The following is a 57,671-nucleotide window of genomic DNA, read 5'->3' as shown; positions in this document are numbered from 1 at the left end:
GGCGAGAATCGCCGGTGTTCCCCGGTCGGGCAGCGGTCGTGCGACGGGGTGGCAAGCACGTCGAGGAGCACATCGAGGAGAGGCCCCTATGCCGTCGTACCTGTCCCCGGGCGTCTACGTCGAAGAGGTCGAGTCGGGTTCCCGGCCGATCGAAGGGGTGGGCACATCGGTCGCCGCCTTCGTCGGGTTCGCCCAGCGGGGCCCCTTTGACGAGCCGACGCTGATCACGAACTGGAGCCAGTTCGTCAGCACCTTCGGCGACTTCGTGGACGGGACGTACCTCGCCTCCAGCGTCTACGGCTTCTTCGCCAACGGCGGCGGCATCTGCTACGTCGTCCGCATCGGCGACGGCTCGGACACCGTGGCCGGGGGAGCGGAGGGCGAACTCGCGGCCGGCTCCGAGGTCCAGGTCGGGCCGTACGCCGTCAAGCCGAGGCCGGGCGTGGCCGGCGAGATCAGCGTGGAGGTCGTGGAGGCCGAGGGCGAGGACCCGCCGTCCGACGTGTTCCAGCTCATCGTGAAACGCGACGGCCAGGTCGCGGAGACGTATCCGTCCGTGACGACCAAGCGGAGCAAGGAGAACGTCGCCACCCGGGTCAACGCCAAGTCCGAGCTGATCGAGATACGGGAGTCGGGGCGCGGCGCCGCCCCCGCCCGGCCCGCGCCGCAGTCCGTGACCCTGGCCCCCGCCGCCCCGCCCGCCGGAAGTGCCGGTGCGCTGGCCCCCGAGGTGTACGTCGGCGACGCCGACCGCCGCACCGGCCTGGGCGGCCTCGAAGCGGTGGACGACGTCACGATGATCGCCGTACCGGACCTCATGGGAGCGTACGAACGCGGTCTGCTCGACCTGGAAGCGGTCATCGCGGTGCAGCAAGCCCTCATCAGGCACTGTGAGTTGATGGGCGACCGGATCGCCGTCCTGGACCCGCCGCCCGGTCTGACGCCGCAACAGGTCCGGGCCTGGCGCACCGACCGGGCGAACTTCGACTCGAAGTACGCCACGCTCTACTACCCCTGGATCAGCGTCGCCGACCCGGCCTCCGGCCGAGCCACCCTCGTACCGCCGAGCGGTCACGTCGCCGGGATCTGGGCACGCAACGACGACTCGCGCGGTGTGCACAAGGCCCCGGCCAACGAAGTGGTGCGTGGGGCGGTCGCGTTGCAGACGCAGCTGACCAAGGGCGAGCACGACCTGCTGAATCCGATCGGGCTGAACTGCATCCGGTCCTTCCCCGGACGCGGCATCCGCGTCTGGGGCGCCCGCACCCTCGCCTCCGACCCCGCGTGGCGCTACCTGAACGTGCGGCGGCTCTTCAACTACCTGGAGGAGTCGATCCTCGCCGGCACCCAGTGGGTCGTCTTCGAACCGAACGACGACGCGCTGTGGGCCCGCATCCGGCGCACGGTCTCCGCGTTCCTGGTGAACGAATGGCGCAAGGGCTCGCTCTTCGGCCTCACCCCCGACGAGGCGTTCTACGTGAAGTGCGACCGGGAGACGAACCCGCCGGAAAGCGTCGACGCGGGTCAGGTCGTGTGCGAGATCGGCGTGGCGCCCGTGAAGCCGGCCGAGTTCGTCGTGTTCCGCCTCTCCCAGCTGACCGGCGGGACCGGGGGTGTGGACGAGTGACCGGCGCGTGCCGCCCCCCAGTTCAGTGACCGGCCCGTCCCCGAACCCGGCGTAAGGAGCCTGTGGTGCCACTTCCCGATCTCGACAGTTCCGTCGGGCACTCCTTCGGTCTCGAATTCGACAGCGTCGTCATCAAGCAGATCACCGAGGTCAGTGGTCTGAAGATGGAGCAGGACGTCATCGAGCTGAAGCAGAACACCGCCGACGGAAAGTACGCCATCAAGAAACTGCCCGGCCGCCCGAAGGCCGGCGAGGTCACCGTCACACGCGGTCTGACCGAGGACAACAGCTTCGAGCGCTGGATCAAGGACTCCCGCTTCGGCCGCATGACGAACGCCCGCCGCAACGGCGCCGTCATCGTGTACGACTACGAGGGACTGCCGATCAAGCGCTACAAGCTCATCAACGCCTGGCCCAAGTCGCTGGAGATCGGCACGCTCAAGGCCGGGGACACCTCGGTGCTCACGGAGAAGCTGGCGATCACGTACGAGAGCATGGAGCTCGACTGATGCGGCGTTCGGTCCAGTTCCAGGCGCCTCCGGAACGGGACACGGGCACCGGCCGGTCCGAACCGTTGCGGACCGAGTTCACCTTCGAGCTGCCGCGCGGATACGTCGACGAGTCGGGCACCGTGCACCGCAGTGGGGTGATGCGGCTGGCGACCGCCCGGGACGAGCTGGTCCCCCTGCGCGACGACCGGGTCCGCGAGAACTCCGCGTACCTCTCGGTCGTGCTGATCTCGCGGGTGGTGACGCGGATCGGAACGGTCGAGGACATCCATCCGGGGGTCATCGAGGACCTGTTCGCGTCGGATCTCGCGTTCCTCCAGGACTTCTACCGCCGGATCAACGCCGAGGGCCACACCCGCGCGGCCGTCACCTGTCCGTCCTGCGACGAGGAGTTCGCGGTGGATCTCGCCGGTGGCCGCCTGGGGGAATCATGACGTACGCGGCCGACCTGCTCTACGAGGAGGTCGCGTACCTCGCCTATCACTTCCACTGGCCGCTGGACGACCTGCTGGACCTGGAACACCCGGAACGCCTGAAGTTCGTCGCGCAGGTCGCCCGCCTCAACGGGCAGTAGCCAGGAGCACGGAGGAGGACGAGGAGCATGGGCCTGATGTCCTGGCTGCGCGGCGGCCGTTCCGCCGATGCCCCGCCCCCGCGGCCCGCAGGGCCGGACCGGGCGGACCGGGTCGACGTGCGCCGCCTGGAACCCGTCCAGCGGTCCGTCACGGGCCAGGACCTGCTCATCGACCCGACGGGTTTCGAAGCGGGCCTGACAACACGTCAGAACACGTCGCTGGGTACACCGTTGGGTCATCTGGTGAGTCCGGATGCCCCGGCCGGCCTGGTGCGCGGAGTGGTGGACGCCGCTCCGGGAAGCCCGCCCCCACCGGTCCAGCGCGCCATCGGGGTGCCGATGCCGCCGCCCCCCGGTACGCGGCGCGGCGCGGTCGCCGTCCAGCGGACATACGGGGATGGCCAGCCGAACCTCGCCTCGGCCGGACCGGCCTCGGCGCCCGCCGGTCCGCCCGTACGCCGACTGGTCGGCGAGCAGCCCCTCCTGCCCACGGACGGGCACACCGAGCCGGTGGGCCCGGCGCCGCACGCGGACGCCCCCCACGCCCCGGCGCCGCACGCGGACGCCACCGAGCCCGGCGCCCCGGCGCCGGAGATCCCGCCCGTACAGCGCGCGCCCAGCGGCGCACCGCCGCAGCCGTCCGCGCCCCCTCCTCCGCTTCAGCCCCGGCGCACGGGTGGCCTCGGCGCGCCGCTCCCCGGCCTGCCGCCCACGGCCCAGCGCAGGGCGGTCCGGCCCTCGCCGCCCCAGGTGCAGCGGGACAGCGCCCCGCCGCCGGACCGGGTCCGTGCCGCCGACCCCGTGCCCGGCCCCGGCGGGACCACGGAGGCGGATGCCCCCACCGGGACGGAGACCGTCGCGCCGCTCCTGGGCGACGCCCCGCTCCAGCCGGACGGTGGTGCGCGGGCGCCCGACGCGCCGCCGGAGCGCCGAGCGCCCGCCGCCCCGGTGCAGCGCACCACCGCCCCGTTGCCCGCAGCCCCCGACCGCCCCACCGCGCCGCTGCTCGGGGACCGGCCCCTGACCCTGCGTACGGCCGACGCCCCCGGCGGCACCCCGGCGGTCCAGCGCGCGGCGGAGAGCGCGGGGGCCGACGGCGGTGCATCCGGGCCGTCACCCTTCGTCCCCGCGCCCCCGGACCCTCCGCCCGCCGTCGCCGTCCGGTGGACCACGGCCGGCCAGGGCGCGGGTACCGGTCCCGGAGCCCCGGGGGAGCCGACAGCACCGACCGCCCCGGCGGCACCGGTGCAGCGTGCGGTGTCCCCCGTACAGCGGCAGACGGCCCCGCCATACGCCCGGCCCGAGCCGGGCCCCGGCCGGGGCCCGCGCGTCCCCGCATCCGTCCGGAACGCCGGGGCGGTCGCCGTGGCGGCCGGGGTGGCACAGCGCATGGCGGACGGAAGCGTCGTCTTCCCGTCCGCGCCCCCCGGCGGCACCTCGCGGCCGGTCGTCCAGCGGGACTCGGAAACCGCCGAGGAGCCCTCGCCGCCGCCCCCGCCCGAACCCGATCCGGAGCCCGGCCCCGAACCCGGGCCGCCGACCGCGGAACAGCCGTCGGCGGCGACGACCGGCTCCACGGATCCCGAGGGAACCCCTCGTACGCCACCCGTCACCGACGAACTCGTCCGGGCGCTCTACGCACCCCTCAGCAGACTGCTGAAGGCAGACCTGAGGCTCGAACGCGAGCGGTCCGGCTCACTCATCAACACCCGTCACTGATCGAGAGGCACGCGCATGGCCAACGCCCCGGAGGACCCCGCAGTCAGCGTCTGCTTCGTCGTGACGATCGATGACATCGAGCTCGGGTCGTTCAACACCTGTGACGGGCTGGGCTGCGAAGTCGTCCTGGAGACGCGCGAGGAGGGCGGCAACAACGGGCACGTGTGGCAGCTGCCGACCCGGCTGAAGTACTCCAACGTCAAGCTGTCGCGTCCGCTGACCCGGGAGACGGAGAAGGTGGCGCGCTGGTTCGCCACCATGACGACCGGGTTCAGCCGCAAGACCGCGCACATCGAGGCGCGGACCGGCGACGGCCGCAAGGTCGCCCAGTGGGGGCTGCTCGAAGTGGTGCCGGTCCGCTGGACCGGGCCCTCCTTCACCCCGGAGTCGCCCAAGGTCGCGATGGAGACGATCGAGATCGCCCACCACGGCTATGTGATGGAGGGCTGAGCGGCGTGAGCTCGGGACCCATCGCCTTCAGCGCGGCCGGGACGTCCGGGGTGGCGTCCGCCGCGAAGGGCGGCTCCGCCAGGCCCAAGCTGGAGCACGCCTACCTGGAGCTGCGTACGCCGCCCACCGGGGGCGGGCTCACCCCCGGCGGGCCGTGCGGGCGGATCGACTTCCAGTTCAACCCCAAGGAGCTGAGCCTGACGAAGGCGGCCTCCTGGAAACGCACCCCGGCCAAGGGGGCGAAGAGCTCCGGGCCGCCGGAGTACCAGGGCTCGCAGCCCAGCAAGCTGACCGTCGAGATGTTCTTCGACGCGGGCGACACCCAGGACACCCGGGTCGTGACGGCGGTGGAGCAGCTGTTCGCGTGCTGCGTGCCGACGAACGAGACCAGGCAGCAGCAGCGTTCCTCGCCGCCCTGGGTGGTGTTCCACTGGGGCGGGCTGACCGGATTTCCCGGCTACGTGAGCCAAGTCGCCGCCAAATACACGCTGTTCACCACGTCGGGCGTGCCGATCCGTGCCGTGTGCCAGGTGACGATGGAGGAGATCAGCGGCGAGACGCCCGGGCAGAACCCGACGTCCGGGGCGCTGGCGGCCCGTCGGGTGCACCGGGTCGCGTCGGGGGACTCGCTGCCGTCGCTGGCGCACCGGGAGTACGGCGACGCGGGCGCCTGGCGGGTCATCGCCGAGGCCAACGGCATCGACGACCCGATCAGGCTCGCCCCGGGCACCCAGCTGCTGCTGCCCGCGCTGGACGAGCTGAGCCGGCTGGACGGCAACGGCGGCCGGGGAGCGGGCCGATGACACGCCCCGGGGTCGCCAGCGCGCTGGTGGTGGAGTTCGACGGCCGCCCGCTGCCCGCGAAGTTCCTCAACACCCTGGTCGAGGGCTATGTGGACGACAGCCGGACGCTCCCCGACCTCTTCCTGCTCCGGTTCCGTGACCCGGACCGCGTCCTGCTCGAACAGACCGGCCTGAAGATCGGCAGCGAGGCCCGGCTCCTCGCCCGGGCCGGCGGCGCAACCGCCCCGAAACCGCTCCTCGAAGGCGCGGTCACCGCCCTGGAGGTCGAGCTGGACGAGACCGGCACCTTCACCGTGGTCCGGGGGCTCGACGCGTCGCACCGGCTGCTGCGGGGCCGCCGCGTCGCCAGCTACCAGAACATGACCCTGTCCGACATCTGCGGCCAGGTCGCCCAGCGCGCCGGGCTCAAACCCGGCACCGTGGACATCGCCGGACCGGTCATCGAGCACATCGCCCAGCCCAACACCACCGACTGGGAGTTCGTGCGCGGCCTCGCCGAAGAGGCGGGCGCCCAGGCGTACGTACGCGACGGGCAGCTGCACATCACCCGGCCCGCCGAGGCGAGCGGGGCACCGGACAGTTCCGCGCGCGCCGACCGCGACCCGCTCGTCCTCGAACTCGGCAGCAACCTGCTGCGCTGCCGCGCCGGTGTCTCGGCCGCCGAACAGGTCTCCGAGGTCGAGGTGCGCGGCTGGGACATCGGCGCCAAGGAACCGCTGATCGGCCGGTCGCCCGCCGGGAAGTCGGCGACGCTGGACCTCGGCGTCACGGCGGCCGAGGTCAGCGCCCCCTTCGGCGAGGCCCGGTTCGTCGTCACCGACGCCGCGTACGGCACCCAGGCGCAGGTGGACCAGGCGGCGAAGGCGCTGGCCGAGCGCATCGCGGGCTCCTTCGCGGAGCTGGAGGCGGTCATCAGGGGCAACCCCGAGGTCACGGCCGGCAGCGCCGTCGCGCTCAACGCGGTCGGCGCGCCCTTCGAGGGCCGCTACACCGTCACCTCCTCGCGCCACGTCTTCGACGCCGTACGCGGCTACGAGACCTGGATCACCGTGTCCGGTCAGCAGGAACGGTCGCTGTTCGGGCTCACCGGGGCCGCGGGTGCCTCCGGGAGCGGTCCCCGCTGGGCCGGGCTGGTCAGCGGGACGGTCACGGACACCCAGGACCCGGAGGGCTCGGGCAGGGTGAAGGTGCGCTTCCCGTGGCTGTCGGACGAGTACGCGAGCGACTGGGCGCGCACCGCGCAGTCCGGCGGGACGGGCGGCGGCGAGGCGTTCATCCCGGAGGTCGGCGACGAGGTGCTGGTGGGCTTCGAGCAGGGGCATCTGGACCGGCCGTACGTGCTGGCGGGGCTCTACAACGGCAAGGACCGGCCCGGTGGGGGAGGGGGCGGGACACCGGGCGCATCCGGAACCCCGGGCGCATCCGGCGCCTCCGACGCGGGCGGCGGCGATCTGGTCGACCCCACCACCGGTGCCGTCAACCGCCGGGCCTTCGCGTCCAAGAGCGGCAACCAGCTCGAACTGCTCGACGCGGCCGACGGCCCGCAGGGCGTACGGCTGCGCACCGGCGACGGGAAGCTCACCATCGCCCTGGACCGCCGGGGCACCGCCGTCGTCATCAACAGCGACGGCAGCGTCACCATCGAGGCCAAGGAACAGGTCTCCGTCACGGCGGCGAAGGGTGTCTCCCTGGACGCCGGGCGCGGCGAGCTGACGCTCACCGGCGAGAGCGTCACCCTCACCTCCCGCAACGGAGTCGCCCTCAACGGCGGCAACGGCAAGGTCGCCCTCTCCACGGACGGTGCGGTGGAGGTGCACGGCGGCCAGGTCACGGTCGACGGCAGCCGGCGCACGGACCTGAAGAGCGGCGGCTCGGTCTCCGTCAACGCACCGATGATCCAGCTCAACTGACGTACCGCCACTACCACTGCGAAAGGAGCGCCCCGCATGCCGTCAGCAGCAGCCGCCCGGGTCGGCGACCCCACGGGGCACCCCGGCACGGTCGGGCCGCCCGGGGTGGTCTCGGTGCTGATCGGCGGCAGACCCGCGGCCACGGTCGGCACCCTCCATCAGTGCGCCTCGCCGCTCGGCCACCCGCCGTCCCCGCTCGCACCCCCGGGCAGCCGCAGCGTGTTCATCGGCGGCAGACCGGCCGCCCGCGTGGGGGACCTGAGCGGCTGCGGGGCGCCGATCCTGTCGGGCTGCGCCACGGTGCTGATCGGAGGCTGAACGGACATGGGAGAACAGTTCATCGGGGCCGGGTGGGCCTTTCCGCCGCGTACGGACGCCACCGGGTCCATCGCCCTGGTACGCGGCGAACGCGAACTGGAGGAGTCGATCCGGCTGATCCTCGCGACCTCGCCCGGCGAGCGGCCGATGCGGCCCGAGTTCGGCTGCGCCGTCAACGACTACGTGTTCGCCCCCGCCGACGCCGGAACGGCCGGGCAGCTCGCGTACGAGGTACGCCTCGCCCTGGAACGCTGGGAACCGCGCATCGAGGTCGCCGATGTCACCGTCCGGTTCGACGCGGCGGACAGCGGGGTGCTGTACATCGACATCGGCTACACGGTGCGCGGCTCCAACGACCCGCGCAACCTCGTCTTCCCGTTCTACGTGATCCCCCAGCACGGGCCGGAGACGAACCCCGACGACGAGGAGGCCGGCGCGTGACGCTGCCCAGTCCCCATCTGGACGACCGCCGCTTCCAGGGCCTGGTGGACGAGGCCAAACGCCTGGTCCAGCAGCGCTGCCCGGAGTGGACCGACCACAACGTGTCGGACCCGGGCGTCACGCTCATCGAGGCGTTCGCGACGATGGTCGACCAGCTCGTCTACCGGGTGAACCGGGTGCCGGAGAAGAGCTACCTCACCTTCCTCGACCTGATCGGCGTACGGCTGCACCCGCCGACGGCCGCGCGCACCGAGGTGACGTTCCGGCTGTCCGCGCCCCGCCCCGACCCCGTCGTGGTGCGCGCCGGGACCGAGGTGGCGACCGTCCGTACGGAGACGGAGGAGGCGGTCGTCTTCACCACCTCGTCCGAACTGGCCATCGTGCCCTGCTCGTTCGCCCACCTCGCGACCTGGCCCGCCGCCGAGGAGGTGGTCGACCGCACCGAACAGCTCGCCATCGGGCGCGACGTGGCGTGCTTCGGCGCCACCCCCGCCCCGGGCGACTGCCTCTACGTGGGCCTGTCCGCCGCCGTGCCGGCCGGTGTCGTCGTCCTGCGGCTCGACTGCCGCGTCGAGGGTGTCGGCGTGGACCCGCTGCGCCCGCCCCTGGTCTGGGAGGCGTGGGACGGCACCAGCTGGGCGGCGTGCGAGGTCGAGAAGGACGACACCGGAGGCTTCAACCGCTCCGGCGAACTCATCCTGCACCTGCCGAGGACCCATACCCCGGCCGCCGTCGTCCGGCGCACCGGCGGCTGGCTGCGCTGCCGCCTGATCGAGGCCGAGCCCGGCCGCCCGACCTACCTGGCGCCGCCCGTGGTCCGGTCGGTCACCGCCTTCACCATCGGTGCCACGGTCGCCGCGGAGCACGCCGAGACCATCACCGACGAAGTGCTCGGCGCGGCCGAGGGGGTACCCGGCCAGGCGTTCACCCTGGCCCGCTCGCCCGTCGTGCCGGGGGACTTCGTGGTCGAGGTCGCCGACCCGGCGAGCGGCCCCGAGCCGGAATACACCCGCTGGACCAGGGTCGACGACTTCGCGCACTCCGGCCCCGAGGACCGGCACATCACCCTCGACCCCAACTCCGGCCGCGTCGAGTTCGGCCCCGCCGTACGCGAACGGGACGGCTCCATCCGCTACTACGGTGCCGTCCCCGCGAAGGGCGCCACGGTCCGGGTGCGTTCGTACCGCACCGGAGGCGGGCTGCGGGGCAACGTCGCCCGCGCGACCCTGAAGATCCTGCGCAGCGCGATCCCGTACGTGGCCCGAGTCGAGAACCGCAGACCCGCGCTCGGCGGTGTCGACGGGGAGAGCGTCGACAGCGCCCGGGTGCGCGGCCCGATGACCCTGCGCACCCTGCACCGGGCCGTCGTCCCGCACGACTACGAACTCCTCGCCCGCGAGGTCGCCCCGGACGCCGCCCGCGTCCACTGCATCCGGGCCGGGACCGACGGCGACGAGAGCGACGCCACCGCACAGGGCGTACGGCTCCTCGTCGTGCCGGCCGGGCGCAGCGACGACCAGGGCCGGATCGAGTTCGACGAGCTGGTCCCGCCCGCCCAGACCCTGCGCCTCATCGCCGGACACCTGGACGAGCGCCGCCCCATCGGCGCCCGCCTCGTCGTGGAACCGCCGTTCTACCAGGGCGTCACCGTCGTCGCCTCGGTCCAGGCCGAGCCCGGCGCGGACCGCGACCGCGTACGGGACGCGGCGCTGGCCGCGCTGTACGGATACTTCAACGCCCTGACCGGCGGGCCCGGCGGACAGGGGTGGCCGTTCGGGCGCCCGGTCCAGTCCGGGGAGGCGTTCGCCGTGCTCCAGCGGGTGCCGGGCGTGGACCTGGTGGAGGACGTACGCCTCTACCGCGCCGACCCGGTGACCGGCGAGCGCACCGACGCCACCACCAAGATCCCGCTCGACCGGCACGCGCTGGTCTTCAGCTACGAGCACCAGCTCCGCGTGAGGGGCGCCTGACCCATGCGCACCGGCGTCCCCGGGCTCCCCACCCCGCACCCGCTCATCGACCAGCTCCCGGCCGTCTACCTGGAGCAGGACTTCATCCGCCGCTTCCTCACCGCGCTGGACGACGTCCTCGCCCCGGTCCTGCTCACCATCGACAACCTCCCCGCCCACCTGGACCCGCGCAGCGCCCCCGACGACTTCCTGGCCTGGCTGGCCCAGTGGGTGGCGGCGGAGTCCCCCGAGGACGGGCCGGTCGAGCGGCGCCGGGAGACGGTACGCGGTGCGGTGGCCCGGCACGCCCGGCGCGGGACGGCGGGCGGCCTGGCCGAGGCGGTGCGCCTGGCGACCGGCGCGGACCCGGAGATCACGGAGAGCGGCGGCACCGCCTGGTCCACCGGACCCGGCACCACGCTCCCGGGCGCCCCGCGCGCCTGGGTGACGATCCGGGTCCGGGAGGGGCACGACCGGCCCGTCGACCGCGCCCGGCTGGAAGAACTGATCGGCACGGAGGTACCGGCCCACGTGGGCTTCACGCTGGAGATCCTGCCCCCGGACGGGGGCGCGGGGGGTGCGACGCGGTGATCTGCGAGTCGTGCGGGACGAGGAACGAACCGGGGCGCGAATTCTGCATGTCGTGCGAGGCGTTTCTGGCGTGGGAGGGGGACGACGAGCCCACGCCCGCGCGGCCCGGCCCGGCGGCTACGAGCCCGTCGGCGCCCGTACCGCCACCGCCCGTGAATCCGGAACCGGGCGGTGGGCCCGCGCGCCCGGCCCCCGCACCGCCGGACCCGACGCCCCCGCCTCCGGCGTCTCCACCCCGCCCGGCCCCCACCCCACCCAACCCGCTCCCCGCGGTGGACCCCCTTCCCGCCATCCCCTCCCAACGCCCGCCGACCCCCGCGTCCCGCGCCCAGAACCCGGGCCGCCCGGAACCGTCCCCCCGTACGCCGCCCGCACCTGCCACCGGTGCCGCTCCCCGTCGCCCGGGCGACCGGCCGGACGCACCACCCGGCCCGGCGGCCTGGACGCCCGACGCGTCGGGCCCCGAGCGGCCCGCCGCACCGGGCGGGCCCCCCGCGCCCGTCCGGTGCCCCGGCTGCGGCGCCGAGAACGCACCCGACCGCACCCTGTGCGTCCGGTGTGCGCTGCTCCTCGACCCCGGGCCCCCGCCCGAAGCGCGCCCGCCCTGGTGGCGCCGCCTCTTCCACCGGGGCCCGGCGAGGGGCCACGAGGCCGGGGCGCGTCCGCGACGCCGACGGCGGGGGCCGCGGCTCGGGGTCCCCCTCGCGCTGCTCCTCGTCCTGGCCGGGGTGTGGTTCGCGCTGCCGCACCTGTCCGGGCTGCTGGGCCTCGCCAAGGAGGAGACCGGCGCGCCGGAGTCGATGCCGCCCTCCGCGTGCCACGCGTCGAGCGCCGCTCCCGGGCATGCCGCGGCCGCCGCCGTGGACGGCTTCAACAACCGGTACTGGGCGCCCAAGGCGGCGGGCGGCGGGGCGGGGGAGTTCCTTGAGTGCACCTTCGACGCGCCGGTCCGCCTACGGAAGATGGTGGTGTTCCCGGGCACCTCGACGCGCACGGACGAGTATCTGACGCAGGCCCGCCCGGCCAGGATCGTCGCCGAACTGACCGCGCGGGACGGCACCAGGAGCACGAAGACGATCCGGCTCGCCGACCAGGCCGGCCAGCAGACGTTCGACGTACGGGGGTCGCAGACCGTCCGCATCCGGCTGACCGTCGACTCCGCGTACGGCACCGGCAAAGGCCGCCGGGTGGCGGTCGCCGAGGTCGAGTTCTTCGGCCACCGCTCCTGACCCGGCCGCGCACCGCGCGCCCGGCTTGCGACAGGGGGAGGGGGACGGCAGGGTTCGGTGCTGTGCCCACTCTCCTGATCGTGCATCACACGCCCTCACCGAACTGCCAGGCCCTCTTCGAGGCCGTCGTCTCCGGTGCGACGACGGACGAGATCGAGGGCGTACGCGTCGTACGGCGCGCCGCGCTCGCCGCGACGGCGTCCGACGTACTCGAAGCCGACGGGCTGCTCCTCGGCACCCCGGCGAACCTCGGATACATGTCCGGGGCGCTCAAGCACTTCTTCGACCAGATCTACTACCCGTGCCTCGACACGACGCGGGGCCGGCCCTTCGGCTACTACGTGCACGGCGGCAACGACGTCACGGGCGCCGTACGCGGCATCGAGACGATCACCACCGGCCTCGGCTGGCGCCGGGCGGCGGACGTCGTCGAGGTGACCGGCGAACCGGCCAGGGCGGACACCGAGGCGTGCTGGGAGCTGGGAGCCACGCTGGCGGCCGGCCTCACCGAATAAGGGCTGCGCCGCCGGGGGCCGGACGCTACTCTGTCCCGCGATGACAACTCACTCTCTCCAGAGATTGGGGGCCCCGTCCGCGCAAGGTGAGTGCTGATGACCACTCACCGGCCCGACGAGGATCCCTTCCTGTCCTTCTGGCTGCGCGTGCGCGAGTTCGCCGTGCCGCCCTCCATGATCGAGACCGCTACCACCCGGCGCCGTACCGGCGACTGGGCCGGCGCGTGTGCCGCCGCCGGTGTCGACGTCGACTTCACGCCCCGGGCCCTGGCCCGCACGTACGGGCGCGAACTCGCCGCCCGCGTACGCGCCGACCTGCGTCACCTGGCACCTGACCTGCTGCGCTGGCACCTGCCGAGGATCGCCCCGCGCGGCCTGCTGCGTCCCGGACTGACGATCGCGCTCGCGCGGTACGACTCCGAGCCGCGCCCCGGAGCCGCGCGCGCCCCGGCCCCCGTGCACCTGGTGGCCAGAACTCCGCCCGCCTGGGCGGACGCCGGGCAGCGGATCAGCCTCGGCCTGTGGGACGGCACGGGCTCCGGGACCGTACGCCTGCACCCGCACCCCTACCCCAGCCGGCGGTTCCGGCTCGACCTGCACCGCCACCTGTGGGACGCGCGCAGCGCCGCCGACCTGCGGGTCCGTGCCGGAGGCGAGAGCGGCGGGCAGCCGGACCTCCTCGGCCAACTGCCGCCGGGGCGCCGCTGCGCCGTCGGCCGCTGGGCGGCGGAGGCCGCGCTGCTGCTCACCGCCGAGGGCCGCACCTCGGGCCCCGTCACCGTACGGCTGGGCGGCAGACACCGGCTGCACCTGGACGTGGACGGCGGCGAACAGCCCGCCCTGCGGTTCGCGGACGCACGGGCGGCCGCCGCTCGCACCCCACTGGTGCTGCCCGACGCGGCCACCTGGGCACTGCCCGACCTCGAACTCCTGCGGTCCGGCGCCATCGAGCCCGGCCGGCTGCACCCGCTCGTCGCGGACGCGCTGGCCCCTGGGCACGCACCGGCCGGTCAGCCACCGGGCCCGGAAGGCGCCGGGCACCCGCGCGTCGTGGACTGCCGGGGCGCCCGGCACCGGATCGGCCTGGCCGACGGCGTGCTGTCCGCCCTGGACCACGACCCGGCCGAGATCCGGCGCGAGGAACTGCTGGTCGCCCTCACCGGGACCCCGCTGCCGTGCCTCAGGGCCATCGACGAGGCCCACCGCCGCCCGGACTGCCTCACCGGGGTGCGGGAACGGCTCGACCACGGCGACATCAGTGGCGCCCTCGCCGTGATCGAAGGCCTCCTGGGCCCCGGCGCGCAGCTCCGGGACGGCCCGCTGCGCGACGAACTGGAGTCGGCGGCGCTCCGCCGGATCACCTACGGGCTCTACCGCGCCGACCTGATCGAGCCCGGGCCCAGCACCTGCCACCCCGTTCCCCCGCCCGCCCCCGCACGCCGCACACGCCCGCGCCGGGCCGGAGCGCGCTGACGGGTACGCCCGCACCGCCCACCGCGACTTCCAAGGTGATGACACATGCCCGTGAACACCCTTTCCGCACCGCCCTCGGCCTCCCAACTCGACATCGCCGGGGTCCTGACCTCCCTGCTGCGCGACACGACGACCGAGGCGCGCCCCGACACCCAGCTGGAAGCCCTGACACTGGCCGTCGCCGCCGATCTGCCCGTGCTGCTGTGGGGCGAGCCCGGCATCGGCAAGACCGCCGCCCTCACCCAGCTCTCCGACGACCTCGGGCTGCCCCTCACCACGGTCATCGCCAGCGTGCACGAGCCGTCCGACTTCTCCGGGCTGCCCGTCGTCGGCGACGATCCGGCGGAGCAGGGCGTGCCCATGGCCCCGCCGGACTGGGCCGTGCGGCTGGTCCGGGCCGGGCACGGGCTGCTCTTCCTGGACGAGCTGTCCACGGCCCCGCCCGCCGTGCAGGCAGCCCTCCTCCGTCTCGTACTCGAACGGCGTGTCGGAGCGCTGCGACTGCCGCCCGGCGTACGGATCGTGGCCGCCGCGAACCCGCGCTCGTCGGCGGCCGACGGCTGGGAGCTGAGCCCGCCGCTGGCCAACCGGTTCGTCCATCTCCAGTGGACCCACGACCAGGACGTCGTCGTACGCGGTCTCGGCGGGACCTGGCCCCGGGCGACCCTGCCCAGGCTCCGGCCCGAACGCCTCGGCGAGGCCGTCGACTTCGCCCGGCGCGCCGTGTGCGGACTCCTCGCGGCCCGTCCCGCGCTCGTCCACCGGCTGCCCAGCGGCGAGACCCGCAGGGGCGGCCCCTGGCCGTCGCCCCGGAGCTGGGACATGACCCTCACCCTGACCGCCTTCGCCACCGCCGCCGGAGTCTCCCGCGATGTGCTCTCCCTGCTCGTCCGGGGCACGGTCGGGGACGGGCCGGGGCTCGAACTCCTGGCGGCGATCGACCGGATGGACCTCCCGGACCCGGAAACGCTCCTGGCCGACCCGGCGGCCGCCGTACTGCCCGAGCGGGGGGACCTGCGGCAGGCGATGCTCGACGGGGTGGTCGCGGCGGTGCGCAACCGCCTCGACCGGTCGCGCTGGGACGCCGCCTGGGCGCTCCTGGTGCGCGCCGTGGAGACGGGAGCGCCGGACCTGGTCGTCGTCCCCGCGACCACACTCGCCGCGCTCAGGCGGGAGGAGTGGGACGTGCCCGCGTCGATCGAGGCGCTGGCCGGGGTCGTGTCGGTGTCGCGGCGCGCCGAGGACGCGGCGGCCCGCGCCGCCGCGGCGACGAAGGGCAGCCGGTGACCGGGGACCGGCTGGACCGCGACAAGCTCTTCGCCGCCCGGCTTCAGGCAGTCCGGGCCCGCCCGTTCCTGGCGACGGCGCTGTTCGCCCTCCACGTGGTCGAGTCGCCGCGTGTTCCGACGATGGCCGTCGACCGGTACTGGCGGTGCTACGTGTCGCCGTGGTTCGTGGAGCGCACACCGGTGGAGGAGCTCGCCGGGGCGTGGGTCCACGAGGTGTCGCACCTGCTGCGCGACCACCACGGGCGCGGTGACCGGTACGCGCGCCAGGAGGGGCTGACCGGTGCCGGGGAGCGGTTGCGGATGAACATCGCGGCCGACTGCGAGATCAACGACGACGTGTACGGGGACGGACTGACGGCCCCCGAAGGAGTCGTGCGGCCCGCGATGCTGGGGCTCCCCGAGGGAGAGCTGATGGAGGACTACCTGCACCAGTTCCGGCTCGGTCCCCGCACCCAGGACTTCGCCTGGCTGGACTGCGGCAGCGGCTCCGACGGGCTCGCCCGGGAATGGGACATCGGACCCGACGGCGCGCACGGGCTCAGCGAGCAGGAACGCGACGCGGTGCGCTTCCGGGTGGCCCAGGGCATCACCGGCCGCCCGGGCCACGCGCCGAAGGCGTGGAAGAGGTGGGCGGAGGAGGCGTTCCACCCGCCCCAGGCATGGCGCGACCTGCTGGGGGCCGCCGTCCGGTCGGCCGTCTCCGGCCACGGCGCGGGCGACGACTACTCGTACGGGCGTCCCTCGCGGCGCTCGGCCGGGCTGCCCGGGGTGGTCCTGCCGAGCCTGCGGCGCAGACCGCCGCGCGTGTCCGTGGTCATCGACACCTCGGGCTCGGTCAGCGACGCCGAGCTGGGCAGCGCGCTCCTTGAGGTGTCCGCGATCACCCGTGCGGTGGGCGGCCGCAGGGACCTGGTCACGGTCCTGTCCTGTGACGCGGCCGCCCGGGTCGTGCACCCGCTGTGCCGTGCGGAGGGCATCCCGCTCGTGGGCGGAGGCGGAACCGATCTGCGCACGGGCTTCGCGAAGGCGCTGCGCACGCACCCCCGGCCCGATGTCGTCGTGGCCCTGACCGACGGCCAGACCCCGTGGCCCTCGGACCGGCCCGCGTGCCGGACGGTGGTGGGCCTCTTCGACCGGCCGGACCGGGATTCCTGGGACGAGGGGGACCCCGACTACGTCCCGGACTCGCCGCCCGACTGGGCGCGCGTCGTGGACATCGGCTGATCTGCGGGCCGTCGATCAGGGCGACCGCCCTTGCGTTCGGCACCGGGCGCCCCCGCCCGGAGCCCGTCCGCCACCAGGTCGAAGAGGCGGGCGGCACGGGGCTGCCAGTCGCTGTGCGGGTCCAGTTGCCACAGACCCGCTATGGCGAGGAGGAAGTCGTCCGGGGTCACCCCGGGGCGTATCGTGCCCGCCGCCTCGTTCGCCGCCAGCAGCAGCGTGATCGCCTCGGTCACCGGGCCGTGGCCGACCTGCGCCAGGCTGCCGTGCCCACGGGTCGCCGCGCGCAGGGCGTCCGCCAGGCCCGCCTTCGCCATCGCGTACCGGGCGAGGCGGTCCATCCACTCGCGCAGCGCGCGGTCGGCCGGGCGTTCGCCGAGGAGCTGGGCCGCCGCGTCGGCGACCTGCCGCATCTCGTACCGGTACACCTCAAGGACCAGTGCCTCGCGGTGCGGGAAGTTGCGGTAGAACGTGCCCTGGCCGACTCCGGCCTTCCGCGCGATCACGCTCACCGGTGTGTCCGCGGCCCGGGTCAGCTCGGTGAGCGCGACGGCCAGGATGCGCTCGCGGTTGCGCTGCGCGTCCGGGCGCGTCGGCGTACTCCTCGCGTCCCGCACGCTTCCCCCTCCCGAGCCGCGGCCGGGGACGGCCTTGCTCGCCGGACAGCTGTCCGTTAGGTTCGACAACCAAGCGGACAGCTGTCCGCTTGCCTCCACCACAGCGCCGGATCAGGCCACTTGACCGACCGGCTCCCGTCGGCCCCCCACCCCGCACGCCGCGCTCTCCGCCTCCCGCACCGGCCGTACACCGTTCCGTGCGAGCGCCCGAGCACCTGCGAAAGAAGGCTGATCATGGCCCCATCGACGTCCAGCGCCGTCACCCTGCGCGTCAACGGCGAAAAATACACGCTGACCGTCGACCACCGCACCACCCTGCTCGACGCGTTACGCGAACGCCTCGATCTGACCGGCACCAAGAAGGGCTGCGACCAGGGCCAGTGCGGCGCCTGCACGGTGCTGCTCGACGGCCGGCGGGCCGTGGCCTGCCTCCAGCTCGCGGTGGCGGCCGAGGGCCGCGAGATCACCACCATCGAGGGCGTCGCGGACGGCGACCGCCTGCACCCCGTGCAGCAGGCCTTCGTGGACCTCGACGGATACCAGTGCGGCTACTGCACCCCGGGCCAGATCTGCTCCGCGCTCGCGGTCATCGAGGAGCACGCCGCCGGGTGGCCCAGCGCCGCGACCGAGGACGTGCGGCCCGAGGCCGGAGCGCCCCTGCTCACCACCGACGAGATCCGCGAGCGCATGAGCGGCAACCTCTGCCGCTGCGGGGCGTACGCACAGATCGTGCAGGCGGTCGCCCGCGCCGCCGAGGACATGGGGAACACCGCGGACGAGCCCAAGGAGCCGGTCGCATGAAGGAGTTCGGTTACGAACGGGTCCATGACGTCGCCGGAGCTGTAGCCCTCCTCGGCGCCGACCCCGGCGCCCGGCTCCTCGGCGGCGGCACCAATCTGGTCGACCTGATGAAGGCGGGCGTGGAGCGCCCCAGCCTCCTCATCGACGTGCGGGAACTCCCGCTGGGCGAGGTCGGGTTCAGCCCCGGGGACGGCCTGCGCGTCGGCGCCGCCGTCACCAACAGCGACCTGGCCGCCCACCCCGACGTACGCCGCCACTATCCGGCCCTCGCCCAGGCGCTGCTCGCCGGAGCGTCCGGGCAGCTGCGCAACATGGCCACCGTCGCCGGCAACCTCCTCCAGCGCACCCGCTGCGGCTACTTCGCCGACCTCGCCAAACCGTGCAACAAGCGGGCCCCCGGCACCGGCTGCCCCGCCCTGGCAGGGGACCACCGCAACCACGCCATCCTCGGCGCGTCGCAGCACTGCGTCGCCACGCACCCCTCCGACATGGCGGTCGCGCTCGCGGCGTTCGACGCGGTCGTCTCGTACGAAACGGCCGACGGGCCGGGCGAGCTGCCGGTCGAGGCGTTCTACCTTCCGGTGGGCGACACCCCGCACATCGAGACAGCGCTTCCCACCGGCGCCGTGATCACCGGCGTGACGCTGCCGCCGGCACCGGTCGCCGCCAACTCCCGTTACCGCAAGGTCCGAGAGCGTGCCTCGTACGCCTTCGCGATCGGCTCGGTCGCCGCCGCCCTCGACGTGCGCGACGGAGTCGTGCGCGACGCCCGCCTCGCGTTCGGGGCCGTCGCCTCCCGGCCGTGGCGCGCCCGCATCGCCGAACGGGCGCTCACCGGCGGCCCGGCCGACGAGGCCGCCTTCGCCGCGGCGGCCGCCGCCGAACTGGCCGACGCCCGGCCGCTGCCCGAGAACGGCTACAAGGTGACGCTGATGCGCAACCTCGTCGTCGCCGAGCTCACCCGACTCGCCGAGGAGGCCGCCCGATGACCACGACGACCGGCACCACCACCGCCACCGGGGCCGTGGGCGCGGGCCGTGCCCGGGTCGAGGGCCGCGACAAGGTCACCGGCGCCGCGCGCTACGCGGGTGAGATCCCCTTCGCCCGGCTCGCCCACGGCTGGCTGGTCCTCTCCACGATCGCCCGGGGCCGGATCACCGCCGTGGCGGACGAACCCGTCCTCGCCATGCCGGGCGTGCTCACCGTGCTTCACCACGGGAACGCGCCACGCGTCGACACCGACTACGTGGGCATGCTCGGCCGGCCGAACCCGGTCGTCGGGCTCTTCCAGCACGACCGGGTCCCGTTCGCCGGCTGGCCGGTGGCCCTCGTGGTGGCCGAGACCCCCGAACAGGCCAGGGAGGCCGCCGAGGCCCTGGTCGTCGGTTACGAGGAGGAACCGCACGACGTGGAGTTCCGTGCCGGGCGCGCCGACGCCTACCGGCCCGAGGACTCGCCGATGGTGCGGGCCGACACGGACAAGGGCGACGTCCGGGCGCGGATCGACGGCGCCGCCTTCGTCGTGGACGCGGAGTACACCACGCCAGAGGAACACCACTGCACGATGGAGCCGCACGCCGCGACCGCCCGCTGGGACGACGGCCGGCTCGACGTCATCGACTCCAACCAGGGCAGCTCCTGGGTGGCCGGAGAACTCGCCCAGCTCTTCTCGCTGGACCCCGCCGCGGTGCGGGTACGCTCCGAACACATCGGCGGCGCCTTCGGATCGAAGGGCCTGAGTGCCCATCAGGTCGCCGCCGTCATGGCGACCACGGCCCTCGACCGGCCCGTACGCGTCGTCATCACGCGCCGCCAGATGTTCTCGCTCGTCGGCTACCGCAGCCCCACCGCCCAGCGCGTCAGGGTCGCCGCCGACGCCGACGGCCGGCTGCGCGCCTTCGACCACGAGGCGCTCAACCTCACGTCCGGCGTACACGAATTCATCGAGACCAGCGCCGTGCTCGGCCGGGTGTTGTACGACGCCGAAGCGCACCGCACCCGGCACCGGATCCTGCGGCTCGACGTGCCGACGCCGACCTGGATGCGCGCCCCCGGCGAGGCGCCCGGCTCCTTCGCCATCGAATCGGCCCTCGACGAACTCGCCGAGAAGTGCGGCGTGGACCCCATCGCCCTGCGGGCGCGCAACGAACCCGCCACTGGCCCCGTCTCGGGCCTGCCGTTCAGCAGCCGCAACCTGCTCGCCTGCTTCGAGGAGGGCGCCCGCCGGTTCGGCTGGGCGGACCGCGACCCGCGTCCCGGCCTGCGCCGCGAAGGCCGCTGGCTCATCGGGACCGGGACCGCCGCCGCCTCCTACCCCTCCGGCGTCGGCCGCTCCACCGCGGCCGTCACCGCCGAGCCCGACGGCACCTTCACCGTGCGGGTCAACGCGGCGGACATCGGCACCGGGGCCCGCACCGCCATGACGCTCGTCGCCGCCGAGGCGCTCCAGGTGGACCCGGACCTGGTCCAGGTGCGCATCGGCGACAGCGACCTGGGCCACGCGATGGTCGCGGGCGGCTCCACCGGCACCCGCTCCTGGGGCTGGGCGGTGCGCCTCGCGGCGGCGGACCTCCGCGAACGGCTGGGGCTGGGCGGCGGCATCCCGGCCGAGGGGATCACCGCCCGCGCGGACACGGCGGACGCCATCGCCGCCCTGCCGCAGCAGGAACGGCACTCGTTCGGGGCGCAGTTCGCCGAGGTCGCCGTCGACGTCACCACCGGCGAGGTACGGGCCCGCCGCCTCCTGGGCATCTTCGCGGCGGGCACCATCGTCAACCCCCTCACCGCCCGCAGCCAGCTCATCGGCGGCATGACCTGGGGGCTCTCCATGGCGCTCCACGAGGAAGCGGTCCGCGACGCGGCGACCGGCGGGCACGTCAACGCCGACCTCGCCGGATACCACGTCGCCTGTCACGCCGATGTGCCGCTCATCGAGGCGGACTGGGTGGACGACCCGCTGCCCGGTGACCCCGTCGGCATCAAGGGCATCGGCGAGATCGGCATCGTGGGCGTCGCCGCCGCGATCGCCAACGCGGTGTGGCACGCGACGGGCGTACGCCACCGCGCCCTGCCGATCCGTCCGGACCGTGTCCTGCGAGCGTCGGCCGACCGCGCCTAGGGCGTGCTTCGGAAGCAGCGCCGTCCGCCCGCCGGACAGACGGCAGTTTGAAGCCAGGCCCTAATCACCCAGCCGCACTTCGCGCCCCCGCCAGCGCCGTCGCAGCCAGCGGTCGTGGCTGGCGACCACGACCGCGCCGGGCCCGGGGCCGAGTGCCTCCTCCAACTCGTCGCAGAGCGCGGGGGAGAGGTGGTTGGTCGGCTCGTCCAGCAGCAGCAGCTCCGGTGGGCGGGCCATCAGCAGCGCGAGCGCGAGCCTGCGCCGCTGGCCCGCCGACAGCTGCCGCACCTCCTTGGCCAGGTCCGTCTCGTGCAGCAGCCCGAGCGAGACCAGCGGCACCAGCTCCGCCCGCTCGGCGCCCAGCACCCGTACATAGGTGTCGCCGACGGTACGGTCCGGCCGGGTGAACACGCTGTCCTGCGCGAGCACCCCGACGGACAGCCCCGGCCGCCGGACCACCTCACCGGCCGCGACCGGCCGGCCCGCGAGCACCGCGATCAGCGTCGACTTCCCCGTACCGTTGCCGCCCGTCACGAGCAGGCGGTCGGACGCCTCCACGTCGAGCCGGTCGATGGCCAGCCGGCCGGGGAACCGCACCCCGCGCAGCGACACCAGCGTGCCCGGCCCGGACGGCTCGGCCCGCTCGGGATACCGGAACCGCAGCGGCTCGGGCGGCTCGGCGACCTGGCGGCGCTCCGCCTCGTCCAGCCGGCGGGTGGCATTGCGCACCCGGCGCGCGATCTGGCTCTGCACCCGGCCCGCCCGCAGCCCGTACCCCATCTTCTCGCTGTCGCGGGGCCCCCGGTCGGGCGCGACCTGGCGCGCGGTCACCGCGGCCGACCGGCGCAGCTCCCCGATCTCCTCCTGCTCCTCGGCGTACCGGCGCTCCCACCGGGCCCGTTCCGCCCGCTTCTCCGCCAGGTACGCGCTGTACCCGCCGCCGTACCGTACGGGCCCCTCGACCGCCGGATCGAGGTCGATCAGGTCCGTGCAGACGGCGTCCAGGAACGCCCGGTCGTGGCCGGCGATCACCACGGGACCCGGCATCGTGCGCAGCTGCTCCTCCACGAACGCGGCGGCCTCGTCGTCCAGATGATTGGTCGGTTCGTCAAGGAGAAGGGCGCCCGGCCGGCGCACCAGCAGTGCCGCGAGCGCCAGCCGGCCGCGCTGCCCGCCCGAGAGCGAGCGGATCGTCCGCCCGTGCGACAGGGAGCCGAGCCCGAGCCCGCCGAGCACGACGGCCGCCCGCCGGTCGGCGTCCCAGACCTCCCGCTCTTCGGCCTGTTCGAGTCGCCCGCCGTACGTCTCCAGGAGCTGCGCGTGCTCCGCGGAGTCCTCCGGCGTACGGGAGAGCAGGCCGGAGAGCCGGTCCAGCTCGGCGAGGTCCGCCCGGGCCTCGCGCAGCGCGTCGTCCAGCACACCGGCGATGGTGGAGTCGGCGTCGAAGGGCATCTCCTGGTGCAGGAATCCCACATCGGCGGGCCGGACGACCTGACCGGCATCGGGTTGGTCCACCCCGGCGAGCAGCCGCAGGAGTGTCGACTTGCCGACACCGTTCTCACCGATGAGTCCGATGCGGTCGCCGGGCGACGCCGTGAGCGAAACCCCGTCCAGGACGCGCTTCGGGCCGAGGACGCGGACCAGGTCGTGGGCGAGGAGGGCGCGGCTCATGATTCCGGCGCCCCCGTCTCCCGCAGCTCACCGTCCGCCAGCCGCAGCCATCTGCCCACGCCGATCCGTTCCAGGAACCGTTCGTCGTGGCTGACCACCACGAAAGCGCCCCGGTACGAGGCGAGCGCGCTTTCCAGCTGGCCGGCGCTCACCAGGTCCAGGTTGTTCGTCGGCTCGTCCAGGAGCAGCAGCTGCGGGGCCGGCTCCGCGCACAGGACACAGGCCAGCGTGGCCCGCAGCCGCTCGCCGCCCGACAGCACGCCGACCGGCAGGTGGGCGCGGTCTCCGCGGAAGAGGAAGCGCGCGAGCAGGTTCATCCGCTCGGCCTCCTCGCGGTGCGGGGCGTACGCGGCGAAGTTCTCGGCGACCGTGCGCCCGAGGTCGAGCAGGTCGAGCCGTTGCGAGAGGTACGCGATGCGCCCGTCGGCCCGCCGGATCGACCCGCTGTCCGGCTCCAGGTCCCCGTTGACCAGGCGCAGCAGGGTGCTCTTGCCGGCGCCGTTGGGCCCGGTCAGCGCGATGCGCTCGGGGCCCCGGATCGTCAGACCCACGCCCTCGCCGGCGAACTGCTCCCGGCCGCCGAGGCGCACCCGCAGCTCCTCGGCGAGGAGCACGGTCCGGCCCGCCGGCACATCGGTGTCCGGCAGATCGAGCGTGATGCGCTGCTCGTCGCGTACGGCACGCCCCGCCTCGTCCAGGCGGGCCTGCGCCTCACCGACCCGGGCGGCGTGCGTCTGGCCGGACTTGCCGGCCGCCTCCTGGGCACCGCGCTTCATGTTTCCGGCGAAGATGCGCGGCAGGCCCGCGTTCTTGAGGTTGCGGGCCGCGTTGCTCGCGCGCCGCTCGGCTCGCTCACGGGCCTGCTGCATCTCGCGCTTCTCCCGCTTCAGCTCCTGCTCCGCGTTGCGGACGTTCTTCTCGGCCACCTCCTGCTCGGCCCGCACGGCCTCCTCGTACGCCGTGAAGTTGCCGCCGTACAGCCGCAGCTCGGAGGGGCCGAGTTCGGCGATGCGGTCCATCCGGTCCAGGAGCGCGCGGTCGTGGCTGACCAGGAGCAGCGTGCCGTTCCACGACTCCAGCGTGTCGTAGAGACGGAGCCGTGCGTCGAGATCGAGGTTGTTCGTCGGCTCGTCGAGCAGCAGGACGTCCGGCCGCTTCAGCAGCTGGGCCGCAAGGCCGAGCGAGACGACCTGCCCGCCGCTGAGCGTGCCGATGCGGCGGTCCAGGGCGATGCCGTCCAGGCCGAGCCGGTCGAGTTGGGCGCGGGTGCGCTCCTCGATGTCCCAGTCGTCGCCGATGACCGCGAAGTGCTGCTCGCCCACGTCGCCGGACTCCACGGCGTCCAGTGCGCGGATCACCGCGTCGACGCCCAGAACCTCGGCGACGGACAGGTCACCGGTCAGGGGGAGGCTCTGCGGGAGGTAGCCGAGGGTGCCGTCGACGGTGACGGAACCGGCACTCGGGCGCAGCTCGCCGGCCAGCAGCCGGAGCAGGGTGCTCTTGCCGGAGCCGTTGGGGGCGACGAGACCGGTGCGGCCGCTGCCCACGCTGAAGGAGAGACCGGAGAAGACCGGGGTGTCGTCCGGCCAGGAGAAGGTGAGGTTCGAGCAGATGAGGGATGCGTCGGACATGCGGGGGACCTCGCGTGTGAATCCGGGGACGGCAGACACTACGACCCCGGGGAGATGGCCTGAGGGAACAACGACATGGCCACTGCGGCGGCGCCCTGGGCGCCCGCTGCGGCTACGGGGCTCCGGGATCACCCGGAGATGTCGTCGTCGCCTGCCATGTCTGGTCTCCTCGTACACGCTGAACGGCCCGTCGATCTTAGCAGCCGGCCCTGCCCGGCGCGCCATGGGTGCCCCGGAGGGCGGCGGCGCCGGGCCGCCGCCCTCCGGGAGCGTGCGGTCCTACGCGGCCGTCGCCCCCGTGGTGGAGGCGCCGGACGGGATTCCGAAGGACGGGTCCGGCACGGCCTCGGGGCTGATGAGCGTGGAGGAGCGGCCGTCGACGCCGACCGGCACGTCGCCGTCGATGGTGACGCGGCGCAGCTTGCGCTCGTGGGTGTCGGAGTCGTCCACGCCGTAGTGCTGGGTGGCGCGGTTGTCCCAGATCGCCACGTCGCCCACCTGCCAGTCCCAGCGCACGGTGTTCTCCGGGCGCTCGATGTGCGACTGGAACAGGTCGACCAGGGCCCGCGAGTCACGGCCCGTCAGCCCGCTGATCCGCTGGACGAAGTTGCCCAGCAGCAGGACGCGTTCGCCGGTCTCCGGGTGCACGCGCACCACCGGGTGCTCGGTGAGGAACTTGGTCGACGTGAACACCTCGCGGTACTGCTGAAGCGCCTCCGGCAGGGCGTTGGGCCGCACCGCCGCGTAGTCGTAGTCGTTGGAGTGGACGGCCCGCAGACCGTCCGCCAGGGTGCGCAGCTGCTCGGGCAGCTCCGCGTAGGCGGCGGCGGTGTTGGACCACAGCGTGTTGCCGCCGTACGGGGGGATCACGACGGCCCGCAGGACGGAGAAGGCCGGGTAGGCGGGGACGAAGGTGACGTCGGTGTGCCACTGGTTGGCCCGGCCGCCGTGGTCGGAGTCGATGCCGAGCGAGTACCGCCCGTCGGCGGACGGCACGGTCGGATGGGCGACGGGCGTGCCGAGCAGCCGGCCGAACGCCTCGTGGCTGTCCTCGTCCAGGTGGTCCTGCTCCCGGAAGAAGACGACCTTGTGGGCGAGGAGCGCGGCCCGGACGGCGGCGACCGTCTCCGGGTCGAGGTCGCCGCCGAGCCGTACACCGGAGATGACCGCGCCGATGCGGCCGCCGAGCTGCTGGACGGTGACGGCGGGGGCGGTGGTGGTGGAGGACATGGGGATTCCCTTCGAGGAGGTGCCCGCAGCGGCCGGACGCGGCCGACGGCGAGTCGATTGTTTGTGGAGCGGAATCAATCGGGCGGGATGCGCCCACGGGCAGTACGCGACGCACTACCCGGGTTAGCGCGAGGAGGCCGGCTCCGGAGCGGGAGCGCGGTGCGGTGGTACGCCGGTGAGATCAGGCGGCGGTACAGCGGCCCGTACACCCGGGCCGCTGGGCGGGGCGGCCGGCGCGGGCGGGCCGCGCATCGGTGAGTGCCGTCGCGAACATGCCCCGGAGACTCGCAGCGCCCCGCCGGACACGTCAAGCGCCCGCCGACACCCCACGAGGCGCACGGCAGTGGTTCGATCGGCGCCTGAACGGGGTCGCCGGACGTTCTCCAAAGACGCCGAAAAACCGTTGCTGGCCTGCGAGTTCATCCGACCGCCCCAACACGGCGCGGGCGCCGCCCCCGGCCCCGGTCACCGCCCCCGTGCGAATTCACGCCGACGTAACGTTGCGGGCGCCCCACCGGCGCAGGACCGGGGCCGATTCAGGCCGCCGTGTCGCGCCAGTGCACCGATCTCGTACGGCCCGGCCCGGTGCGGGAGTTGCCCGAGCTGAGCACCGGAACGGGGTGGGCCGCCCGCAGATCCCGGTCGACCCGCACACCGGCGAGAGCGGCGGACCCCTGGTCGCCGGGGTGAACGCATCGTCAGTCCGCATGCCGGAACGGCCGCTCTTCCCGGCGTGGCCGGTGCCGTCGGTCTGAACCCGCTGTTCAGGGGCCCGCCGGCGGCATCGGTGCGGTAGCGGGTCGCCCCAGGACGGAAGGCGTTTCGTACCAGGATGCGGACAAGGCAGGTTGACCGTCCGGCGAGGCCGCTGTCATATTGCTCCCGTGAACCCGGACAAGCGCCTCGTCTCCCGCAGGCACGTCGACCTCTGTCGACAGGCCAGCGCGGTCTGTGCCGTCCGCCGCTGACCCGGACCGCGGCGGGCAGCCCCACGGCCCCGCCCCGCTGACCTCTCACGGGTGACAACAACCCGCTGAGAACCGGGAATCGCCTCTCCTTCCGGCTTCCCCTCGCCCCCGCGTGCCGCGGGAGCCCCTCACACCCACCCGCGCCGATTTCCGTACGGCCGCCGCAGCGGCCCCGGTCCGGTGCGCCGTTCGCGCGGCCCAGCCCCCATGCGCCGTTCCTCCCGCAGCGGAACGCATACGCGTACGTGCTTCGCCGCGCGCTCCCACCTCCCCTTTTCCCACCGTCACAGGCAGGCATCGATGACCGAGCTGTACCCCCTCACGCCCACCGGACCGTCCCGGCGCTCCACGCTGCGCGCCGCGGGCGGCGGCGCCCTCCTCCTCGGACTGGGCCTCGCGGGCTGCCGCTCGGCCGTGTCGGAGACGTCCTCCGCCGCGCGGGGCGCGAGCGCCGCTCCCCGGCGCGGCGGCGTCCTGAACGTCGCCGTGAACGCGGATTTCACGCCCGCCCTGCTGTTCGCGCAGAGCGGCCATTCCCTACAGCAACGCCTCATCTACAACACGCTCACCCGATACGACGACCGACTCCATCCCACACCCGAACTCGCCACCTCCTGGACGTACGCCAAGGACGGACGCAGTATCACGCTCCGGCTCCGCGACGACGTCACCTTCCACAACGGCCGCGCCTTCACCGCCGACGACGTGATCCTCGCCGTGAAGAACCTTCAGAACCCGGTGCTCGCGGCCCAGTTGCGCAGCACGGCCGCCACGATCACCGGGTTCGAGAAGCGCGGCGACCACGAGCTGGTGCTCAAGCTGGCGCACCCGGTCAACAACCTCTTCGACCTGTTCGAGTTCATGATCATCGCGGACTCCGAGAGCGTCGAGGACGCCGTGGCCGGGAAGAGGCTCATCGGGACCGGCCCGTTCAAGCTGAAGAAGTGGAGCCCCGGCTCCGGCCTGAGCCTCACCCGCAACGACGCGTACTGGCAGCCCGGCCGGCCCTACCTCGACGGGGTCGAACTGCGGGTCATAGCCCAGGCGGACGCGTTGATCTCGTCCCTGCGCTCCGGCCAGTCCCAGCTCTCCTTCGACGTGCCCGGCAAGAGCCTCGGCCTTGTCAAGGCCGACAACGGACTCACCATCAGCGACTACGACACCGGCGGCGGTGCCGTCTACCTGGGCGTCAACACCACAATCGCCCCGCTGAACGACCGCACCGTCCGCCAGGCGCTCGCCTGGGCCGTCGACCGCGACCGGCTCGTCGCCCAGACCCTCGGCGGATACGGCCTCGCATCCGCCGCGCCCTGGCCCAAGTCCTCGCCCGCCTACAGCGAGGCCGACCGCACCCACTACACCCACGACCCCGCGAAGGCCCGGGAACTCCTGAAGTCCGCCGGGCACACCAGGCTCGACCTCCCCATGCTGCACATCGCGCTGCCCGGCGAGACGGCCATCGCCGAGTCCATCCAGTACGACCTCAAGCAGGTCGGCGTCCACGTCACGCTCCAGCCCACGGACGGGGCCACCGCGCAGAAGAAGCTGATCTCGCAGGGCATGCCGGCCCTGTGGTCCCTCGGCCACGGATTCGCCCAGGTGCAGCCGTCGACCCTCGCCGTCAGCGCGTACCCGTTCAACGAGGCGAAGAACACGTCCCGATACCGCTCCGCCGCCTACACCAAGGTCGTGCGGGAGGCGTGGACCGAGCCCGAGACCGACACGGCCGCCGCCAACGCCCTGCACCGGAAGATCTCCTCCATCCTTCTGGACGAGGCGTTCCTCATCGACCTCGTCGTACGCGGCCAGATCCAGGTCTCCGCCGCCCGGCTGCACGGCGTCACTCTCAACAAGTTCTCCTACCTCAACCTCGACAACGCCTACCTGGTGTGACATGCGCAGCTACCTGATCCGGCGGCTGCCGTCCGCCCTCCTCGTCCTGGCCGCCGCCTCCTTCCTGATCTTCACCATCCTCAGGCTGGTCCCCGGCGACCCCGCCACCGCGCTCGCCGGGCCCGACGCCGACGCGGCGACCGTCGCCGCCATCCGCGAACGGCTCGGCCTCGACGCACCCCTGCTCTCCCAGTACGCCCACTGGATCGGCTCGCTCCTGCGGGGCGACCTCGGACCCTCGTACGCGATCGGCGGACAGACCGCCGACCTCATCGGCGACGGGCTCGGCGCCACCACCGAACTCACCGTCGGCGCCCTGCTGTTCGTGATCCTGCTCGGTACGGCCTTCGGTGTCGTCGGAGCCACCTCGCGCAACCGGTGGCTGACAGGGACCGTGCGCGTCCTCACCACCGCCGCCCTGGCCGTGCCGCCGTTCGTCAGCGGCGTCCTGCTCGTCCTGGTCTTCGCCGTCGCGCTCCCCGTACTGCCGCCCGGCGGCCGGGTCGCCTTCCTGACCGCCCCGGACCTCGCCGCCCAGTACCTCGTGCTGCCGGCGCTCTGCCTTGCGCTGCCCAGCGCCGCCGTGCTCGGCCGCTACCTCAAGGACGGCATCGAACGCGGCCTCGCCGAGGACTTCATCCGTACCGCCACCGCCGCCGGGATCGCCCCGCGCCGCCTGCTGTGGCGCCACACCCTGCCCAACGCCCTGCCGCCCGTCGTCACCCTGCTCGGCATGCAGGTCGGGAACCTGCTCGGCGGGGCGGTCCTGGTCGAGGCGATCTTCGCCTGGCCCGGCCTCGGACAACTCGCCGAACAGGGCCTCCAGCGCCGCGACTACCCGGTCGTCCAGGACCTGCTGCTGCTCCTGGTCGCCGTCTTCGTCCTCGTCCAGCTGCTCACCGACCTGGTGTACGCCTGGCTCGACCCCCGGATCAGGTGGGAGTGACCCTGATGACCCAGACGACCGACCTCCGCACCGCCGCGCCGCCCCCGGCCGCCCGCAAGCCGCGCGCCACGGCCCGCCCCCGCCACCCGTACCGCACCGCCCTGTCCACCGCACGCGCCCGCACCGGCCTCGTCCTCGTCGGCGCCGTCGTCCTCGCCGGACTCCTCGCGCCGCTGCTCGCCGGGCACGGGCCCACCGACCAGAGCGGCCAGAGCCTGACCGGGCCCGGCACCCCCGGACACCTCCTGGGCACCGACGACCTCGGGCGCGACCTGCTCAGCCGAGTGCTGTACGGCATCCGCACCGACCTCACCATCATCACGATCGCCGTGCCCGCCGGCGCCGCACTCGGCTGCCTGCTCGCCCTGGCCGCTGCCGCCCACCCGGTCGCCGACACCGTCGTCCAGCGCGTCTTCGACCTGCTCCTCGCGTTCCCCGGGCTGATCCTGGCGCTCGCCGTCACGGCGATCCTCGGCCCCGGACGCATCCCCGTCGTACTCGTCATCGCCCTCGCGGAGATCCCGGTCTTCGGCCGGCTGCTGCGGAGCGGCGTCCTCGTACAGCGGGAACGGGAGTACGTCACCGCCGCCCGGGTCGGCGGCGGTTCGGGCCGCCGGGTGCTGGTCCGGCACATCCTGCCCAACGCGGCCGACCCGCTCGTCGTGCAGATCGCCGTCTCGCTGACCGTCGCCGTCTTCATCGAGGGCGCCATGAGCTTCCTCGGCGTCGGCGTCCGGCCGCCCGAACCCACCCTCGGCGCGGTGCTCAGCCAGTCCATGCCGTATCTCGCCCAGTCCCCGCACTTCGCCGCGGGCCCCCTGATCACCGTGACCGCGCTCGTCCTCGGACTCTCGCTCATCGCCGAGGCCCTCAACCGGGAGATACGCCGATGACCGCCCCCGAGCTGCTGGAGGTCCGCGACCTCGGCGTCGAGTTCACCGCCCCCGACGGCGCACCGCTGCGCGCCGTGCGCGGCGTCTCCTTCACCCTGCGCCGGGGCGAGACCCTGGCCGTCGTCGGCGAGTCCGGGTCCGGCAAGTCCACCACGGCGCTCGCCCTGAACCGCATGCTGCCCGGCACCGGCCGCATCACCACCGGCACGGTCCGGCTGCACGGCCGCGACCTGGCCGCCGCCGACGAGGCGGAGCTGCGCGCGGTGCGCGGCGCCCGCATCGGCATGGTCTTCCAGGACCCGATGACCGCCCTCAATCCCGTCCTCACGGCCGGCCGCCACATCGACGAGGCCCTGCGCGCCCACGGCAACCGCGACAAGGCCGCCCGCCGCGCCCGTACCGTCGAACTCCTGGACCGGGTGGGCATCCCCGACCCGCACCGGCGCGCCGACGACTACCCGCACCAGTTCTCCGGCGGCCAGCGCCAGCGCATCCTCATCGCCATGGCCCTCGCCGGCGAACCCGACGTCCTCCTCGCCGACGAACCGACCACCGCACTCGACGCCACCGTCCAGGACCAGATCCTCACCCTGCTCGGCGACCTCAACCGCGAGACCGGCACCGCCCTCGTGCTCATCACCCACAACATGGGCGTCGTCGCCCGCGCCTGCGAACGGGTGCTCGTCATGTACGGCGGCACCGTGGTCGAGGACGGGCCCACCGCCGAAGTGCTCACCCGCCCCCGCCACCCGTACACCGCCGGACTGCTGGCCGCCGTCCCGCGCCTCGCGACCCCGTCCGGGACCCGGCTCACCGGCATCCCCGGCAGCCCGCCCGACCTCACGCTCCTCGGGGACGGCTGCGCCTTCGCCGACCGCTGCACCCTGGCCGAGGACCGCTGCCGCACCGCGACCCCGCCGCTGGCCCGTGTGGCCGGTGACGTACGGGTGGCCTGCCTCCCCGCCCTCGGACGCACCGAACCCCTGCCCGCCCCGGCCCCGCCCGCCCGCATCGACCGCCCCGCGCCGGGCGCGGTCGTCCTGGAGGCGGACGGCCTCACCAGGACGTACGGGGGACGCGGCGCCCGGAGGCGCGGTGTGCCCGCTCTCGATGGGGTGTCGCTGACGCTCAGGGAGGGCGAGACGCTGGGCATCGTCGGCGAGTCCGGCTCCGGCAAGTCCACCCTGGCCCGCGTCCTCGCCCACGCCCACACCGCCGACGGCGGCACCCTGCGATTGCGCGGCGAGGACGTCACCCGGCCCTCGCGCCGGGCGCTGCACGCGGTGCGCCGCCAGGTCCAGATGGTGTTCCAGGACCCCTACGCCTCGCTCAACCCGCGCATGACGGTGGGCGAGATCGTCGCCGAACCCCTCGTCGCGTTCGGCATCGGCGATCGCGACGCGCGCCGGGAGCGGGTGGCGGAACTCCTGGAGCTGGCGGGCCTGGACCCGGCCGTGGCCGACCGCCACCCACGCTCCTTCTCCGGCGGCCAGCGCCAGCGCATCGGCATCGCCCGCGCCCTCGCCCCCGCGCCGTCCGTCCTCATCTGCGACGAACCCGTCTCCGCGCTCGACGTGTCCGTCCAGGCCCAGATCACCGGCCTGCTCACCGACCTCCAGCGCGATCTGGGCCTCTCCCTGGTCTTCATCGCCCATGACCTCGCGGTCGTCCGGCAGATCAGCCACCGCATCGCCGTCATGCACCGGGGCCGCGTCGTGGAGACCGGCACCGCCGACGAGGTGTGCGACCGCCCCCGGGCCCCGTACACCCGGGCCCTGCTCGCCGCCGCGCCCGAACCCGTACCTCCGCCGGCCCGGACCGAGCACGCCGAGAAGACGGGAGCCCTCGCATGACCCACCCCACCCCGACCCGGAACGGAGCCGCCCGCCGATGACCACCAGCACCCGCCGCGACCCCTACGACGGCTTCCCCGGCCGCATCGGCCGCACCTTCGCCGCCTCCGAGCCGGCCTGGCCGGCGCCCCGGACGCCGGGGGAGAAGGCCCCCAACATCGTCGTCGTGCTCGTGGACGACATGGGCTACAGCGATATCGGTCCGTTCGGCTCCGAGATCCCCACCCCCGTGCTCGACACCCTCGCCGAGGACGGTGTACGGCTCAGCAACTACCACACCATGCCGCTGTGCTCCCCGGCCCGCGCCGCCCTGCTGACCGGGCTCAACCCGCACCGCGTCGGCTACGCCATGGTCGCCAACTCCGACCCGGGGTTCCCGGGTTACGGCATGGAGATCGCCGACGACATCCCCACCCTCGCCGAACTCCTCCACGACTCGGGCTATGCCACCTACGCCGTCGGCAAATGGCACCTGGTCCGCGACTCCGCGTCCAACGCCGCCGACACCCGCGACAACTGGCCGCTGCGCAAGGGCTTCGACCAGTACTACGGCGTACTGGAAGGGCTCACCAGCCTCTTCCACCCGCACCAGCTCGTCCGCGACAACAGCCCACTGGACATCGACGAGTTCCCGGACGACTACTACTACACGGACGACATCACCGACCAGGCCATCTCCATGGTGAAGTCGCTGCGCGCCCACGACCCGGACAAACCCTTCTTCCTCTACCTCGCGCACAACGCCGTCCACGGCCCGCTCCAGGCCAAGGAGGAGGACATCGCCCGCCACCGGGGCCGCTACGACGAGGGCTGGGACGCGCTGCGCGAACGCCGCTTCGCCGCCCAGATCGCCGACGGCCTCTTCCCGCCCGGCACCGAACTCCCGGAACGCAACAGCGAGGCCGGGCAGGACGTGCCCCCCTGGGACAGCCTCACCGAGGAGCAACAGCGCCTGTACGCCCGCTACATGGAGGTGTACGCGGCTCTGGTCGACAACATCGACCAGAACCTCGGCCGGCTCACCGCCACCCTGGACGCGCTGGGGGAGCTCGACAACACCATCATCGTCTTCACCTCCGACAACGGAGGCACCGGCGAGGGCGGCGCCGAGGGCACCCGCTCCTACTTCAGCCGCTTCGTCCACCACCCCGCCCTGCCCGAGGACTGGACCCCGGACGTCGACCGCGACCCGGAGCTGATCGGCGGCCCGCGCAGCCTGGTGCACTACCCGCGCGGCTGGGGCATGGCCTCCAACACCCCGTTCCGGCTCTACAAGGGGCACACGTACGCGGGCGGGGTGCGCGTCCCGTTCGTCCTGTCCTGGCCGAAGGGCGCCCGCGACGGACGGCTCACCCCGGGCACACGCCCGCAGTACCAGTACGTCACCGACATCGCCCCGACCCTCCTCGAACTCGCCGGACTGGAACGCCCGGAGCGCCGCCGCGGGGTCCCGCTCCAGGAACCGGACGGCGTCACCTTCGCCCCGGTACTCGCCGACCCGGAACACCTCTCCACCCACCCCGAGCAGTACTGCGAGATGACCGGCAACCGCAGCTACTACCGCGACGGCCGCAAACTCGTCACCCTGCACCGCCCCGGCGCGCCCTACGACGACTCCGAGTGGGCCCTGTACGACATCAGGACCGACCCGACGGAGATCCACGACCTGGCCGCCGGACACCCCGGCCTGGTCAAGGAACTCTCGGCGGCCTGGGAGAAGGCCGCCTGGCGCAACGGTGTCTTCCCGCTCCCCGACGGCAGCGGCGCCCTGGCCCGTCGCAACCCCGCCGAACGCAGACTGTCGCGCCCCGTCACCCTGCTGCCCGGCACCCCCGAACTGGAGCGCTACCGCTCCTCGCGCCTGGTCTCCCTGCGGTCCTTCGAGGTGACCGTCGCGATCGAGGAGACGGGCGAGGGCGTCCTCGTCTCGCACGGCGACCAGGGCGGCGGCTACAGCCTGTACGTGGAGGACGGCCGCCTGTACTTCGCGTACAACGAATACGGTGTCCTCCACGAGACGGACGCGGGCCCGCTCGTACCGGGCGAGCACACGGTCCGTCTCGTCGCCACCGCCGAACGCGGCCTGCGGTGGAGCTTCCGGATCGAGGCGGACGGTGCGACCCGGGCCACCCCGCCCAGCGTCCACCAGCTCATCGGCATGGCTCCCTTCCAGGGCATCAGCATCGGCGTGGACCGCAAGTCCCCCATCTCCTGGCCCCTCTTCGAACGCCACCGCTCCTTCCCGTACCGGGGCCGCCTGGGCTCGGTGACGTACACCCCGGGAGCCCCGGGCCCGGACTCCCCGGAGGCGGTGGCCCAGGCACTGAGGGAGGCGGCAGCGGCGTTCGAGTAGGCCGCCGAATCCAGCCCCTCCGGCGTTTGAGGAGTGGGGCCCGGGGCGGAGCCCCCGTTTCGGGAAGGCGCGGGGAAGGGACAAGGCCCGCCGCAGGCGCCTCCACAGAGATCGATTCGCGACCACCCCTGCCCAGGTCTACCGTCGGTTGGGTGAACGACCTCGTTCACCCGACCGCACCAGCGGCACCGAACCCATGACCGGCTCCCACGCGACACCCGCGCAGGCCACCGCAACCCCCCGGAGGGACCGCGGCGGCACGATAGCCCTGCTGGTCATCTGCTCGTGCCAGCTGATGGTGGTCCTCGACATCACCATCGTGAACATCGCTCTGCCGCACATCCAGACATCCCTCGGCTTCTCCACCGAGAACCTGTCGTGGGTGATCAACGCCTACACCCTCACCTTCGGCGGCCTGCTGCTGCTCGGCGGGCGGATCGGTGACATCCTCGGGCGGCGCCGGGTCTTCATGACCGGCGTCGCCCTCTTCGTCATCGCCTCCCTGCTCGGCGGACTGGCCCAGGAGTCCTGGCAGTTGCTCGCCGCCCGCTCCCTCCAGGGCGTCGGCGGCGCGATCGCATCGCCGACCGCGCTCGCCCTCATCACGACGACGTTCCACGAAGGCCCCGCGCGCAACAGGGCGTTCGGGGTGTTCGCGGCCGTCTCGGCGGGTGGCAGCGCCATCGGACTGCTCGCGGGAGGCGTGCTGGTCGAGTGGCTGGACTGGCGGTGGATCTTCTTCGTCAACGTGCCCATCGGCGCGTTGATCGTGCTGGCGACCCGCCGCTACATCCAGGAGTCCGAGCGCCACCCGGGCCACTTCGACGTGCTCGGCGCCCTCACGGCGACGCTGGGCATGGTGAGCCTCGTCTACGGGTTCATCCGGGCCTCCGAGGAGGGCTGGAGCAACACCCTGACCCTGGTCGCGTTCGCCGCGGCGGTGGTGCTGCTCGGGCTGTTCATCGCCATCGAGAACCGGTCCCGGCAGCCGATCACCCCCCTGTGGATGTTCCGCGACCGCAACCGGGCGGGCACCTACGGGATCATGCTGAGCCTCGCCGCGGCGATGTTCGGGATGTTCTTCTTCCTGACCCTGTTCGTGCAGAACATCCTGGGCTTCAGCCCGCTGCGCACGGGCCTCGCCTTCCTGCCGGTCAGCGTCATCATCGCGATCGGCGCCGGATTCACCTCGAAACTGCTGCCGCGGTTCGGACCCAAGCCCTTCATGGTGACGGGCGCGGTCCTCGCGGCGGGCGGGCTCGGCTGGCTCACGCAGACCGACGTCCACAGTTCGTACCTGGGCAGCCTGCTGGGCCCGATCCTGGTGTTCGGGCTCGGCATGGGCCTGCAGTTCGTCTCGCTGACGCTGATGGCACTCTCCGGCGTCGCGCCCCACGAGTCGGGTGCGGCCTCCGGAATCCTCAACACCACGCAGCAGGTGGGCGGATCGCTCGGCCTGTCCATCCTCGTCACGGTCTTCGGTACGGCCAGCCGCAACGAGGCGACCGACCAGGTGCCCAAGTTCATGGCCGAGGCGACACCGGCGCAACTCGCCCGGTTCCGCAGGACGGGGCAGCTGCCCAGCCCCTGGGGGGACCAGGTCCTCGCGTCGGGCGTCTCCACCTCGTTCCTGGCCGCCGCGGCCTTCGCCGTCGCCGCCGCGCTCATCGCACTGTTCGTCATCCAGGTCCGCCCCTCGGACCTGGAACGGCTGCGCGGAAGCGGGAGCGGCCGACCGGGCGCCTGAACACCCGCCCGACCGCTCCCGCCGGTCCGTCAGCCCTTGACGGTGAAGCCCGCCCGCAGCAGGTCGTCGTCGCGCGACGACGGACCGACGAGCAGCTCGAAGGCCCCCGGCTCCACGACCCGCCGTCCCTCGGCGTCCACCAGTGCGCACGCGGCCACCGGCAGCTCGATCGTCACCTCGCGCGACTCGCCCGGGGCCAGGCGGATCTGCCGGTAGGTCTTCAGCTCCTTCTCCGCCCACGTCACGGACGTCACCAGGTCACTCACGTAGGCCTGGACGGTCTCCAGCGCGGGGCGCCCGCCGGTGTTGCTGACGGTCACGCGCGCCCGGAGTGTGTCGCCCGCGCCCAGGACGTCGGTCAGCACCTCCAGGTCCGAGTAGGCGACGGTCGTGTAGCTCAGGCCCTCGCCGAAGGCGAACGCGGGCCGCTGCGTCAGGTCCGCGTACCGCGAGCCGTGCTGGCCGCGCAGCTGGTTGTAGTACGTGGGCTGCTGCCCGGCGTGGCGCGCGAAGGACACGGGCAGCCGGCCGGACGGCTCCACGAGGCCGAGGACCAGCTCGGCCACGGCACGCCCGCCCTGCATGCCCGGGTTGAAGGCGTACACGATCGCCGAGGCGCGGTACGCGGACGGCGGCAGCACCAGCGGCTTGGAGGCGATGACGACCACGGAGAACGGCTTGCCCGTCGCGGCGAGCGCGTCCAGCAGCGCGATCTGGCCGCCGATCAGCTCCAGGGTCGCGGTCGAGCGCCCCTCGCCGATCAGCTCGATGCGGTCGCCCACCACGGCGACGACGTGGTCGGCGGCCTCGGCCGCGGCAACCGCCTCCGCGATCAGGTCGTCCGACGGTTCGCACGGGACGACGATCTCGGGGCGCGGCTGCCCGTCCGGGAAAAAGGCCCCCTCCGGGTCCGGGCCCACCGTCAGGATGTCGGCGCCGCGCGCGTGGGTGACGGTCCAGCCGGCGGGCACGTGCTCCCGGAAGCCGTCCAGGACGGTACGGATCATGGCGCGCGGATGACCGTCCGGCAGCCAGTCCGCCTGACCGGATGAGCCCGCCCAGTCCCCGAGCTGCGTCTGCGCGTCGTCGGCGTTGGGCCCGATCACGGCGACCGTACGCGGTGCCGCCCCGGCCTCCGCGACCGCCCGCCCGTCCGCCCCGGCCGCGAAGCCGCCGTCCAGGGGCAGGGTGCCGTCGTTGGCCAGCAGGACCAGCGAGCGGCGGGCGGCCTCAAGGTTGAGCGCGGCGTGCCCGGCGCTGCCGATGACCGCCTGCTGCCGCTCCCGGTCGGGGTGGCGCGGGTTCTCGAAGAGGCCCAGCTCGAACTTGAGCGTGAGGATGCGCGCGACCGCGGCGTCGATGTCCGCCTCGGCGAGCCGCCCGGTCGCCACGGCCTGCTGCGCTCCCTCGAAGAAGTCGGGCGTGGTCATCACCATGTCGTTGCCCGCCCGGACCGCGGCGGCCGCCGCCTGGGTGTGGTCCGCGTACACCTTCTGCTCCCACACCATGCGCCCGACGTTGTCCCAGTCGGTCACCAGCGTGCCGGTGTAGCCCCACTCGCCGCGCAGCACCTCGTTGAGCAGCCAGTTGTTGACGGTGACGGGGACGCCGTCCATCGACTGGTAGCCCAGCATGAACGTGCGGCAGCCCTCCCTGGCGACCCGCTCGAACGGCGGCAGGAACCAGGCACGCAGCTTGCGGCGCGAGATGTCGGCCTCGCTCGCGTCCCGGCCGCCCTGGGTCTCGGAGTAGCCCGCGAAGTGCTTGGCGCACGCCAGGATCGCCGTCGGGTCGTCCAGCCCGTCGCCCTGGTAGCCGCGCACCATCGCGGACGCCAGTTCGCCGATGAGGTGCGGGTCCTCGCCGAACGTCTCGCTGACCCGTCCCCAGCGCAGGTCCCGGGTGATGCACAGCACCGGTGAGAACGTCCAGTGGACGCCGGTCGCGGCCACCTCGACGGCGGTCGCCCGCGCCACGCGCTCCAGCAGCTCCGCGTCCCAGCTCGCGGCCATCCCCAGCTGCGTCGGGAAGATGGTGGCGCCCTCCCAGAACGAGTGCCCATGGATGCAGTCCTCGGCGACCAGGAGCGGGATGCCGAGGCGGGTGCGCCGCGTCAGTTCGGCGGCCTCCAGGACGCGTTCGGGCGAGGCGTGCAGGATCGAACCCGCGTGCATCTCCTCGATGTGCTGCCGCACCCCGTCCTTGCCGTTCAGCTGGAGCATCTGGCCGACCTTCTCGGGCAGTGTCATCCGGCCCAGCAGGTCGGAGACGCGCTCCGGAATGGACAGGCGGGGGTCGAGATAGGGCAGGGAGGAGCCCACGGGAGGTCCTTTCGCGACGTCGGCGACGTTCTGTATGCGGAGGCTGTGCGCTCCGGGCACCACCGTACGCCGAATACCGACCTAGTGGTAAGTAAGTAGGATGCAAACATACGCAGCGGGGCCTGTCGAGACGACCGGGGAGCGTGCCGAGTGACCGGCGATGAGCGGCGTGGATACGCGAAGGGCCGGGCCAAACGCGGGGAAATCCTCGACCAGGCCATGGCCATGTTCGGTGAGGCCGGCTACCGGGGAGCCTCGCTGCGGGTGATAGCCACCCGCTGCGGCATCTCGCATCCCGGACTGCTGCATCACTTCCCGACCAAGGAATCCCTGCTGCTCGCCGTCCTGGAACACCGCGACACCGTGGACGGCCAGTGGCTGGAGGCGGGACGCCCCACCGGCGTCGACCGGCTGCGCCGGCTGGTCGGGCTCGCCGCGCTCAACGCCGAGCGGCGCGGCATAGTCGAGCTGTTCTGCGTGTTGTCCGCCGAGGCCACCTCCGCCGACCATCCGGCGCACGCCTACTTCGTGGAGCGGTATCGCCGCTCGGTCCGGTCCACGGCCGTCTCGTACACGGAGGCGCGCGAGAAGGGCGTGCTGCGCGAGGACATCGACCCACAGGAGGCGGCGCAGCAGCTGATCGCGCTGATGGACGGGCTGCAGATCCAATGGCTGCTCAGCAACGGTGAGACCGATATGGCCGAGGTGCTGTACGCGCACGTGCAGGCGCAGTTGACGGTGCCGCTCTGAGCGGAGGCGGTGGGCGGCGCGAAACGGGAGCCCCGTGCCCCTTTACGGGCTTGTCATGTGCCGGTAACTTCCCTGCTGCAAGAGATTGCAGCAACATTCCGGCTTGATTTACAAGCTCGCTCGGACCTTGAGGCGCGTCAGGGTCTCCGGCGGGACGGCGCGGGCCCCACCTCCCGCGCTTCGGACGCCACGGCTTCGCCGCCGCCGTGGCCCTTCCCTGGAGACACCATGAGACGCAACGCCCACCGGCCGCTGAGACGCGCCCTGGCGTCCGCCGCTGCCGCCGCCGCGGTCTGCGGTCTGCTCACCGCGCTGCCGGACACCGGCCTCGACGCACGGCCCGTCGCGGCCTCCGACGCGACGACCACCGTCTTCTACTACACCAAGACCAAGAACTGGGCCGCCTACAACCTGCACTACGCCCCCGACGGCGGTGCGTGGACCACCGTGCCCGGCGTGGCCATGGAGGCCGCCTGCACCGACTGGGTCAAGAAGACCGTCCCGCTCTCCGGCGCCGAGGGCATCCAGGCGACCTTCAACAACGGCTCGGGCGTCTGGGACAACAACGGGGGCAAGAACTACGACCTGGGCGCCGGGAACATCACCGTCAAGGACGGGGTCGTCGCCCACAGCGACCCCTGCGCGGACAGTGGTGACCCCGACCCGAGCCCCACCCCGTCCGACGAGGCGCACACCGCATCGGTGTACTACTCCACCGCCACCACCGGCTGGACGACCACCAACCTCCACTACCAGCCCGCGGGCGGCTCGTGGACCGCCGTACCCGGTGTCGGCATGGAACCGGCCTGCACCGGGTGGGTGAAGAAGACGGTCGACCTCGGCGACGCCACCTCGATGAAGGCCGCGTTCAACAACGGCAACGGCGTCTGGGACAACAACAACGGCGGCGACTACACGATCCCGGCCGGCCTCAGCACCGTGAAGGACCGCGCCGTCGCCAAGGACGCCGCGGACCCCTGCGCCGCCGAGCCCGCCGACACCGAGGCGCCCACCGTGCCGAGCGGCGTGGCGGCGAAGGCCGACGGCGTCTCGGTCGTCCTGAGCTGGGAACCCGCCACGGACAACACCAAGGTGACGAAATACCAGGTCACCCGCACGGGCGGCACCAAGGGCAGCGTCGTCACCGATGTGACCTCCACCGTGCTCTCCGAATCGGGCCTGGAGGAGCACACCACCTACACCTACACCGTCAAGGCGGTCGACGCGGCGGGCAACACCTCCGCCGCCTCCGGGCCCGCGAAGGCGACCACCGGTGACAAGCCGCCGGCGGCGGCCCAGGGCACGCCGCTCGGGACCGACCCCCGCAAGGACCCGATCTACTTCGTCCTCACTGCCCGCTTCAACGACGGCGACGCGAGCAACGACCGGGGCGGCAGCCAGGACGTCAAGTCCGGCAACGCGGCCAACAACGACCCCATGTTCCGGGGGGACTTCAAGGGCCTGGTCAACAAGCTGGACTACATCAAGGGGCTCGGCTTCTCCGCGATCTGGATCACCCCGGTCGTCCTGAACCGCTCCGACTACGACTACCACGGCTACCACGGCTACGACTTCTACAAGGTCGACTCCCGCCTGGAGTCCGCCGGGGCCTCCTACCAGGACCTCATCAACGCCGCCCACGCCAAGGGCATGAAGATCTACCAGGACGTCGTCTACAACCACTCCTCGCGCTGGGGCGCCAAGGGCCTGTTCACGCCCACCGTCTACGGCGTCAGGGACACGCAGTGGAGCTGGTACTACGACGAGAAGAACGAGGGCTTCGAGTACGACGGGCTCACCGTCGAACCCAAGAGCGGCAAGTCCTACTACAACGGCGACCTGTGGTCCACCGCCGAACCCGCCGGCAACACCTGCCTCAACTGGGGCAAGCCCACCGGCGGCAAGTCCGCCGAGGGCTACACCATCTACAACTGCCAGTGGCCCAACCCCACATCGGGGATGTTCCCGAAGGAGTACTACCACACCTGCTGGCTCGGCAACTGGGAGGGCGAGGACTCCCGCTCCTGCTGGCTGCACGAGGACCTGGCCGACTTCAACACCGAGTCCGCACCGGTGCAGAACTACCTGATCGGCGCCTACGACAAGTACATCGACATGGGCGTGGACGGCTTCCGCATCGACACCGCGGTGCACATCCCGCGCACCACCTGGAACCGGCGCTTCCTGCCCGCGATCCAGGAGCGCGTCACCCAGCGGTTCGGCGCCGAGGCCGCGAAGAACTTCCTCGTCTTCGGTGAGGTCGGCGCCTTCGTCAACGACAAGTGGAACCGCGGCTCGGTCAACCACTCGGCGCAGTTCTTCACCTGGAAGGAACGCAAGGAGTACGACGCCGACGACACCAAGGCCGCCCTGGAGATGTACGAGTACGAGGAGAAGCTCGGTACCGGCAACCAGCCGACGTCCACCAACGCCTTCCTCGACGGGAACAGCTACCACACCCCGGACCACAGCCAGTTCTCCGGCATGAACATCATCGACATGCGCATGCACATGAACTTCGGTGACGCCACCAACGCGTTCAACAACGGCAAGGACTCCGACGACTCCACCAACGACGCCACCTACAACGTCGTCTACGTCGACAGCCACGACTACGGGCCCAACAAGAGCAGCGAACGCTACGCGGGCGGCACCGACGCCTGGGCCGAGAACATGTCCCTGATGTGGACCTTCCGCGGCATCCCGACGCTCTATTACGGATCGGAGATCGAGTTCCAGGCCGGCAAGAAGATCGACTGCGGTCCCACCTGCCCCCTGGCCACCACCGGCCGCGCCTACTACGGCGACCACCTCGCGGGCAACGTCACCGCCTCGGAGTTCTCGCAGGTCGACTCCGCATCCGGTGAGGTCGCGAACACCCTCGCCCAGCCCCTGGTGAAGCACCTCCAGCGGCTCAACCGGATCCGCCGCGCCGTCCCCGCCCTCCAGATGGGCCAGTACTCCACGGAGGGCATCACGGGCCAGATGGCGTACAAGCGCCGCTACACCAGCGGGGCGACCGACAGCTTCGCCCTGGTCACCGTCACGGGCGGCGCCTCGTACACCGGCATCCCCAACGGCACCTACAAGGACGCCGTGACCGGTGACACCCGCGTCGTCAGCGACGGAAAGCTCACCGTCGACGCCCCGGGCAAGGGCAACATGCGCGTGTACGTGCTGAACGGCCCCGGAAAGATCGGCACCGCGGGCCCCTACCTGAAGTGACCCGTCCGTGTGGGTGCCCCGGACGGCCGGGGCACCCACACACCGTCACGCGCCCAGCAGCTCCGCCCGGCCGATCATGGCCGTGGAGCCCGGAGCCGTACACGCGAAGGCACCCGCCACCGCACCCAGCCGGGCGCACTCGGCGGGCTCACGCCCGTCCAGCCTGCCGTACAGGAATCCGGTGACGAACGCGTCGCCCGCCCCGTTGGAATCGACCACCGGCGCGGGCGGCGCCACCGCCGGAATGTGCACCGGCTCGCCCGCGCCGTCGCGCGTGAGGAGGTACGCGCCCCCCGCGCCCGCCGTGGCCACCACGGCCCCGGCCCGGCCCTTGTGCAGGATCTCCCGCATCAGCTCGGGCGCGCGCTCCCCGGTCGCCGCCGCGCTGAAGAAGACCAGGTCCGAGCGGAGCGCGAACTCCCGCTGATGGTCGGCGAGTCCGTCCCAGTCGTGCAGATCCGTCGAGACCGGCACCCCCAGCGCCTCGATGTCGTCGTAGAGGAACCGGGTGAAGCCCGTGATCGACAGATGGACATGGCGGGCCCGGCGCAGGTGGGGCAGATAGAAGTCCCGCGGCATCCGCAGGTCCTCCGGGTCCCGGGCGTCGTAGAACGACATCCGCCGGCCGGTCGCGTCCACCAGGTTCACCGCACGGCGGGTCCCGGCCGGGGAGATCACCGCGTGGAACTCCACATCGCCCTCCGCCAGGCGCTCGCGCACCAGCGCGCCGGTCCCGTCGTCGCCGATGCAGTCCAGGAATGCCACGTCGAGCCCCAGCGCGCGGGCGCCGAGCGCCACGTTGCCGCCGGTCTGGCCGGGCCACTCCTGGATCGGGCCGACCATGACCGAGTCGGCGAGCGGGACCGGCAGGGCGTCGACGCGGACGATGGTGTCCACCCCGCTGCCTCCGACCACCACGATGTCGTACTTGGCTTCTTGTTGGATCACTGAGCCCCCTTCGGGTTCCCGCCGCGCTCAGTATCGCCCACCCGCCCGGCGGCTCGACGCGCGCCCGGGACACCGGCTGGCTAGGCTCGACCGGGGGCCGACGACCTGTTCCATGGAGGCTCACGCCATGATGCTGTTGCCCGAACCGCGCGACATCCCGCCGCGCCTCGCCACCGGCGCCTTCATCCTCAACTCCGGCCTCGGCAAGCTCAAGGCCGACGAAGGGACCGCCCAGGGGCTGCACGGTATGGCCAGCAACGCCTACCCGTTCCTCGGCAAGCTGGAACCCGCCCAATTCACCCGGATGCTGGCCTGGTCCGAGATCGCGGTCGGCGCCACGCTGCTGACCCCGTTCGTGCCGACCCGGCTCGCCGGACTCGCCCTCACCGGGTTCTCCGGCGGCCTCTTCGGCCTCTATCTGCGGACCCCCGGCATGCGGGAGCCCGGCAGCCTGCGGCCGACGCAGGACGGGATCGCGCTCGCCAAGGACTCCTGGATGCTGGGCATCGGCCTGGGCTTCCTGGGCGCCGGCGGCCGGCGCGGACGATCCGCCGCGAAGTGCCGCACCCGGCGCAGGTGCTCGCACTGACCCAACGCCGCCGTCACGCGTGGACCCGGGCCATCAGCAGCGCCACGTCGTCGTGGCCGTCCGGGTCCCGCAGCTCGCGCAGCAGCCGGTCGCACGTCGCGTCGAGCGACGCGTCCGGAGTCCGCAACAGCCCGAGCAGCGTCGCCAGGCGGCTGTCGATGTCGTCGTCCCGGGTCTCCACCAGGCCGTCCGTGTAGAGGACCAGCCGGTCGCCCGGACCCAGCGGGACCGTGACATCGCTGAACGGCACCCCGCCCACCCCCAGCGGCGCCCCGGCGGGAAGGTCGAGCAGCACCGGCTCACCGCCCTCCGGGATCAGCACCGGCGGCAGATGGCCGGCCCTGGACACCCGGCACTGCCCGGAGCCCGGATCGTAAGCGGCGTACACACAGGTGGCGAACCACGGGTCCAGCCCGGCGGTGATCTCGTCCAGGTGGCCCAGCACCTCGGCGGGCTCCAGGGAGAGACGGGACAGGGTCTGGGTGGCGGTGCGCAGCCGGCCCATCGTGGTCGCCGCGTTGATCCCGCTGCCCATCACATCGCCCACCACCAGGGCGGTCCCGTCATCGCGCAGCCCGATCACGTCGAACCAGTCACCGCCGACCTCGTACCGCGAGGCGGCCGGCCGGTAGCGGGACACCACTTCCAGGCCCACCGGGTCGTGGTGGTTGCGGGGCAGCATGCTGCGCTGAAGGGTGAGCGCGGTCTCCTGCTGCTGGCGGTAGAGCCGGGCGTTGTCGATGCCGACCGCGGCCCGGGCCGCCAGCTCGGCGGCCAGCGCCTCGTCCTCCGCGGTGAAGGGCAGCGGGTTGTCGGTCCGGATCAGGTCGATCGCCCCCAGCACCTCGCCCCGCGCGATCAGCGGTACCGCCAGATACGAATGCGCACCGGCCTCGGCGAGCAGGGCGGCCGACCGCTCGTCGCGGGCCACCCGCGCCAGCGAAACCGCGTCGAGACGGGGCACCCGCACCGGCCGGGCCGTCCGCACACAGCGGGTGACCAGGCGGTCGGGGCCGTACTGGGCGGCCCGGCCCGGCGGGTCCGCCGCCTCCACCACCGGGGTCGGCCGGGCGGAGACCACGGCGAGGGCCTGGATGAGGAGCGGGCCGTCCGCCGGACCGGGACGTCCCTTCAGGACGCTGTCCAGCACGTCCACCGCGGCGACGTCGGCGAGCTGCGGCACGGTCACCTCGGCCAGCTCCAGGGCGGTCTGTTCCAGGTCGAGCGTGGTGCCGATGCGCACCGAGGCGTCCGCGATCAGCGCGAGGTGCTGCCGGGCCCGCTCGGCCTCGGCCGCCGCGCGGTACCGGTCGGTGACGTCGATCAGCGACAGGGCGATGCCCAGCACCCGCCCCGCGGAGTCGTCCAGCCGGTACAGCGACACCGACCAGGCACGGTCGCTGTCCGGGGCGGCGGGGGAGCGGCCGGCCAGCTGGCGCGAGACCTGCGGGACGCCGCTTTCCAGGACCTCCCGTGCGGCCGCCTCCAGGCCGTCCGGTGCCAGGAACGACAGGGCCTCGCCCATCGACCGCCCCAAATGCCCGGCGGCGCTCGTGCCGTCCATCAGTTCCAGCGCGGGGTTCGCGGACATGAAGCGCAGGTCCGGGCCCAGCACCGCGAGGCCGATCGGAGACTGGTCGACCAGGCCCACCGACAGCGCGAGATCCCGCTCCAGCCGGCGCAGCACGTCTCCGTCGGCCGCCAGCCCCAGCGCGTAGAAGTCACCCTGGTCGTCCTGCAGCCGCATGTTGCGGAACTCCAGCAGCCGGGTCGTGCCGTCCTTGTGCCGTACGGGGAAGACCCCGGCCCATGCCTCGCCGCTGCCCATCACCTCGCCGAACAGGCGCAGCACCAGCTCCAGGTGCTCCTCGTCGACCAGCACCCGGGCGGCGTACTCGCCCAGCGCCTCGTCGGCGGTATACCCCAGCAGCCGTTCGGCCTGCGGGCTCCACAGGACGATGCGGCCCTGCGTGTCCAGGACGAGTGCGGCGACGCCGAGGACATCGAGCAGACCGCTCTCGGACGCCCGGCGCGCGCCCGCCCGGCGGGCCTCGCCCCAGCCGATCCGCATGTCATCAGTGCCGCCCACGGACGATCCTTCCCAGCCGTCACCGTGCCCGACGCAGGCCCGCCGTCTCCCATGATCGCCCCTGAGCCGCCGCCCCCGCAGCTTCGCGGTACGTGAAGAGGAAGCGAAGGAAGGGGCACGGGGGTTTCGAGGGCGAAATGCCGGTCACTCGCAGCGTACCGAGGCAAACGCGACGCACACGACCGTCAGGAGTGAGAGTCCATGGAGAACTGGCGCATGCACGCGGCCTGCCGCGACGAGGACCCGGACCTTTTCTTCCCCATCGGAAGCACCGGCCCGGCCCTCGTCCAGGTCGAGGAGGCCAAGGCGGTGTGCCGACGCTGCCCCGTACAGGAGGAATGCCTGCGGTGGGCCCTGGAGAACAACCAGGACGCCGGGGTGTGGGGCGGACTCGGTGAGACCGAGCGGCGCGCCCTGAAGCGTCGCACCCGGCACCGGACGCGCCGCTCCGGATGAGGCAGGATGAAGCATGGACACCAAGGCTTGGATCATCGTCGGCGCGGCCCTCGTGCTGCTCATGCTGGCCGCCGTCGGCGTCCTCCTGGTGCGCGTCCTGAAGGCCAGGAAACTGCTGGTGGACGCCGGTGTCCCGCTGCACAACAAGGCGCTGGTCTGGGCGGCGGTGCTGTACACCGTGTCGCCGGTCGACCTGCTGCCGGACCCGGTATACCTCGATGACATCGGGTTCCTCCTGCTGGCCCTGCGCTCGCTGCACGCCGCGGCGCGGGCCGCAGGGGTCGGCGGCCGCCCGGAGCACCCCGCCGGGACCGGGCGGAACCTCGTTCCGTAACCCCTTCCGCACATTGCCGTGAACCCGGCACGTTCTGATCGTTGACAGCTGGACGAGTACACGTCACTCTCCTGGGAGAGCGCTCTCCCAACCCGCAGCGGGATCCCCGTCCCGCACTCTTCCGCCAGGAGAGAATGTGCACAGACCCGGTTCAGCCCTGCCCGCGAGACCCCGCGCGGGCACGCTGCTGATCACCCTGCTCGCCCTTGTCGCCTCGTCGCTGGTCATGCTGACCGCGCCCGGCGCCCGGGCCGCGGAAACCCTGCTGTCGCAGGGCAGGACCGCCACCGCGTCCTCGTCCGAGGGCGCCGGCTACGCGCCCTCGGCCGCCGTGGACGGCAACCTCACCGGCACCCGCTGGGCCAGCCAGTGGAGCGACCCCCAGTGGCTCCAGGTGGACCTGGGTGCCACCGCCGACCTCAGCAGGGTCGTCCTGACCTGGGAGTCCGCCTACGGCAAGGCGTACGAGATCCAGGCGTCCGACAACGGCTCCGACTGGCGCACCCTGAAGACCGTCACCAACGGCGACGGCGGCACCGACGACCTCGCGGTCAGCGGTTCCGGGCGCTACGTCAGGATGCACGGCACCGCCCGCGCCGGCGGCTACGGCTACTCCCTCTGGGAGTTCCAGGTGTACGGCACCACCGGCTCCACGAACCCGGACCCCGGCACCGGCGGGGCCGTCCGCGTCACCGGTTCGCAGGGCAACTGGCAGCTCACCGTCGACGGCAAGCCGTACCAGGTCAAGGGACTGACCTGGGGCCCGTCCGTCAACGACGCGGCGCGTTACATGCCCGACCTGAAGTCCATGGGTGTCAACACCATCCGGACCTGGGGCACCGACGGCACCTCCAAGCCGCTGCTCGACGCGGCGGCGGCGAACGGAATCCGCGTGGTCAGCGGCTTCTGGCTGCAGCCCGGCGGCGGCCCCGGCAGCGGCGGCTGCGTCAACTACCTGACCGACGACGCGTACAAGTCCTCGTCGCTCACCGAGTTCGCCAAGTGGGTGGACACGTACAAGAGCCACCCCGGTGTGCTCATGTGGAACGTCGGCAACGAGTCGGTGCTCGGCCTGCAGAACTGCTACAGCGGTGACGAGCTGGAGAAGCAGCGCAACGCCTACACCACCTTCGTCAACGACGTCGCCAAGAAGATCCACACCATCGACCCGGACCACCCCGTGACGTCCACCGACGCCTGGACCGGTGCCTGGCCCTACTACAAGCGCAACGCCCCCGACCTGGACCTCTACTCGGTCAACTCGTACGGCGACATCTGCGCCGTACGCAACACCTGGGAGACGGGCGGCTACACCAAGCCCTACATCATCACCGAGGGCGGCCCGGCCGGTGAGTGGGAGGTCCCGGACGACGCCAACGGGGTTCCGGACGAGCCCACCGACGTGCAGAAGGCCGAGGGCTACACCAAGGCGTGGAACTGTGTCACCGCCCACCAGGGTGTCGCGCTGGGCGCCACCTTCTTCCACTACGGCACCGAGCACGACTTCGGCGGTGTCTGGTTCAACGTGGTGCCGGACGGCAAGAAGCGGCTCTCCTACTACGCGCTGAAGAAGGCGTACAGCGGCTCCACCGCCGGAGACAACACCCCGCCCGTGATCAGCAACATGACGGTCCAGAACGCCGGTGGCGCCCCCGCGGGCAAGGAGTTCACCATGCGGGCCGACGTCCGCGACCCGGACAACGACCCGATCGCGTACAAGATCTACCTCAGCGGCAACTACGCGACCGGCGACAAGGGCCTGGTGGAGGCCACCTGGCGGTCCACCGGCAACGGCACCTTCGCGGTCACCGCGCCCGCGCGGCTCGGGGTGTGGAAGGTGTACATCCAGGCCGAGGACGGCCACGGCAACGCCGGGATCGAGACCAAGTCGGTGAAGGTCGTGGTGCCTCCGGTCAGCGGCACCAACATCGCGCTCGGCCGCCCCGCGACCGCCAGCTCCGCCCAGGCCGGCAGCAGCGGCTGCCCCTGCACCGCGGGGATGGCGACCGACGGACGGCTGGACACCCGGTGGGCCAGCGACTGGAGCGACCCGCAGTCCATCCAGGTCGACCTGGGCGAGCGGAAGTCCTTCCGCCACCTCCAGCTGGTGTGGGACCCGGCGTACGCCAAGTCCTACGAGGTGCTGGTCTCGGACGACGGAAACTCCTGGCGGTCGGTGTACACCACGACCACCGGTGACGGGGACGCCGACGACCTCGACATCGCGCAGACGGCCCGCTATGTGAAGCTCAACCTCACCCAGCGGGGCACGGCGTGGGGCTACTCCCTCTGGGAGTTCGGCATCTACAGCTGACGGCCGGGCGGGCACCGGCGGGGGCCTCCCCGCCGGTGCCCGCCCCCGTGCGTGTCGGTGGCCGCGCGGGGGAAGGGGAACGGCCATGGTTGAACGCATGAACGTCACCGACATCCTGACCGATGGATACACCCGCATCCAGGAGACCGTGCACGCGGCCGTCGAGGGCCTGGACCCCGACGCCCTGCACGCCCGGCTCGACAACGACGCCAACTCGATCGCCTGGCTCGTCTGGCACCTGACCCGCGTCCAGGACGACCACATCGCGGACGCGGCCGGTACCGAACAGCTCTGGACCGCCCAGGACTGGGCCGGCCGCTTCGACCTGCCCCTCCCCGCCGACGCCACCGGCTACGGCCAGAGCAGCAAGGAGGTCGCGGCCGTCCGCGTGGGCTCGGCCGATCTGCTCCTCGGCTACTACGACGCCGTCCACGAGCACACGCTTGCGTACCTCCGCGGCCTGGACGGCCACGCGCTGGGCCGCGTCGTGGACGAGGCGTGGGACCCGCCCGTCACCCTCGGGGTGCGGCTGGTCAGCGTCCTGTCGGACGACCTCCAGCACGCGGGTCAGGCCGCCTTCGTACGCGGAGTGCTCGAACGCCGCGCATAGTGCCCCGGGCCCGTACCCACGATCCGCTTGAAGTGGCGGGTCAGGTGCGACTGGTCGTAGAAACCCGCCGACGCGGCCACCGCCGACGCCGGGACCCCGCGCAGAAGCAGCCGGCGCGCCAGATCGACCCGCCTGCCCGTGACGTACTGGTGCGGTGCCATGCCGAACTCGCGGCTGAACGCCCTTACCAGATGGGCATGATGGGCGTGCAGCCGCGCCCCGGCCTCCTGGAGCGTGATGCCCTCGACATAGGTCGCGTCGAGCAGCTCGCGCAGCCGGTGTGCCAGCTTGCTGTCCCGTACGTACGGGGCGGAGCCGACCCGGTCGCCCAAGTGCTGTTCGAGCCGTTCCGCGACCAGGGCGAGCCGGCTCGCCGCCTCCAGCTCGTCACCCCGGCTCGCGAGCGTGCGGTGGAGGCTGTCGATACGGCCGCGCAGCGCCGGGTCGTGCAGCACCGGCCGGTCCACCGCCCGGCCGATCAGCCGTTCGTCCACCTGGCCGGTGTCCAGATACAGCACGCGTTTCCGGAAGCCCTCGGGGGTGGCCGCCGCGCCGTTGTGCGGGACGTGCGGCGGCAGCAGCGTCACCGTGTGGGTGAGCACACCGTGCTCGTGGTGGTCCAGGTCGTAGCGAACCATCCCCTCGTCCACCACGAGCAGCGTCCACGCGTCGTGCGTGTGCATGGGATAGGCGTGGTCGGTGAAACGCGCGTGGAAGACCTCGGCGATCCCCTCCACGGGCGGCGACCACGCGGTGATCTCGGGACGTGCTGCGGCCATGTGCCGATCGTACGCCCGAGCGGTCGCCGCGCCCCGACGCGCAAAGTTCGTACAAGACCGGGCCCCGGGAGCCCCGGCAGGCTCGGGGTCATGACAGCTGAGAACACCGCACCCGCACCCGTCCGCTTCGACACCAAGATCGCCGTGCTGCTGAGGAACGACCTGGAGACCTGGCAGCGGCTGAACGTCACCGCCTTCCTGGTCAGCGGCCTCTCCACGGCCGCCCCGGAGCTGATCGGCGAGCCGTACACCGACGCCGACGACACGCCGTACCTGCCGATGTTCCGCCAGCCCGTCATGGTCTTCGAGGGCACGAAGGAGACGCTGACCACCGCCCACACCCGGGCCGTCGGCCGGGGCGTCGCGCTGTCCGTGTTCACCTCGGACCTCTTCGCGACGGGCAACGACCGGGACAACCGTGCCGCGGTGCGCGCCGTGCACCGGGACTCGCTGGACCTGGTCGGGATCGCGGTGCACGGCCCACGCGGCGCGGTGGACAAGATCCTCAAGGGTGCGTCCATGCACCGGTGAGGGGGAGCGGGAGGCGCCTGAACGCGGCGACGACGGGCGTACGGTCAGGCACCCGCGCCGGACAGGTGATCCAGGAACCACGCGCGGGCCCGCTCGGCGACCTCGTCCAGCGTGCCCGGTTCCTCGAAGAGGTGCGTCGCGCCCGGGACCACGTCGAGCCGGTTCTCGCAGCGCAGCGCCGCCTGGGCCCGGCGGTTCAGGTCCAGCACCTCGGTGTCCCGGCTCCCCACGAGCAGCAGTGTGGGGGAGCGGACCTCGCCCAGGCGGGCCCCCGCCAGATCCGGCCGGCCACCCCGCGAGACGACCGCGCCGATGCCCGTGTCCCGGTCCGCGCCCACGACGGCCGCCGCCTGGAGCGCGGCGGCCGCGCCCGTGCTGGCACCGAACACGCCGAGGGGCCCGGGCGCATGGCCCCGCACCCAGGCCGTGGCGTCCACCAGGCGGCCGGCGAGGGCCGAGATGTCGAAGACATGGCCGCCCTCCGCCTCCTCGTCCGCGGTGAGCAGGTCGAACAGCAGCGTGCCGAGGCCGGCCCGGTTCAGCGCCGCCGCGACCGACCGGTTGCGCGGGCTGTGCCGGCTGCTCCCGGAGCCGTGGGCGAACACCACGAGCGCCCCGGAGCCACCGGCCGGGGTGAGGGTGCCCGGCAGGTCGACCCCGGCGGCCTCCACCAGGACGTCGCTGGTCAGCCGGGGCCCTGTCTGCCGCGCGGCCCGGGCCAGGAGCGCGACGACCTCCTCGTCCGGCGTCTGGCCGAAGTCCCGGTACCACTCGCCCACCGCCGAGAACCCGGCCGGCGAGGACAGGCAGACCAGCTCGTCCGCCTCCTTCCGCAGCCGGGCCGCGGCGGACGGCGGCGCGACCGGCACGGCCAGCACCACATGCGCGGCGCCCTGCGCCCGGGCGACCGCGCAGGCGGCGAGCGCGGTCGCACCGGTGGCGATCCCGTCGTCCACGAGGACCACGGTGCGCCCGTCGAGCGGGACGCGCGGCCGGTCGCCCCGGAACTCCCGGGCCCGGCGCCGCAGTTCGGCCTCCTCCGCCTCCTGGACGGCCGCGATGTCGGAGTCCGACACGCCGGCCCGGCGCACGATGTCGTCGCTGATGATCCGGACCCCGCCCTCCCCGATGGCCCCGAAGCCCAGCTCCGGGTGGCGCGGGACGCCCAGCTTGCGGACCACGATGACGTCGAGCGGGGCGCCGAGCTCCTGTGCGACGCGGTAGGCGACGGGCACACCGCCGCGGGGCAGGCCCAGCACGACGGGATCACTCTGCGCGAGGGGCCGCAGGGCTTCGGCGAGCCGCCGGCCCGCGTCGGGACGGTCGGCGAACAGCACGGGACTCACCTCACATCGAGGACCACGCACGGTGCACACCCGACTCTCGGCGGGCGACGCACGTACCTCATTCCAATCAACCGCGCGCGCCGGGCCCGCGCAAATCGGCGGAAACGCAGGGGTTTCCGGCATGTAGATGACAATGAAAACGATTGTCGTTAACGTATGCGGGGTCGGGCGCACGGCCTGCCGGCCGTGTGCCGGCGTGTGCCCGGAAATCCGCAACCGTGCTTTCAAGAGGGGGAGTTGTGGCTCATCTGCTGATGGTCGAGAGCTGGGTCGGGTCGATGAGCAGGCTGTTGCCGAGAGCGATCGGGGAGGGCGGACACGAATTCACCTTCCTCACCCGCGATCTGCACCACTACCTGCGCTCGGCGCCGGAAGGCGCCCGGCACCCGCTGCTCACGGCCCGGAACGTGCTGACGGCCCCCACCAACGATTCCGACCGCCTGCTGCCGTTCGCCGAACGGGCCCACCGGGCCATGGGTTTCGACGCGGTGGTGTCCTCCTGCGACTACTACCTGCCGGTGGCCGCCCGGATCGCGGCCCGGCTCCGTCTGCCCGGCCCCGCCCCCGAAGCGATGGAGAACGCCTGCCGCAAGGACGCCACCCGCGACGTCCTCGCCCGTGCCGGAGTCCCCGGACCGCGCTACGCGGTCTGCGCCGACTGGGCCGGCACCGCCGAGGCAGCGGCCCGCATCGGACTGCCGCTGGTGGTCAAGCCCGTGGACCTGTGCGCCGGGATGCTGGTGCGCCGCGTGGACGACGAGTCACAGCTGGCCGAGGCCCACCGGGCGATCGCCGACTACCCGGTCAACGCGCGGGGACAGCGCCGGTCCCCCGTGGTCCTGCTGGAAGAGCTGCTGCACGGCCCGGAAGTCAGCGTCGAGACGGTCACGCACCGGGGACGGACCCAGGTGATCGGGGTGACCGACAAGAGCACCGGCGGCGCACCGGCCTTCGTGGAGACCGGGCACATGTTCCCGGCAGCCCTCACCGAGCAGGACGCCCTCGCGGCCCGGGACACGGCCGTCCGGGCGGTGGAGGCGCTGGGCCTGGACGGCGTCGTCGCGCATACCGAGATCAAACTGACGCCCGCAGGGCCCCGCGTGGTGGAGGTCAACCCACGCCCGGCCGGGAACCGCATCACCGAACTGGTCCGGCATGTGACCGGCATCGACCTCGCCGCCGCCTGTGTGAGCGTGGCCCTCGGCGAGGAGCCGGATCTGCGGACGCGCGACACCGGACTGCGCAGCGCCGCCATCGGCTTCCTGGTGCCGGCCGCCGGGGGAGTGCTGGACGGCATCGACGGCGGCGACACGGTCGGCGAGGCCGACGACGTGCTGGAGCTCAGCCTCGCCGCGCCCGGCACCCGGGTCACCGCGGTGGGCAGCAACAACGCCTACCTCGGCCATGTGATGGCGGGCGACACCGGCGGGACGGGCGCCCGCGCCCGGGTGGAAGCGCTGCTGGCGGGCCTCCGCCCCCGGGTGGTGTCCCGATGACCGCGCACACCGCCGCCGCCCCGGCCCCCGGCTCGTGCGAGGAGCTCGTCTCCCGGGTCCTGGCCGGTACGTACGGGTACGACCCCGGGGCCCTCCACGTCAGCACCGCCTTCACCACCCACCAGTCCGTCAGGCATCCGGGGCGGGCCCGTGGCTACTACAACGAGGTGCTGAGCCTGCGCATCGGCGCCGCCGTCGGGTCCTGCGCGGTCGAGCCGGGCGAGCTGCCGGACGCCGCGGCCGACGAGTGCGTCGGCACCGACGCCGCCACACTGCTCGCCCACCCCCTGCTGCCCGTGCGGATCGCCGCACTCGACGCCTTCCTCATGCACGTCCTGCCCCACGGCCCCGCCTCGGGCGCCCGGCCGGTGCCGTTGCCCGCGGGCAACTCCCTGGAGAAGTCGCGGGCCAGGGCGCGCGCCGTCGTCGGCCTGCTCGGCCTCCCGCCCGGCCGCACGGTGCTCGTCGTCGGCGTGGTCAACTCGCTCCTCGAAGCGATGCGCGGGCGCGGACTGCGGTACGTGCCCTGCGATCTCAAGGGTGGCACCACCGAGTGGGACGAGCCGGTGTACGGCGACCCCTCGGACCACCTCACCCGCTGCGACGCCGTCCTCGCCTCCGGGATGACCCTCGGCAACGGCAGCTTCGAACAGCTCAGGGCCCACGCCCTGCGGTACGCAAAGCCGCTGGTGATGTACGCGCAGACGGGCAGCGCGGTGCTGCCCCGGCTCATCGGCTCCGGAGTCACCGCCGTGTCCGCGGAGCCGTACCCCTTCTTCTGGCTCGACGGCGGCCCCGGCACCATCCACCAGTACGGAGGCACCCGGTGACCACGGCACTCCTGCGCCCCGCGGGCAACCGCGACCTGCTCGGCCTCGTCGGGCGCACCCCGCTCGCCCGGATCACCGCACCCCTGCCCTGTCCGCACCCCGGCTTCTGGGCCAAGCTCGAAGGCTTCGGCGTGGGCGGCATGAAGGCCCGCGCCGCCGTCTCGATGCTCCAAGGAGCAGAGGAGCGCGGCGAACTCCGGCCCGGCGCACCGGTCGTGGAGTCGACGTCCGGCACCCTCGGCATCGGCCTGGCCTTCGCGGGCCAGGCACTCGGCCACCCAGTGATCCTGGTGGGCGACGCCGAACTCGAACCGTCCATGCGGCAGTTGCTGCGCGCCCACGGGGCCCGGCTCGATCTGGTCGACCGCCCCGCCGAGGAGGGCGGCTGGCAGGCGGCCCGGCTCTCCCGGCTGCGCGAACTGCTGGCCACACTGCCGGACGCCTACTGGCCCGACCAGTACAACAACCCCGACAACACCGCCGGTTACGCCTCGCTCGCCGCCGAGATCGCCGGCCGGCTCGACCGGGTGGACGTGCTGGTGTGCAGCGTCGGCACCGGTGGGCACAGCGCCGGCACCGCCGCCCCGCTGCGCGGACACTGGCCCGCGCTGCGGCTGATCGGCGTCGATGCCACCGGCTCGGCCATCTTCGGCCAGCCCGCCCGCCCCCAGCTCATGCGCGGCCTCGGCAGCAGCATCCACCCCCGCAACGTCGCCCACGAGCGTTTCGACGAGGTCCACTGGGTCGGCCCGGCCGAGGCCGCCGACAGCTGCCGCAGGCTCGCCAGGGGCAACTTCGTCAGCGGCGGCTGGAGCACCGGGGCCGTCGCCCTCGTCGCGGCCTGGGCCGCCCGTACGCACCAGGGCGCGGTCGTGGCCACCGTCTTCCCGGACGGACCGCACCGCTACCTCGGCAGCGTCTTCGACGACGGCTTCAACGCCCTGCACGGCCTCCGTACGGGTGCCCCCGCGACCCGCCCCGTCGAGATCTCCCACCCCGGCGCCGCGGAGGCCACGGGCTGGACCCGCTGCACCACGGTCACCCGCCCCCAGGAGCCCCGATGAAGTGCACCCTCAGCACGGTGGAACTCCGGCTCGCCGAGCCGCTGCGGATCTCCCGGTCCACCACGACCGCCCGGCACGCCGTGCGGCTGGCCGTCGAGCACCAGGGCCTCCACCGCTACGGCGAAGCCGTCACCAGCGTGTACTACGGGCTGGACGCCGGGGCCCTGTGCCAGTGGCTGCACCGGTCCTCCCGCGCACTCGCCCGCTTCCCCGACCCCGAGACCGCCCTCGCCACGCTCCCCGGGGACGCCCCCGCCACGCCCCCGGCGGTCACCGCCGCCGTGGAGTCCGCGCTGCTCGACCTCGTCGGCAAACGCGCCGGTGAGCCCGTGCACCGGCTCCTCGGCACCGCCGCCCCTCCCACCGCCGCCACCGCCCGGACCATCGGCATCACCACGCCCTCCCGGGCCGCCGCCCTCGCCGCCCGCCTCGCGGACCGGGGATTCGCCGTCCTCAAGGTCAAGGCCGGATCGGCGGACCCCGAGGACGACCTCGCCCGGGTCCGCGCGGTCCGCGCCGCCGCCCCCGGCGCACGCCTGCTCCTCGACCCGAACGGCGGCTGGAGCGGCTCCGCCGCGCGCCGGCTGCTCGGGCGGTTCGCCGAACTGGGCGTCGAGGCCGTCGAACAGCCCGTCGCACCGGGCGACCCGGAAGGGCTGGCCCGGCTTGCCGCGCGGTCACCACTGCCGGTCGTCGCGGACGAGGACGCGGTCTCCTTCGAGGACGCCCGCCGCCTCGCAGGACGCGTCCACGGCATCAACGTCAAGCTCGCCAAGTGCGGCGGCCCCGGCGCCGCCCTGCGCATCGCCGCACTGATCGCCGGAAGCGGAACGGATCTCATGCTCGGCTGTCTCACCGCCAGTTCACTCGGCATCGCCCCCGCCGTCCACCTCGCCGACCGGGCCCGGTGGACCGACCTGGACGGCCATCTCCTGCTCGCCCACGACCCCTGGACCGGCATCGGCGGCGACAACGGCACCGTGCGCGCGAGTGCGCGGCCGGGGCTCGGCGTACACCCGAGCCCGCCGGCCGCTCCGGCAGGGGGGCGACCGTGACGACCTGGCACGAGCTCCGCAGCTTCAGCCCAACCGTCCGCCTCCTGCTGGTCAACCAACTCGGCGTGAACACCGGCTTCTACCTCCTCATCCCCTACCTCGCCGTCCACCTGAGCAGCGACCTCGGCATGTCCGCCGCCGCCGTCGGCACCGTCCTCGGCGTGCGCAACCTCAGCCAGCAGGGACTGTTCATCCTGGGCGGCTCGGCGGCGGACCGGCTCGGCGCCCGGGGCGTGATCATCACCGGCTGCGCCCTGCGGACCGCGGGCTTCGGCCTGTTCGCCCTGGGCGACGGGACAGCGGTGCTGCTGGCGGCCTCCGTGCTCAGCGGCCTGGCCGGAGCCCTGTTCAACCCGGCCGTCCGCGCCTTCCTCGCGCAGGAGGCGGGGGAGCGCAAGGCCGAGGCGTTCGCCCTGTTCAACTTGTTCGCGACGACCGGGGCCCTCGTCGGCCCCCTTCTCGGCAGCGCGCTGCTCCTCGTCGACTTCCGGGCCGCGGCCCTGACGGCGGCCGGGCTGTTCGCCCTTCTGACCGTCGCCCAGGCTCTGACGCTGCCCGCAGGACGGGGCGCTCCGGCCGAGAAGAGCGTGCTGGC

At 73.1% G+C, this 57,671-nt stretch carries 49 protein-coding genes and 1 pseudogene (1 of these 50 only partly in view); 41 read left to right on the top strand and 9 right to left on the bottom strand.

Annotated features, from left to right (window positions below):
* Positions 1-88 precede the first annotated feature (88 nt).
* The 17 genes from ACZ6C6_RS14780 to ACZ6C6_RS14700 all read left to right on the top strand — a co-directional run bounded on the left by ACZ6C6_RS14780 (position 89) and on the right by ACZ6C6_RS14700 (position 16,621).
* On the top strand, positions 89-1,627 hold the full coding sequence (locus ACZ6C6_RS14780; protein WP_469202668.1) for a phage tail sheath family protein: 1,539 nt from the start codon (positions 89-91) through the stop codon (positions 1,625-1,627).
* Between the two features lie 65 nt (positions 1,628-1,692).
* Positions 1,693-2,136, top strand: a complete 444-nt coding sequence (locus ACZ6C6_RS14775; RefSeq protein ID WP_018099792.1) for a phage tail protein — start codon at positions 1,693-1,695, stop codon at positions 2,134-2,136.
* A complete protein-coding gene (locus ACZ6C6_RS14770) occupies positions 2,136-2,570 on the top strand; it encodes a hypothetical protein (RefSeq protein WP_147974097.1) in 435 nt (144 codons plus the stop codon). Before ACZ6C6_RS14775 ends, ACZ6C6_RS14770 begins: the two co-directional genes overlap by 1 nt.
* A complete protein-coding gene (locus ACZ6C6_RS14765; RefSeq protein WP_018099790.1) occupies positions 2,567-2,710 on the top strand; it encodes a DUF6760 family protein in 144 nt (47 codons plus the stop codon). The genes ACZ6C6_RS14770 and ACZ6C6_RS14765 overlap by 4 nt, the downstream gene beginning before the upstream one ends.
* A 27-nt stretch (positions 2,711-2,737) precedes the next feature.
* The gene (locus ACZ6C6_RS14760) at positions 2,738-4,429 is read left to right on the top strand and encodes a hypothetical protein (RefSeq protein WP_469202665.1); all 1,692 of its coding nucleotides are present in this window, start codon (positions 2,738-2,740) and stop codon (positions 4,427-4,429) included.
* Positions 4,430-4,444: 15 nt separating this feature from the next.
* Positions 4,445-4,879 (top strand): phage tail protein, encoded by a 435-nt coding sequence (locus ACZ6C6_RS14755; protein WP_469202663.1) that lies wholly within the window; start codon positions 4,445-4,447, stop codon positions 4,877-4,879.
* A 5-nt stretch (positions 4,880-4,884) separates the two neighbouring features.
* Positions 4,885-5,682 (top strand): CIS tube protein, encoded by a 798-nt coding sequence (locus tag ACZ6C6_RS14750; protein ID WP_403995006.1) that lies wholly within the window; start codon positions 4,885-4,887, stop codon positions 5,680-5,682.
* Entirely contained in the window at positions 5,679-7,592 is a 1,914-nt protein-coding gene (locus ACZ6C6_RS14745) for a VgrG-related protein (protein ID WP_469202660.1), read from the top strand. The genes ACZ6C6_RS14750 and ACZ6C6_RS14745 overlap by 4 nt, the downstream gene beginning before the upstream one ends.
* A gap of 36 nt (positions 7,593-7,628) precedes the next feature.
* A complete protein-coding gene (locus ACZ6C6_RS14740; RefSeq protein ID WP_469202658.1) occupies positions 7,629-7,910 on the top strand; it encodes a PAAR domain-containing protein in 282 nt (93 codons plus the stop codon).
* A 6-nt stretch (positions 7,911-7,916) separates the two neighbouring features.
* Positions 7,917-8,351 carry a GPW/gp25 family protein gene (locus tag ACZ6C6_RS14735; protein WP_018099785.1) on the top strand — a complete coding sequence of 145 codons (435 nt, stop codon included), beginning with the start codon at positions 7,917-7,919 and terminating at the stop codon, positions 8,349-8,351.
* The gene (locus ACZ6C6_RS14730) at positions 8,348-10,321 is read left to right on the top strand and encodes a putative baseplate assembly protein (protein WP_469202656.1); all 1,974 of its coding nucleotides are present in this window, start codon (positions 8,348-8,350) and stop codon (positions 10,319-10,321) included. The genes ACZ6C6_RS14735 and ACZ6C6_RS14730 overlap by 4 nt, the downstream gene beginning before the upstream one ends.
* Positions 10,322-10,324: 3 nt before the next feature.
* The gene (locus tag ACZ6C6_RS14725) at positions 10,325-10,891 is read left to right on the top strand and encodes a phage tail protein (protein ID WP_469202654.1); all 567 of its coding nucleotides are present in this window, start codon (positions 10,325-10,327) and stop codon (positions 10,889-10,891) included.
* 272 nt (positions 10,892-11,163) lie between these two features.
* Complete coding sequence (locus ACZ6C6_RS14720) at positions 11,164-12,120, top strand: NADase-type glycan-binding domain-containing protein (RefSeq protein WP_469202653.1); 957 nt, start codon at positions 11,164-11,166, stop codon at positions 12,118-12,120.
* Between the two features lie 62 nt (positions 12,121-12,182).
* Complete coding sequence (locus tag ACZ6C6_RS14715; RefSeq protein WP_469202652.1) at positions 12,183-12,635, top strand: flavodoxin family protein; 453 nt, start codon at positions 12,183-12,185, stop codon at positions 12,633-12,635.
* 96 nt (positions 12,636-12,731) lie between these two features.
* Positions 12,732-14,108 carry a hypothetical protein gene (locus ACZ6C6_RS14710; RefSeq protein ID WP_469202650.1) on the top strand — a complete coding sequence of 459 codons (1,377 nt, stop codon included), beginning with the start codon at positions 12,732-12,734 and terminating at the stop codon, positions 14,106-14,108.
* Between the two features lie 45 nt (positions 14,109-14,153).
* Positions 14,154-15,395, top strand: coding sequence for an AAA family ATPase (locus tag ACZ6C6_RS14705; protein WP_469202648.1), 1,242 nt, complete (start codon positions 14,154-14,156; stop codon positions 15,393-15,395).
* Positions 15,392-16,621: a vWA domain-containing protein gene (locus ACZ6C6_RS14700; protein ID WP_469202646.1), complete on the top strand. Its 1,230-nt coding sequence runs from the start codon at positions 15,392-15,394 to the stop codon at positions 16,619-16,621. The genes ACZ6C6_RS14705 and ACZ6C6_RS14700 overlap by 4 nt, the downstream gene beginning before the upstream one ends.
* Here ACZ6C6_RS14700 and ACZ6C6_RS14695 read toward each other — a convergent pair.
* Entirely contained in the window at positions 16,570-17,235 is a 666-nt protein-coding gene (locus tag ACZ6C6_RS14695; RefSeq protein ID WP_469202644.1) for a TetR/AcrR family transcriptional regulator, read from the bottom strand. The two genes, ACZ6C6_RS14700 and ACZ6C6_RS14695, sit on opposite strands and share 52 nt — an antisense overlap.
* 234 nt (positions 17,236-17,469) lie before the next feature.
* On the opposite strand from ACZ6C6_RS14695, the gene ACZ6C6_RS14690 reads away from it, so the two are divergent.
* Genes ACZ6C6_RS14690 through ACZ6C6_RS14680 form a run of 3 tightly spaced genes read left to right on the top strand, consistent with a single transcriptional unit; the run spans position 17,470 to position 21,154 of the window.
* Entirely contained in the window at positions 17,470-18,036 is a 567-nt protein-coding gene (locus tag ACZ6C6_RS14690; RefSeq protein ID WP_469202642.1) for a 2Fe-2S iron-sulfur cluster-binding protein, read from the top strand.
* Positions 18,033-19,025 carry an FAD binding domain-containing protein gene (locus tag ACZ6C6_RS14685; RefSeq protein WP_469202640.1) on the top strand — a complete coding sequence of 331 codons (993 nt, stop codon included), beginning with the start codon at positions 18,033-18,035 and terminating at the stop codon, positions 19,023-19,025. Before ACZ6C6_RS14690 ends, ACZ6C6_RS14685 begins: the two co-directional genes overlap by 4 nt.
* Positions 19,022-21,154: a xanthine dehydrogenase family protein molybdopterin-binding subunit gene (locus tag ACZ6C6_RS14680; RefSeq protein WP_469202638.1), complete on the top strand. Its 2,133-nt coding sequence runs from the start codon at positions 19,022-19,024 to the stop codon at positions 21,152-21,154. Before ACZ6C6_RS14685 ends, ACZ6C6_RS14680 begins: the two co-directional genes overlap by 4 nt.
* A gap of 60 nt (positions 21,155-21,214) precedes the next feature.
* On the opposite strand, the gene ACZ6C6_RS14675 is transcribed toward ACZ6C6_RS14680, so the two are convergent.
* The 3 genes from ACZ6C6_RS14675 to ACZ6C6_RS14665 form a co-directional block, all read right to left on the bottom strand.
* Positions 21,215-22,825 carry an ABC-F family ATP-binding cassette domain-containing protein gene (locus tag ACZ6C6_RS14675; protein ID WP_469202636.1) on the bottom strand — a complete coding sequence of 537 codons (1,611 nt, stop codon included), beginning with the start codon at positions 22,823-22,825 and terminating at the stop codon, positions 21,215-21,217.
* On the bottom strand, positions 22,822-24,456 hold the full coding sequence (gene abc-f / locus ACZ6C6_RS14670) for a ribosomal protection-like ABC-F family protein (RefSeq protein ID WP_469202634.1): 1,635 nt from the start codon (positions 24,454-24,456) through the stop codon (positions 22,822-22,824). The genes ACZ6C6_RS14675 and abc-f overlap by 4 nt, the downstream gene beginning before the upstream one ends.
* 279 nt (positions 24,457-24,735) lie before the next feature.
* A complete protein-coding gene (locus tag ACZ6C6_RS14665) occupies positions 24,736-25,686 on the bottom strand; it encodes a TauD/TfdA dioxygenase family protein (RefSeq protein ID WP_469202631.1) in 951 nt (316 codons plus the stop codon).
* Between the two features lie 528 nt (positions 25,687-26,214).
* Here ACZ6C6_RS14665 and ACZ6C6_RS14660 point away from each other — a divergent pair.
* The 8 genes and pseudogenes from ACZ6C6_RS14660 to ACZ6C6_RS14625 all read left to right on the top strand — a co-directional run.
* Positions 26,215-26,378: pseudogene (locus tag ACZ6C6_RS14660) on the top strand (ROK family transcriptional regulator); the annotation flags it as partial.
* Between the two features lie 192 nt (positions 26,379-26,570).
* Positions 26,571-26,654: a putative leader peptide gene (locus ACZ6C6_RS14655; protein ID WP_361031313.1), complete on the top strand. Its 84-nt coding sequence runs from the start codon at positions 26,571-26,573 to the stop codon at positions 26,652-26,654.
* A gap of 300 nt (positions 26,655-26,954) precedes the next feature.
* Entirely contained in the window at positions 26,955-28,547 is a 1,593-nt protein-coding gene (locus ACZ6C6_RS14650) for an ABC transporter substrate-binding protein (RefSeq protein WP_469202629.1), read from the top strand.
* Between the two features lies 1 nt (position 28,548).
* The gene (locus tag ACZ6C6_RS14645) at positions 28,549-29,493 is read left to right on the top strand and encodes an ABC transporter permease (RefSeq protein ID WP_469202627.1); all 945 of its coding nucleotides are present in this window, start codon (positions 28,549-28,551) and stop codon (positions 29,491-29,493) included.
* Positions 29,494-29,498: 5 nt separating this feature from the next.
* Positions 29,499-30,386: an ABC transporter permease gene (locus ACZ6C6_RS14640; RefSeq protein ID WP_469202625.1), complete on the top strand. Its 888-nt coding sequence runs from the start codon at positions 29,499-29,501 to the stop codon at positions 30,384-30,386.
* Positions 30,383-32,239 carry a dipeptide ABC transporter ATP-binding protein gene (locus tag ACZ6C6_RS14635; protein WP_469202624.1) on the top strand — a complete coding sequence of 619 codons (1,857 nt, stop codon included), beginning with the start codon at positions 30,383-30,385 and terminating at the stop codon, positions 32,237-32,239. The genes ACZ6C6_RS14640 and ACZ6C6_RS14635 overlap by 4 nt, the downstream gene beginning before the upstream one ends.
* 37 nt (positions 32,240-32,276) lie before the next feature.
* Positions 32,277-34,592 (top strand): arylsulfatase, encoded by a 2,316-nt coding sequence (locus tag ACZ6C6_RS14630; RefSeq protein ID WP_469202622.1) that lies wholly within the window; start codon positions 32,277-32,279, stop codon positions 34,590-34,592.
* Positions 34,593-34,788: 196 nt separating this feature from the next.
* The gene (locus ACZ6C6_RS14625) at positions 34,789-36,339 is read left to right on the top strand and encodes an MFS transporter (protein WP_469202620.1); all 1,551 of its coding nucleotides are present in this window, start codon (positions 34,789-34,791) and stop codon (positions 36,337-36,339) included.
* Positions 36,340-36,368: 29 nt separating this feature from the next.
* Here ACZ6C6_RS14625 and ACZ6C6_RS14620 read toward each other — a convergent pair whose 3' ends face one another.
* Positions 36,369-38,660: an exo-beta-d-1,3/1,6-glucosidase gene (locus ACZ6C6_RS14620; protein WP_469202618.1), complete on the bottom strand. Its 2,292-nt coding sequence runs from the start codon at positions 38,658-38,660 to the stop codon at positions 36,369-36,371.
* Between the two features lie 150 nt (positions 38,661-38,810).
* Here ACZ6C6_RS14620 and ACZ6C6_RS14615 point away from each other — a divergent pair, with 150 nt between their 5' ends.
* On the top strand, positions 38,811-39,410 hold the full coding sequence (locus ACZ6C6_RS14615; RefSeq protein ID WP_469202616.1) for a TetR/AcrR family transcriptional regulator: 600 nt from the start codon (positions 38,811-38,813) through the stop codon (positions 39,408-39,410).
* A gap of 228 nt (positions 39,411-39,638) precedes the next feature.
* Positions 39,639-42,635 carry a carbohydrate binding domain-containing protein gene (locus tag ACZ6C6_RS14610; protein WP_469202614.1) on the top strand — a complete coding sequence of 999 codons (2,997 nt, stop codon included), beginning with the start codon at positions 39,639-39,641 and terminating at the stop codon, positions 42,633-42,635.
* Between the two features lie 45 nt (positions 42,636-42,680).
* Here the strand turns inward: ACZ6C6_RS14610 and ACZ6C6_RS14605 are convergent, their stop codons facing one another.
* On the bottom strand, positions 42,681-43,553 hold the full coding sequence (locus ACZ6C6_RS14605) for a carbohydrate kinase family protein (protein ID WP_469202721.1): 873 nt from the start codon (positions 43,551-43,553) through the stop codon (positions 42,681-42,683).
* A 157-nt stretch (positions 43,554-43,710) separates the two neighbouring features.
* On the opposite strand from ACZ6C6_RS14605, the gene ACZ6C6_RS14600 reads away from it, so the two are divergent.
* Positions 43,711-44,172 (top strand): hypothetical protein, encoded by a 462-nt coding sequence (locus ACZ6C6_RS14600; protein WP_469202612.1) that lies wholly within the window; start codon positions 43,711-43,713, stop codon positions 44,170-44,172.
* Between the two features lie 13 nt (positions 44,173-44,185).
* Here the strand turns inward: ACZ6C6_RS14600 and ACZ6C6_RS14595 are convergent, their stop codons facing one another.
* Positions 44,186-46,243: a SpoIIE family protein phosphatase gene (locus ACZ6C6_RS14595; protein ID WP_469202719.1), complete on the bottom strand. Its 2,058-nt coding sequence runs from the start codon at positions 46,241-46,243 to the stop codon at positions 44,186-44,188.
* Between the two features lie 219 nt (positions 46,244-46,462).
* On the opposite strand from ACZ6C6_RS14595, the gene ACZ6C6_RS14590 reads away from it, so the two are divergent.
* The 4 genes from ACZ6C6_RS14590 to ACZ6C6_RS14575 all read left to right on the top strand — a co-directional run bounded on the left by ACZ6C6_RS14590 (position 46,463) and on the right by ACZ6C6_RS14575 (position 49,975).
* Positions 46,463-46,717 carry a WhiB family transcriptional regulator gene (locus tag ACZ6C6_RS14590; protein WP_469202610.1) on the top strand — a complete coding sequence of 85 codons (255 nt, stop codon included), beginning with the start codon at positions 46,463-46,465 and terminating at the stop codon, positions 46,715-46,717.
* A 13-nt stretch (positions 46,718-46,730) separates the two neighbouring features.
* Positions 46,731-47,051, top strand: a complete 321-nt coding sequence (locus ACZ6C6_RS14585) for a YkvA family protein (RefSeq protein ID WP_469202608.1) — start codon at positions 46,731-46,733, stop codon at positions 47,049-47,051.
* 136 nt (positions 47,052-47,187) lie between these two features.
* Positions 47,188-49,365 carry a discoidin domain-containing protein gene (locus ACZ6C6_RS14580; RefSeq protein ID WP_469202606.1) on the top strand — a complete coding sequence of 726 codons (2,178 nt, stop codon included), beginning with the start codon at positions 47,188-47,190 and terminating at the stop codon, positions 49,363-49,365.
* Positions 49,366-49,462: 97 nt separating this feature from the next.
* Positions 49,463-49,975 (top strand): mycothiol transferase, encoded by a 513-nt coding sequence (locus ACZ6C6_RS14575; RefSeq protein ID WP_469202717.1) that lies wholly within the window; start codon positions 49,463-49,465, stop codon positions 49,973-49,975.
* Here the strand turns inward: ACZ6C6_RS14575 and ACZ6C6_RS14570 are convergent.
* Entirely contained in the window at positions 49,933-50,754 is an 822-nt protein-coding gene (locus ACZ6C6_RS14570) for an AraC family transcriptional regulator (protein ID WP_469202604.1), read from the bottom strand. The genes ACZ6C6_RS14575 and ACZ6C6_RS14570 overlap by 43 nt on opposite strands.
* A 90-nt stretch (positions 50,755-50,844) precedes the next feature.
* On the opposite strand from ACZ6C6_RS14570, the gene ACZ6C6_RS14565 reads away from it, so the two are divergent.
* On the top strand, positions 50,845-51,285 hold the full coding sequence (locus tag ACZ6C6_RS14565) for a DUF2000 family protein (protein WP_469202603.1): 441 nt from the start codon (positions 50,845-50,847) through the stop codon (positions 51,283-51,285).
* 44 nt (positions 51,286-51,329) lie between these two features.
* On the opposite strand, the gene ACZ6C6_RS14560 is transcribed toward ACZ6C6_RS14565, so the two are convergent.
* Complete coding sequence (locus ACZ6C6_RS14560; RefSeq protein ID WP_469202601.1) at positions 51,330-52,622, bottom strand: phosphoribosyltransferase family protein; 1,293 nt, start codon at positions 52,620-52,622, stop codon at positions 51,330-51,332.
* A 248-nt stretch (positions 52,623-52,870) separates the two neighbouring features.
* Here ACZ6C6_RS14560 and ACZ6C6_RS14555 point away from each other — a divergent pair, with 248 nt between their 5' ends.
* The 5 genes in view from ACZ6C6_RS14555 to ACZ6C6_RS14535 are tightly spaced (each overlapping or abutting the next) and all read left to right on the top strand, a layout consistent with a single transcriptional unit that may run on beyond the window.
* Positions 52,871-54,127 carry an ATP-grasp domain-containing protein gene (locus ACZ6C6_RS14555; RefSeq protein ID WP_469202599.1) on the top strand — a complete coding sequence of 419 codons (1,257 nt, stop codon included), beginning with the start codon at positions 52,871-52,873 and terminating at the stop codon, positions 54,125-54,127.
* A complete protein-coding gene (locus tag ACZ6C6_RS14550) occupies positions 54,124-54,957 on the top strand; it encodes a Rossmann-like domain-containing protein (RefSeq protein ID WP_469202597.1) in 834 nt (277 codons plus the stop codon). The genes ACZ6C6_RS14555 and ACZ6C6_RS14550 overlap by 4 nt, the downstream gene beginning before the upstream one ends.
* Positions 54,954-56,021, top strand: a complete 1,068-nt coding sequence (locus tag ACZ6C6_RS14545; protein ID WP_469202595.1) for a PLP-dependent cysteine synthase family protein — start codon at positions 54,954-54,956, stop codon at positions 56,019-56,021. Before ACZ6C6_RS14550 ends, ACZ6C6_RS14545 begins: the two co-directional genes overlap by 4 nt.
* The gene (locus ACZ6C6_RS14540) at positions 56,018-57,076 is read left to right on the top strand and encodes an enolase C-terminal domain-like protein (protein WP_469202593.1); all 1,059 of its coding nucleotides are present in this window, start codon (positions 56,018-56,020) and stop codon (positions 57,074-57,076) included. The genes ACZ6C6_RS14545 and ACZ6C6_RS14540 overlap by 4 nt, the downstream gene beginning before the upstream one ends.
* Positions 57,073-57,671, top strand: partial view of an MFS transporter gene (locus tag ACZ6C6_RS14535; protein ID WP_469202591.1) — the 5' end (the start) only. 664 nt of this gene lie beyond the right edge of the window; only the first 599 of its 1,263 coding nucleotides appear in the window; it begins with the start codon at positions 57,073-57,075; the stop codon falls past the right edge of the window. The genes ACZ6C6_RS14540 and ACZ6C6_RS14535 overlap by 4 nt, the downstream gene beginning before the upstream one ends.

The sequence above is a fragment of the Streptomyces sp. NPDC041814 genome, from assembly GCF_055590565.1.
The sequence above is the reverse complement of the archived record's forward strand: the minus strand, read 5'-3'. Positions and strand labels throughout refer to the sequence as shown.

Coding starts and splice junctions, on each gene's coding strand:
- ACZ6C6_RS14665 (WP_469202631.1), bottom strand. CDS start 25,686: ATGTCCTCCACCACCACCGCCCCCGCCGTCACCGTCCAGCAGCTCGGC.
- ACZ6C6_RS14705 (WP_469202648.1), top strand. CDS start 14,154: ATGCCCGTGAACACCCTTTCCGCACCGCCCTCGGCCTCCCAACTCGAC.
- ACZ6C6_RS14565 (WP_469202603.1), top strand. CDS start 50,845: ATGACAGCTGAGAACACCGCACCCGCACCCGTCCGCTTCGACACCAAG.
- ACZ6C6_RS14600 (WP_469202612.1), top strand. CDS start 43,711: ATGATGCTGTTGCCCGAACCGCGCGACATCCCGCCGCGCCTCGCCACC.
- ACZ6C6_RS14680 (WP_469202638.1), top strand. CDS start 19,022: ATGACCACGACGACCGGCACCACCACCGCCACCGGGGCCGTGGGCGCG.
- ACZ6C6_RS14610 (WP_469202614.1), top strand. CDS start 39,639: ATGAGACGCAACGCCCACCGGCCGCTGAGACGCGCCCTGGCGTCCGCC.
- ACZ6C6_RS14550 (WP_469202597.1), top strand. CDS start 54,124: ATGACCGCGCACACCGCCGCCGCCCCGGCCCCCGGCTCGTGCGAGGAG.
- ACZ6C6_RS14740 (WP_469202658.1), top strand. CDS start 7,629: ATGCCGTCAGCAGCAGCCGCCCGGGTCGGCGACCCCACGGGGCACCCC.
- abc-f (WP_469202634.1), bottom strand. CDS start 24,456: ATGTCCGACGCATCCCTCATCTGCTCGAACCTCACCTTCTCCTGGCCG.
- ACZ6C6_RS14640 (WP_469202625.1), top strand. CDS start 29,499: ATGACCCAGACGACCGACCTCCGCACCGCCGCGCCGCCCCCGGCCGCC.
- ACZ6C6_RS14770 (WP_147974097.1), top strand. CDS start 2,136: ATGCGGCGTTCGGTCCAGTTCCAGGCGCCTCCGGAACGGGACACGGGC.
- ACZ6C6_RS14755 (WP_469202663.1), top strand. CDS start 4,445: ATGGCCAACGCCCCGGAGGACCCCGCAGTCAGCGTCTGCTTCGTCGTG.
- ACZ6C6_RS14675 (WP_469202636.1), bottom strand. CDS start 22,825: ATGAGCCGCGCCCTCCTCGCCCACGACCTGGTCCGCGTCCTCGGCCCG.
- ACZ6C6_RS14625 (WP_469202620.1), top strand. CDS start 34,789: ATGACCGGCTCCCACGCGACACCCGCGCAGGCCACCGCAACCCCCCGG.
- ACZ6C6_RS14760 (WP_469202665.1), top strand. CDS start 2,738: ATGGGCCTGATGTCCTGGCTGCGCGGCGGCCGTTCCGCCGATGCCCCG.
- ACZ6C6_RS14585 (WP_469202608.1), top strand. CDS start 46,731: ATGGACACCAAGGCTTGGATCATCGTCGGCGCGGCCCTCGTGCTGCTC.
- ACZ6C6_RS14745 (WP_469202660.1), top strand. CDS start 5,679: ATGACACGCCCCGGGGTCGCCAGCGCGCTGGTGGTGGAGTTCGACGGC.
- ACZ6C6_RS14725 (WP_469202654.1), top strand. CDS start 10,325: ATGCGCACCGGCGTCCCCGGGCTCCCCACCCCGCACCCGCTCATCGAC.
- ACZ6C6_RS14765 (WP_018099790.1), top strand. CDS start 2,567: ATGACGTACGCGGCCGACCTGCTCTACGAGGAGGTCGCGTACCTCGCC.
- ACZ6C6_RS14650 (WP_469202629.1), top strand. CDS start 26,955: ATGACCGAGCTGTACCCCCTCACGCCCACCGGACCGTCCCGGCGCTCC.
- ACZ6C6_RS14685 (WP_469202640.1), top strand. CDS start 18,033: ATGAAGGAGTTCGGTTACGAACGGGTCCATGACGTCGCCGGAGCTGTA.
- ACZ6C6_RS14735 (WP_018099785.1), top strand. CDS start 7,917: ATGGGAGAACAGTTCATCGGGGCCGGGTGGGCCTTTCCGCCGCGTACG.
- ACZ6C6_RS14690 (WP_469202642.1), top strand. CDS start 17,470: ATGGCCCCATCGACGTCCAGCGCCGTCACCCTGCGCGTCAACGGCGAA.
- ACZ6C6_RS14710 (WP_469202650.1), top strand. CDS start 12,732: ATGACCACTCACCGGCCCGACGAGGATCCCTTCCTGTCCTTCTGGCTG.
- ACZ6C6_RS14590 (WP_469202610.1), top strand. CDS start 46,463: ATGGAGAACTGGCGCATGCACGCGGCCTGCCGCGACGAGGACCCGGAC.
- ACZ6C6_RS14780 (WP_469202668.1), top strand. CDS start 89: ATGCCGTCGTACCTGTCCCCGGGCGTCTACGTCGAAGAGGTCGAGTCG.
- ACZ6C6_RS14635 (WP_469202624.1), top strand. CDS start 30,383: ATGACCGCCCCCGAGCTGCTGGAGGTCCGCGACCTCGGCGTCGAGTTC.
- ACZ6C6_RS14630 (WP_469202622.1), top strand. CDS start 32,277: ATGACCACCAGCACCCGCCGCGACCCCTACGACGGCTTCCCCGGCCGC.
- ACZ6C6_RS14595 (WP_469202719.1), bottom strand. CDS start 46,243: ATGCGGATCGGCTGGGGCGAGGCCCGCCGGGCGGGCGCGCGCCGGGCG.
- ACZ6C6_RS14575 (WP_469202717.1), top strand. CDS start 49,463: ATGAACGTCACCGACATCCTGACCGATGGATACACCCGCATCCAGGAG.
- ACZ6C6_RS14570 (WP_469202604.1), bottom strand. CDS start 50,754: ATGGCCGCAGCACGTCCCGAGATCACCGCGTGGTCGCCGCCCGTGGAG.
- ACZ6C6_RS14645 (WP_469202627.1), top strand. CDS start 28,549: ATGCGCAGCTACCTGATCCGGCGGCTGCCGTCCGCCCTCCTCGTCCTG.
- ACZ6C6_RS14540 (WP_469202593.1), top strand. CDS start 56,018: ATGAAGTGCACCCTCAGCACGGTGGAACTCCGGCTCGCCGAGCCGCTG.